Consider the following 57,671-nt stretch of genomic DNA (forward strand, 5'->3'; position numbering starts at 1 on the left):
TACATTTCTATCTATACTTTTTTGCAATCATAATATCTATACAATGCTTATGCGGCATGCCTCCACTGTTACAATCAAAAATCACTTCATCCATCCGGAATAATTCCCAGTCATGATAATACGTAAATATCTCACCTGATTTCCACGGATAGCGATTTACTTTTTTATTCTTGTCATTCACTTCAATAAAAGGTTTATCTACAAAAACCTTTATCGCATTTAATCCTTCCTCGTTGGTGTGCTCTTTTAAGTGTTCTGTTATTTCTGTTCTAAACTCAGGTCTCATGTAGTCAAATACACCGCTGCTAAAGATAATGTCATAATTCTCTTTCAATCTGTAATCATTAAGATCCGCCTGAAAAAAATCTACATTCACGCCGAACTTTTCTGCCAGCCGTTTTCCCTTTTCTATGCCGTCGATTGACAGATCAAACGCTGTCACCTCATATCCGTTTCTTGCAAAAAACACAGCATCTTTCCCCTCTCCACATCCAATATCAAGCACCTTCAGCGGTTTAACCGGAGGCTTCATCTTCATGATCTCATAGCAAATTTCATTTGGTTGTATCCCCCAGTAATACTCATCTTCTTTGTATCTGTCATCATAATAACCGTGAGTTTTGAATTCATAACCAAGCAACGCATCCGACGAAGTATTCAGTACTCCGGCTATTATCGGCAACAATTCTATCTCCGGATAACTCACGCCTTTTTCCCACTTTGATACTGCCTGAAAAGACACATGAAGTTTATCGGCAAGCGCCTGCTGCGTTAAGCCAAGCTCTTTTCTTTTTGTCATGATCACATTTCCTATATTCATCTATTTTCTCCTCCATAAATGCATTATTGAATATAATCAAGTCTGCACTCCTCCACAGCTAAATGCATGTTTTCAGACGTTTTTGTTAAATACATAATACTTCATGCACTCAGAATATCCTATAACTTATCTGTTTAGTTTAGCCAAGCATTTCTACCGGCAGTTGAAAAAATCTCGTTGAAGCACTTTTTCCTTGCGATATGACTTTTTCTAACAAAATCAATTTAAAAAGTCATGTCCTCCCCTTACTTTTCATTACAATTATCACCTGTCGCATGACTTTTTTAGTATTATTTCTTAAAAAAGTCATACCTCCCCCTTTCTTTTCATTACAATTGTCGCTTGCCGCATGACTTTTTTGAGTATTATTTCTAAAAAAAGTCATGTCACGCCATCATTAGCTTCTACATCCTCATCAAGCATATATTTTTCTCATCCAATCGCCACCTTCCGCTTCCAAAAATGTATTACCTTTGCCGGCGCAGTCCTCAGAATCAGCGCAGGGAGCCTTTCTATAAGCGAAACAGACCTGTACGGCCATATGGCGTAGCCAGCCGGGCGGTATCAGTTTGAAAATGCGAAGATTCGGACAAACAAGCTGCAAGGAGCTTTTCTATAAGCTGAACAGACCTGTATGGCCATTTGGCGTAGCCTTTTCGTGTGTTGCTACATTCAAGAACGTAAAAAGGAAGAGCTGCATATTCTGTTCTCGCTCCAACTGTTTGAGCCCATTTATGGGCGAGTTTTGGAGCGAAGAATATGCAGCTCTGAGTTTTTATGTCTTGAATGTCAACACGCGAAATGGCTACACCAAATGGCCATACAGGTCGTCCGCTATAAAAAGCCCCCGCGGCTGAATACTCCGCGAGGGCTCCACACAATACAATTATCTGCTGTTCCTGTTTTTGAAGTAAGCGAACAGACTCTGCAAAATTATGAAGAAGCACAAAAGCGCTGCCGTCATAATGTTACTCCAGCTTGATAAAAGCTTTCCGTTGGTTGTTACAAGCGTCGAGATCGTTCCGTTTATGAGAACACCAAAGAGCGATCCGATAACGTTGCCGACACCGCCTGTAAGAAGCGTTCCACCGATAACCGCTGATGCGATCGCATTCATCTCGAAACCGAGCGCCTGCTGAACAGAACCTGACATAGTGTTGAGGCAGTAACAGATTCCTCCGATAGAGCAAAGGAATGAGGAAAGCATGTAAGCCTTCATCTTTGTAGCCTTAACATTAAGTCCCATCATTGTAGCCGACTGCTGGTTTCCGCCAACCGCATACAGACTTCTTCCAAACTTTGTATATTTAAGTATGAAGAAAATAAGTGCCACAACCAAAAGTGCTATAACTACCGTAGGTCTGATAAAAGGAACTACCGTCTTGCCTTTTTTATTTACATATCCGAGAAACTTCGGAAGATTGATCTTGGCATTTGCCCATTTGTAAAACGTAGGATTCATCTGCTGTGTGATTGAAATCTGATCGGTACAGATAACCGCCGTCATGCCTCTTGCAAAGAACATTCCCGCCATGGTAATGATAAACGGCTGAATCTTGAGGTAACCAATCAAAAATCCCTGTACAGCACCGAATACAAGTCCAATAACAAGTATTAGTATGATAAGCGGAATACAGGGCCACCCCTTAACGCCCATTCCGTAAGCAAGTATCATACAATCCATAGCTACAAGCGATCCTACGGAAATATCAATTCCGCCGGTGAGCATTACACATGTCATTCCGCATGCAACGCAGATAAGTCCCGCGTTGGTAATAAGTAGATTCAAAAAAGTCTGTACATGCGTAAATCCTTTAGCCGAGTAAACAACACATCCTACCGCATACATCACAACAAAAAGGACTATGGTGATCAAAAGGAGCAGCGTGTTTCCGCTGAATTTCTTTAAACTCTTCATGCCTCCTGACCTCCTTCCGTCTTAAGTGCTTTTCTTTTTGCCTCAGTGTTTGCGATCCACTCTTTAAATGTAGGTGCCTGAACAACTACGATGATCACAACTATGATAGCCTTAACAACAGGCGCCTGGTCGGTCGAAACACCCATAGCAAGAAGGGTTGTCGTGATAGCCTGAATTGTATATGCTCCAATTACCGAACCGGCAAGATTGAATTTACCTCCGCCAAGTGAATTACCACCGAGCGCTACCGCAAGGATGGCATCAAGCTCGTAGTTAAGTCCTATGTTGTTTGAATCTGCGGAATAGATACGGCTACTTGCGACCATTCCCGCAATTCCTGCACAAAGACCGCAGATCACATAGCAGACAAAGCATATCATCGCTGAATTTATACCGGAGATTCTGGCAGCTCTGCTGTTAATACCTGCTGACTGAACGTACAATCCAAGTGCAGTCTTTTTTAGCAGTAACATCACAACCGCTATAACAACGATCGTAACGAAGATAGCCGTCGGAATAGGACAGCCCGGTATGAAATTACCAAGGTACTTATAAGGCTCGTATCTGATGTATGTGATCTGGTTGTTACACATAAGAAGGCCGATGGCTCTCGCCGCTGTGAAAAGAATAAGTGTAGCGACCATAGGCTGAATCTTTAATTTAGCAACAAGTGCACCGTTCATGGCGCCGCACAAACCGCCGAGGAAAATTCCGAAAAGGATTCCCACTCCCATCGGAACTGCAAGTTCTGTGGTTGAGTTGACACCGTAGCCTGCAAGCATCATACAAGTTCCGCAAGCCGATAAACTCATAACAGAACCTACAGAGATATCAGTTCCTGCCGACACCGCAACTACAAGTGTCTGCCCCACTGCAAGAATCGCTATCTCACTTCCTCTGTTCAATATATCTATAAGTCTTCCATACAACACTCCATGTTGAATACCTATACTAAAAAAAGCCGGATTCTTTATCAAATTTATAAGAAGAACCAAAAGAAGGCAGAAGAAGGGCAAAAATAACTGCTGCTTCGTTAGTTTCTTTATTTTATCCATTACTTCTCACCTCCCGCGATCGCACTCATTACACTCTCCTGCGTCATCTCTCCGTCGATTTCCCCAACCTTTTCGCCGTCTCTCATAACGCACATTCTGGTGCAGGTACGAAGCATCTCTTCTATCTCAGAAGAAATGAATACTACGCTCATTCCCTCTTGAGCAAATTGCAAAATAAGCTTCTGGAACTCTGTCTTTGTTCCGATGTCGATACCTCTTGTCGGCTCATCGAGGATAAGGAAATCAGGATGAGTGCACAGCCATCTTGCAAGAATAACCTTCTGCTGATTTCCGCCCGAAAGCTGTGAAAGAGGTGTTTCTCTACTCGCAGTCTTGATCTGAAGCATATCTATAAACTTGTCCGCGATCTCAATCTGTTTTGCTCTTGATACTTTCTTAAACATTCCGTTTCTTGCCTGAAGTGCAAGAATTATGTTATCTCTTACCGAAAGATCACCGATACATCCGTCGGCTTTTCTGTCATCGGGAAGATATGCCATACCTTCCTTTATTGCGTCGATAGGCGCCTTTATATTGATCTCTTTTCCCTTCATGTACTCTTTACCGGTCTGAGCCTTGTCTGCACCGTAGATGCAGCGCACCATCTCGCTTCGACCGCTTCCCAAAAGACCTGTAACTCCGACTACTTCGCCCTTATGAATCTCAAAGTCAAAAGGCTTTACTGTTCCCTTATGGCTGAGTCCTTCGGCTTTAAGCATGATCTCGGGATTTATCTCAACATTACCCTCGGGTTTGATAGCCGCAAGATCGTCAAAATCCTTACCGAGCATGGCAGCTACCAGCTTAACTCTCGGAAGTTCGCTTATAGAATAATCTCCTACAAAGCTTCCGTTTCTCATAACCGTGATCCTGTCGCAGACTGCATAAACCTGCTCTAGGAAATGGGTAACGAATATGATTCCTACTCCTTTTGCCTTAAGATCTCTCATTACGTCAAAGAGCTTTTCAACCTCGTTGTCATCAAGAGACGATGTCGGCTCATCGAGAATGAGTACCTTACATTCCATATCCACTGCTCTTGCAATAGCAATCATCTGCTGGATCGCAAGTGAGTAATTCTCCAAAGCCAGTGTCACATCGATAGATATGCCAAGGCTGTCCATTATTTCTTTTGCCCGCTTATTCATTGAACGCCAATCTACGGTACCGAACTTGGTAACAGGTTCGCGTCCGATGAAAAGATTTTCTGCAACAGAGAGGTTCGGACAAAGATTGACCTCCTGATAAACCGTTGCAATTCCTACTTTCTGTGCATCCTCTGTAGAGTGGTTAAAAACATTTCCTTCCACACCCTGCACGTAAACCTCGCCGGCATCACGCTCGTACACGCCCGTGAGACATTTTATGATGGTAGACTTTCCTGCGCCGTTTTCGCCCATCAGTGCGTGAATCTCGCCTTTATGAAGTGTAAGCTGTGCGTGATTGAGTGCTATGACACCGGGAAAGGCTTTCACTATGTCACGCATAACAATAAGTTCATTCTGCTCCATAAAATAATACCCTTCTCTTATTGAATAATTAGGGTAGTTCTCGCGAACTACCCTATAAGTTTTTCTATAATCAAATCTCTATAATCAGTACGCTTCATCAACAGTTGCTTTATCAACTACGATAAGGGGTTCTGTTACATCCTTGCCTGAATTGTTCTTGTAAGAAATGTCCTTAAGAACATCCTCTGATACGAACCAAGGCTCTTCCATGAATGTCTGCTTCTCAACTGTCTGTCCGCCCTGAAGAGCCTGTATTATCTTAAGGCAATCAGGTCCCTGAAGAGGATTGCACTGGAAGTCTGCGTTGATCTCTTTGTCGAGAACCTTCTGAAGACCTGCGGTACAAGCATCGAATGAGATAACGATTACATCGCCGTCAACACCGTATGAAACGCCTGCTGCCTTCATTGCATCGATAGCACCGAATGCTTCGTTATCGTTCTGGCAGATAACAACGTTGAACTTGCCTGCATATGACTTGCAGTAAGACTCCATAACCTTCTGTCCGCCTTCCTGTGTGAAGTCACCTGTCTGTGAATCAAGAAGCTTCCATCCTTCTGAATCTACGAACTGATGGAATCCCTTTGTACGTCCGATCTCAGCTGAAGAACCTGTTGTTCCTGTGATCTCAAGGATATTAAGTTCTTTGATGCCCTTTGCCTCTGCGTAAGCCTTAAGCCATGCACCTGCTGCAAGACCTTCGTTTGTGAACTCAGAACCTACCCATGAAACATATTTATCTGAATCATCGATCGTACGGTCAATTACTATAACAGGAATGCCTGCATCATCAGCCTCTGTAAGTACTGTATCCCAACCTGTTGATACGATGGGGTCAATAACGATGTAATCAACGTCCTGCTCGATAAAGTTACGAACTGCCTCAAGCTGTGCTGCCGAATCGTTATCACAATCTACAAACTGAAGATCGATGCCGTTCTCACTGGAAAGAGCTGCCTTAACTGAATTTGTTGAAGCTGTACGCCAATCTGACTCGTGTCCAACCTGTGCAAATCCGACTGTTATTGACTCTCCGTCTGCTGCCGGTGCTGCTCCGGTATCATCGGCTGTATCTGCCGTTGCTTCCGTTGCATCTGTGGCATCGGTAGCTGCCGTTGTATCCGCTGCGCCTGATCCGCCGCATCCTACAAGCATCGAAACCGACATTGCTGTAGCCATAATAGTTGCCAATACTTTCTTCTTCATACTTTGTACCCTCCATTTAATATATAAATGTTGAATGAATGTTTCTTATACACATTTTACTTATGACCCGCATGTATTCATAGGATTTAGAGGCACCTTGCACAATTTTCTAACTTTTGACAATACAAATTCAGGTGCTATACTCTTATAAAAAGTACAAATTTGAAATGAGCTACTTTTAGAAATACTTTTGGTTGAATTTCTTTATATTTGAATAAAATTTTTTGGATTATATTGGAAAAAACTCCGGGAAATTATCTGATAGTTTTGATAAAGACTTATAAATTTACGCAGAATATTTTTTATGATCAAAAGAATACAAATTTTTTTACCCATTTTTTTATTAAAAGGCGAAGAAAAAAATGACAAAACAGGAAAATATTACAAAAAAAATAAAAAAAGAAATCTCACAAAGACTTCTTTCAGGTAAAATGGCGCTTCCGACCGAAAAAGAGTTGTGTGAAAAATACTCCTGCAGCCGCCAGACCATAAGAAAGGTGCTGTCAAACCTAAAAGAAGAGAAACTTATCAACTCCCACCAAGGAAGCGGATATTATCTTACAGGCCTAAATCCGGACGCGGGAAGAAACCACATCTGTCTTCTTTTTGCAAGACCTGACGAATATATTTATCCTTCTCTTATCTACGATATCGAAAAGAACATCTCTTCAGGAAGCGACATTCCTCTTTCCGTCTCCGTTTCCGAGACTCAGTCCGACTTTTTCAGGGAAAGAAACATTCTGAAAGACCTTCTTAAGAATCCTCCGCTGGTTATTTTATCCGAATGCTTTTCGCTTATGGATAATCCAAACCACGATTTATACGAAGCTCTTGAAAAGAAAGGATGCTCCGTCATCTTCCTCTACGGAACCTACCGAAACATGCCGGATTCCCCCTCCATAACGGAAGGAGCATACGATGCCGCATACAATCTTGTTATGCAGCTTCATATAAGCGGATACCGCAGGATCTCAGGCGTTTTCAAAAATACCAATCCTCAGGACTCTTCCATGATATCCGGCTTCATCTCTGCCCTCAGAGACCTTGACCTTGATTTTGGTAAAAAAAGATATGTGATCGAAGATGCTCCCACATCCGATATCAGGGCCCTATGCAAAGAATCCGACGCAGTTTTATTCGGAAGCGACGAACTTGCCTATCCGCATGTAAAGGCACTTAGAGACAAGAAGCTCATAAATCTTAAGGAAAAGAAAGTATACAGCTTTGACAACAGCTATCTTTCACAGGTAAATTCTTTTCGCATAAAAAGCTTTTCCCACCGCGGAAAGACACTTTCCTATACTATCGCCAAAAGAATTCTTTCTACAATAAAAGGACAACCGAAAGTCTCGATTGTCCTTCCCTATCAGCTGTTTTGATTTCTGTATTCTCTCGGTGACATCCCGTACATCTTCCTGAATACAAAGCTGAAATAGTGTGAATCCTTATATCCTACCGCAGCGGCAACATCCGCCGTATGCATCCTCTCTTTTGCAAGAAGCTCTCTTGCCTTTTCAAGGCGCTTTGCCGTAAGGAATTTCACGAATGTCGTGTCCATCTCCTTACTAAAGACCGTGCTCAGATAGCTGCTGTTGACAGAAAGCGCCTCCGCAACATCAACCAGCGTACAGCTCTCATTCATGTAATTTTCATCAATATATTCAATGGCATCGCTGATAAGCTTATTTCCTCTCTTATTTGAAGCGCTGTCCCTAAGTTCAAGCGCGCTCTTAAGAAGCGACACCATAAACTCCTCAACCTGCTTACTCTTGATCTCATATCCCTCTTTAAGTGAAAAGAGATTCTCATCGATGTCCTTTTTCGAAACACCGCTCGATTCAAGGAAACTGCTCGCAGCAAACAATGAATTGAGCACAAAGAAATTCCTAAACACATGGCTCTTTAAGGCATCACCCAGACTTGTGAGATATTCGGATACAAATTCCCCGATCTCACTCTCAGTTCCCGTAGAAAGAAATCCCTTAAGAACCGCACTGTCAACCTTTGAGCTGTCTATATTCTCGATGGAACCGTCATTCTGAGCGGATGTGTACTTCGCCGTAGTATCTTCCGTAAGTACATGCGTATCCTGCACAAAGTACCTGCATGCAAATGCATGATTTACAAGATTAAAGCACTTAACAAGCGCGCTGAACCTCTCAACTGGCTTACCAGCCGAAACATACCACTCTATCTTGTCATCCTTATCCTCGCAGATCTCCGTGATCTTAGAAACGCCTTTTTCCACGTAATCCGCAACAATATCTTTTTCGCCCTTAACAATAACTATGTAAGTGTTCAGCGACCATCTCGAAAGTATATATGCGGGGAACCTAAGGAAATAACTCATAAGTTCCTCGAGCGCCCTGCAATACTGAACGGAGCCTATTTCCTCAAATGGCTTCTCTTTATCTTTTATGGAAAAAAGAATGAGACTGAATGCCGAAGCCGTAATATCAAGCGAAAGCTTCCCCGCTTCGACATAGATGTCCTTTACAGGCATCGTACCGGTAAGAACTTTTTCAAAAAACTCTCTCCTTTGAAGCTGCTCATACTCCTGCGTCTCCATCTGATATTGCATCAGATATCCTTGCTGAGTGCGCTCTTTCTCAATCTTCTCTTTTACACTGTCGAGAACTTCCTTCATTCCCGACTTTGTGATCGGCTTTGAGATATACTGATCGACGCCCTCTTTGATAGCTCTTTTTGCATATTCAAAATCATCGTACCCGCTCATGATGACAATACGCATTGACGGAAATTCTTTTTTCACGATATGACTAAGTGACAGGCCGTCCATAAAAGGCATCTTGATATCCGTTATAAGAACATCCGGCGCCGTCTTCCTGATAAGCGGAAGCGCCATCTCGCCGTCACTAGCTTCTCCGACAAAGTTAAACCCGTACTCCTTCCATGGTATGTTGTTTCTGAGGCTCTCCCTCACAACACTTTCATCCTCCACAAGAAAAACCTTAAGCATACTAACCCCTTAATAATTTCTGTCTTCGATATACTCATCGACATTTTCTTTTGTAAAAACCTTCTCTTCCATATAATAAGCCTTGTCAACTTCTCTTCCCGCTTCAAGATCGTTTATTATCTGAGCAAGAAGTTCTCCCGAATTTGGATTGCACTCGACATCGACATTTATAACACCTTCTTTTACAAGCTCCAGAGCTTTCCTCGTCCCATCAAAAGAGATAAGAACAGGCTCTCCTACGCCACCCGTCTTAACACCCGCTTCTTTCAAAGCTTCTATCGCACCAAAGGTCATATCATCATTCTGACACACGATCACATCGATATCGTCAAACTCCCCCAAGAGTCTGGCCATCGTCTCCTTGCCTTTGGTCTGCGTAAACTCCCCTGTTGCAGAAGCAAGCATCTTCCAATTCATGTGTCTTGCCGCAATTGCCCCAAAACCTTGCGCCCGTCCTTCCTTCGCAGACGATCCGCTTGTCCCTTCAATCACAACAATATTGATATCCTCTTCGCTCTTCCCCCGGCTGTCAAGATACTCTTCAAGCCACTTCCCCGCAGACGCTCCTTCCGCATACATATCTTCCCCAATAAAAGATGTGTACATTGATTCGTCATTTACAGAGATATTTCTATCGAGCAATATCACGGGAATTCCCGCATCTTTTGCTTCGGCTAGGACCACATCCCATCCCTCCTGAATTACAGGGCAGATTACTATATAATCAACCCTCTGGGATATGAAATTTCTCACAGCCTTAAACTGCTTCTCCTGTTTCTGCCTTGCATTGTCAAATATAAGAAAAAAGCCGTTGCCCGTAGATAAAGCGGCTTTCACGGATTCAGTGTTTGCACTTCTCCACGTGGACTCGCTTCCAAGCTGTGAAAAGCCTACACTGATCAGCGCATCGTTTGCCTTCGTCTCGATCCCGCCGTCTTCGGATGACACATCATATACATAAAAACCTGTAAACGGCCCGCACCCTGTCAGCAAAACCGCAGCAGCCGTCAAAAGAGCCGCAATCTTATGTCTGTTTATCAGCATTCTTATCCTCTTCGTAATTGAACAAAATTGCAGGGATAACCACAGATACCGTGGTCCCTTTTCCAAGTTCCGATTCTATTGAAATTCCGTACCTGTCACCGAAATTCATCCTAATTCTTTCGTTGACATTTGCCATGCCAAATCCCGTGTCGGTATCTTTGGCAGGCTTGGTCAGCTCTTTTCTGATATGACCGAGCGCTTCCTCATCCATTCCGACTCCGTCATCACTTACTTCAAATCTGATAAGTTCATCTTCTATCCTGCCTGTGATCCTGATAAGTCCGGACCCTCTCTTATTCTTAATGCCGTGATACAATGCATTCTCAACAAGCGGCTGAAGCGTCATCTTCAAAATCTTATAATTATTTAAACTGTCATCAATATCTATATAATAACACAGTATATCGGAATATCTTACGCTCTGAATCTCAAGATAACTCCTTATATGCTGCGCTTCTTCGCGGATGGTTATCCATTCTTTGCCGTGACTTAGCGATATCCTAAAGAACTTGGACAAAGAAACAACAATGTCTTCCGCCTCCTGATTTTTCCCATCCTCGATAAGCCAGACGATGGTATCAAGAGTGTTATACAGAAAATGTGGATTTATCTGCTCCTGCAAAAGCCTTGCCTCCGCCATTCGCATTTTCTTTTCATCCTCTCTTATCTGTTCCATCTGTATCTCAAGATGAGCCGCCATATCATCTACGCTCTCGGAAAGAAGAGAAATCTCATCCTCAAGGTCAACAGAGGTTCTTACGGAAAAATTTCCTTCCGCAATTTCCTTTGTTGCGGAGCTGAGCGCATCAATGGGTTTAACGATACTCCTTGCTATCTTGTCCGTAGTAAGCACGGTACATAATATTCCGAGGATAAGGAGAAAGATAAGAAAAACCAGAAGATCTTCCATCTCTTTAATAAGGCCCTTATTGATAACCTCGATGGTCTTGGTCTGATAATAGATATAATACTGAATATTGTCCTGTATAAGCTCTGTCAGCGAATATATATTGGAATCGAGCATCTCGACGTCTTCATCGTAGTTACCGCCTGCTTCTACGCTTTTTTTGATATCGTCAAGCCTGTTCTCGAGAGTATCTACGTTTCTTAGAAGTGTCTCAAGCCACGTCCTACTGTTTACCTCTGTCGTGATGGACTTAAGTTCCGTGAAATCTCTTCTGATATTCTCGACAAGAACATACGGATCGCTCTCATCGCCTTTTCCGAACATATCTCTTCCTACGATTATCCTATATACGCTTTCATCCATCTGTTCCTTAAAAGTAAGATTATAGCTGTTTGCAACAGTCAGATTACTTACGATGGTGTTGTATGCATCGGAATAATTTGTAAGTGAAAAGATCATGTACAAAATTATCAGCACAAACGGCACCGTTATCATTGCCGCCAATATGATCAGCCTTCTTTTCAAAGGCTTCTTTACCCGTGGTTTATTATTTTTCGGCACAGTTTTCATACTAAATTCAGTATACTGTGCTGCACTGGGGCGGTCAATGATTTAGACTTTGCCTTTGGACGCCTTGCCTTTGGGGACGTTCAGACGCAGGGCCATAGGGGCGGATAGGCGTGTGAACTGAGCACTAAATGGCGAGGGGTGTTCATAAGACATAAGCATAGATAAGACAGAGGACGATTACTTGCAGGATCTGTACTGATAGAAACGCGGTATTTAGTACTTCATCGACAAAATAAAAATAGGGATTATCACCGGCGTAAAATATATTAAAATCAATATAGGATTACTTTCGTATGTTTTTTGCATAGATTAATGGGATAGAATAGTTTTTTCTGGGATGTTAATATTCATTGCTTGTAGCAACGGCAGCTTTCATAGTACTGTTGCTACGAAAGGAGATTTTCGCTCATGTTAAACGAAAACATAAAAAAGATTAGGCAATCAAAAGGTCTTTCACAGGAGGAACTTGCTATCAAATTGAATGTTGTGAGACAAACCGTTTCGAAATGGGAACGTGGTCTGTCAGTTCCGGATTCGGAGATGCTTGTTTCTATTTCTGACATACTGGATACTCCCATCAGTACTCTTCTTGGTGAAACAATAACAGAAAATTCTCAGAAAGATTTGAAGGTAATATCCGAAAAGCTTGAAGTCATCACGCTTGAGCTTGCAAGGCAAAAGGCAATGAGGCACAATATTCTTCATTGGATTTTTTTAGTACTGAGTATGGTTATTGTAGCTATATTTATTATAATTCTAATAGCAGGAAGTCCTTATCTTAATTGGGATTACAGTGATCCCGAGACCGCTGTTGCAGGGACTATTTTGCATGGCTTTGAGTTTGTATTTGTCAGAATTGCGCCCTTTGCTTTTTGCTGCTTTGTATGTGGGGCTGTCATGACGCTTAAGAGGAGGAAATGATTATAAACGGAGGATACTCCGCAGAATACTATCGAGCGTGATGATGGATGGAGAGGCTTTAGAATTCAGGGAGTGCTTGATTTTTCATTGATCGGTATTCTCTCAAAGCTGTCCGGCATACTCGCGGAGCACAAAATCGGCATCTTCGCCGTATCGACATACAACACGGATTATATTCTTGTAAAAGAAGAAAATTTGGAGCGAGCGCTTAGCGTATTAGCTTCTGAAGGGTATACGGTAATTTAAAGCAAAGCAGCCTGAATAAGAGTTATATCAACGCACTCGCTTCCAAAACCATGTCAGCTTTAACTGTTTTCTCAAGACAAAGTCTGACATTGGCCATATCACTGTAATCAACAAATCTTGTAGCAGACTCAATATCATTGCCGCTTTTCATCTTGCGGTCGATGAGTCTTTTCCGCAGCATGGCTTCATTTGCTGTGATGCTGATAGTGTAATCCGCCATAGCCCTTAGCCTGTTCCATCCGTCCATATCAAGTAAGAGGTAGTTCCCCTCCAGAAGAACTATATCTTCTGTGATATGAATCGCATCCTCCACAGGATTATGCAGATGCCTGTCATATATAGGCCAAAAGGTATCTTCCCCGGAGCTCACCTTTTTTATCGCAGCAGTCAGTTTCTCCAGGTCGAAAGTAACCGGCGCTCCCTTTATCTCCACCATCTTCACTTCTTTACCATCTCGTAACGTTGTATGTGATAACAGATACTTCTGCCTTCTGTGAAATCCATCCATTCCGATAGCTTGCAGGTCCGTAATGTCATCATTTTCCCTTGAGAGCTTTTCAAGAAAGCTTACAAGCGTGCTCTTCCCCGCTCCCGGAGGTGCTGCGAGCATCACAAGAATTCTCCTTCCCTTTTCTTTTTGCAAAGCAGAAAGCTCCTTAAGCAGCGGCAAAAAGAGCCGCTCAACAACCTCGTCACTATATGTGGCATCCACGTGTATGCCGTTTATCTCTACAGAATAATTTGCCATTTTACATCGGTGTCCCCACTTTGATGATTCTTGTCTATTTGGTACAAGCATCTTGTAATACTCGGACGTTAGTTCCGCAATTATCCGGACAAGGTTTCTACTAATATCCGGACAAGATTCCTGTATCAAGTGGACAAGATGACATCTATTTTTTATATTACTCGCTTGCCGTCTTATTGTCATCTCCGGCGTCAGCCGGCATATGTTCTATCGTAGGACGGCGGGAAGGACCTTTTAGGTCGAACCTATACGCATTGCGCACTATGCGGTCCAAGACCGCATCTGCAATCGTTTGATCTTTGAAAATTGAAACCCAATTCTTAACAGGTAACTGTGCTGAGATGGCTACAGACTTATGTTTGTGGTATCTCTCCTCAATGACTTCAAGGAAGTCCTGAGTCATGCCAAGGTCTAACTGTTTCATACCGAAATCATCAAGCAACAAAAGATTAGGTTTTACCAGATCCTGCATCAGTTTGTTGTATGATCCGTCGCCTCTGGCGATATTCAGGTCTGTGAGCAACCTTGGAACTCTGTAGCACCTTACAGTAAGTCCTCTAGTGCAAGCTTCTCTGCCAAAAGCTGAGAGCAGATATGTTTTGCCAACACCAGTCGCTCCTGTGATGATGAGGTTATTACCACTTGTGACCCACTGGCAGTCAGAGAGTCTTGCTATATCTGCCTTCTTGAGCTTTCGTATAGGCTCATAATCCAGGTTCTCAAGGCATGCTGTAGGCTCCCTTAAATGCGCAAGACGTATAAGCCGGTTTGTCTTGGCTTTGTTTCTTGCATTGAACTGGGCTGTCACTATCATTCCCAGTCTGTCATCGAAGGAAAGAGCTTGCGAAGCAGGAAGTTCATCCTGCCTGGCGTACTCAAGTCTCATGGCATTTAACTTCATTGCTGTTAACTGTTCCGCTGTCTGGTAGTTCATGATGCATCACCTCCTATTCCCATTCTCCGACACGGAGATTTTCGTGGCTTGGGGTTGGAGTGTCCGCATCGGAGTGTTCAGCGTTTACGGGCTTCTTATCCTGATTGTTTTTCAGGATGTTCTTGAGTGTTGTATATGTAACAGAGTTGAGATCAAGTGCCTTCTTACAGGCATTATCAACTCTGGTGTTACCGTACTGCTTGCTGAAGTTCACTACAGCCATACAGGATTTATATGCCTGTTCCTCAAAGTCAGCAGACTTAAGGAGTGTATCTACAAAGCGATAAGCATTCTGACCGATACTTGATGCCCTGTAGCGATAATGAGTTCCATCATACTGATTGAATTCTCTGATAGCACGGTGGTTTGCAGGCATATGGTTTATCTCGGTTGCATAACGCCTTCCAGAGAACTTTCTGATATGAAGCGCAACCCTTTCGCCCTTAGTGTTGAAGATTTCGATCTTCTTGGCATAGGCATGTATTGTGACGGAGTCCTTGTAAAGAGTATATGGCACTGAATAATAAAAGCCGTCATAGTAGACGTGATAGTTATTCGGTACTGTCTTAACTGGCAGTGTTTCATAATACTCAAATGGATCCTTGGGCAATGGTCGAAGTGCCGGCTTATCAAGAGCAGTAAAGTTGCTGCTTCTAGAGCCGGAGCGATGCTTGAATGGTCTTTCTGCAAGTTCAAGCACTCGATCCTTTATATCAGCATTAAGGGCTTCAAAACTGTGATATATCTTATCTTTTAGCCACTCAAGGAGCCATGTTTCAAGCCAGCCTACGCCTGATTCAACTGTAGGTTTGTCTCTTGGCTTTTTGACCCTTGCAGGGATTATAGCAACCTGATAATGACGGGCAAGGTCTCTGTAAGCATGGTTGAGCTCCGGATTGTAGAGGTTGGTATGTACAACCGCTGTTTTGCAGTTTAATGTAAAGTGATTGTTAATGTAAAGTCGATCAGCCAAAGTTCCTTATACCTGCGATTTTTGATGTTCGACTTTACATTAATAGATCATAATGGGATCAATCATAAGAAAGGAGGAATTACCATGATTGATTCCCGTTACACAAAGACACTGTATGCTGCTATCCTAGAGTTTCAGGGATACATCATACAAAACCACGGAGTCGACTCAAAGACAGCCCAGGCCTATATCCGAGTCGCTGATGATCTTCTGCGATACGCGGAGGACAAGGAACCTATGGCATCTCCTGAGGCTGTCCTCCAAGAGTACTATAGTCTGACTATTGGAATATCTGCATTTGAAGCCCCGCCGTCAAAATCAAAAGAACGGCGTGCTAGAGCGATTCGGATGATTCAGGACATCCTTAATGGTGAAGAGCCAAAGCGAAGGTATCTCAACCAGAAGCTTAGTTGTCCTGCACCATATCAGGATATCCTCAGCAGATATGAAACTTTCATGAGGCATAACCAAAAGAGCGATGGCACAGTACGCACGAGATCCGGTCGAATGAAGGTGTTTTTCATTTTTCTGGAAAACAGAGAATGCAAATCTTTGGAGAACATTACGCCGGAGGTGATTGCAGACTATGTATCCTCGCTCAATGACAAGTATTCGTCACAGGGGAAGGCATCCCTTTTGTATACGCTAAGGAACTTCTTTTCCTTTGACGAGTTCTCAGGAATGCTATCGTTCGATCCACTGCCCTTTCTGATGGGAATCCATTCCAGAAAGCACGAAAGACTCCCTTCCTTTTATACGGCGAATGAAGTAAGACGCATCCTAAATGCGGTTGACAGGAGTGCACCTTGGGGGAAAACAGCCTACCTTATGATGCTTCTGGCATGTGTGTACGGTCTGCGCTCCAGTGACATCAAAGCGCTGGCTCTTGACAACATAAACTGGAAAAGTCGCACAATAACAATCACACAGTACAAGACACACAGGGAGGTATCCCTTCCCCTAACTGATGAGATTCTTTTCGCACTCCTTGACTATATCAAGAATGCGCGCCCTGAAGCAGACAGCCCAAATGTATTCATTCGGCTCAGAAAACCGTACATTCCATACTCAATGAATGATCACTTTGGCGACAAAATCTTACCGTACTTTGAAATCGCCGGTGTTGACATAAAAGGAAAGCACCATGGACTGCATTCGCTCAGGCATAGCCTGGCAACAAACCTTTTTGTTTCAGGAACCCCGGTAACCGAGATTGCCGTGATACTCGGTCACACATCTGCGGCATCCACGAAAACTTATGTCTGGTCGGATATCGAGCATCTCCGGATAGCAGCATTGGAGGTGCCGGAAAAATGATCAATGATAAGGAGTTTCTTAAATTTGAAGAGGGTTTCTTCAAACCGTACTTTGCAAAATTCATAGAATTCAAGCGTGGCAAAGGCGAAAAGGTCGCCCAGTCCACCATGATTCGCTTAAGGAAGCTAAACAATTCGCTTAACTGTTACAATGTAAGCCATATATCTGAGCAGATGGTGGAGGAACTGCTGGCTCCCCGTGGCGGATTAAGCGAATCTGAGCGTCAATACATGACGTCGAGTCTCCGGCAGTTCTGTTCTTTCCTAACCCTTCTCGGGATTGATGCGGCCATCGTCCCACCCAAATACATGCGAGCAGCAAGAAGTGAATTCCGTCCGTACATTTTCAGTGACAATGAACTGCATCGTCTGGCCAGTGCAGCCGACGCACTCCCACCAGCAAGAAGGTCGAGTGTCCACCAGCAGGTGTACCCTGTACTTGTCAGATTACTTATAGGCACCGGAATGCGCATAGGCGAGGTCCTCGCACTGACGAGGGCGGATGTTGACCCTTCAAATGGCGTGATTAATGTAATCAACGGTAAAAACGGTGTTTCAAGGTATATTCCTGTAGCCGACAGCTTGAAAAAGATTCTCCATGACTATGCCGAGACCATCGACATGGCCGAGGGGAACAAACCATTTTTCACTTCTTCATACACCGGTGAACATCTTACATACAGCGCAATGAAATACATGTTTCCAAAGATGTTTAGGGCGGCCGGCATATACATGGCAGACGGAAAAACGCCAAACATCCACTCCATCCGGCACACATTCTGCACCAGGAGCCTGGAAAAAATGCTGGAAAGTGGAATGGATGTCTACACAGCCGTTCCGATACTTGCTGCGTATGTCGGCCATGTGAATTACATGGATACGGAAAAATACATTCATTTCACAGAACAGGGACATGAAGATTTCGTACAGAAAGAATCATCTCTGGGGAGTTTATTCCCGGAGGTGGGCAATGAGTGAAAGTTTTTCCTTCTACATACAGCGCTATTTTATGTCGTACCTGATGAAACAGCATAATTACGGTCCAAATACGGTTTCATCATACCGAGACACATTCAAACTTTTGCTTACATTTATGGCAGAATCCGACAGAAACATATCAGAGAAGCCTATCGATGAGGTTGACTATGACGTAGTGCTCAGGTTCCTCTCATGGCTTTCGGATGTCAGGAAAAATGGGGTGTCTACAAAAAATGTCAGACTGGCACATATAAAATCATTCTTCCGATATGTAATGATGACTGCACCTGAACATTCCGGGCAATGTAGCAAGATACTCGGTATACCATTCGGGAAGGAAGATAAAAAGCCTCCCGAATGTATGTCTATGGATGCTATAAAGCAGATGCTGGCATCTATTGACTCCTCATCTGACGAAGGGCTACGACATTTGGCACTCCTATCACTCATGTACGACTCTGCCTGTAGGGTTCAGGAAATAGTAAATCTGAATGTCATGGACTTACAATCTGGTCAATGCTGCAGGATATACGTGCATGGCAAGGGAAACAAGTATCGATCCATTCCTTTACTGGGCGAAACGGAAAAGATTGTCTCGAAGTATATCCGACAGTTTCATCTCACGCCGGAGTCTCCGCTGTTTTTCAATAGGAACGGCGAAAGACTGACAAGGCAGGGCATACGCTACATCATAAGGAAGTACTCGAAGGCGGCAAACGAAGCCGCTCCCGGGATTATAGACGGCTCCGTATACCCGCATCGAATGCGCCACAGCAAAGCCACACACCTTGTGGACAAGGGCGTAAACATTTATAACGTCCGGGATTTCTTGGGGCATGAATCTGTTGCGACCACTCAGGTTTACCTGACGACGAATCCAGAGGTCACCAGAAAGGCGATCGAGTCTGTAGCCGAGAAAACAGTACCTGAAAGCCTTGATTTCTTCTCCGACGAGGAGAAAGACGATTTGCTTTCCTTCTTAGATTCATTAGGATAACATGGATATGTTAATGTAAAGTCGGTCAGGGTATAATGCTGGCAGGGTTTGCGTCGGAATGGCTGACTTTACATTAACAATCACTTTACATTAAACTGCTAATGTGAAGCTTCACATTACATGTTGTCGGGCACAAGTATCTTGGGAAGCCCTCCATACCACTCAAAAGCATCTATATGAGCCTGATTCCAGTTGATCTGTGTTTCATTAGGAAATGCTTCAACAAAAGGATATGAACTGTCTCCAAGCGTAGCTACAAAGAAATGAGCATCATGAATCACACCGGTCTCATAGTCAACAACGCATGGAAGAGTATCCCCAATCCAGTCGACAAACAGTTCCTTGCCAGGCTCGCGCTCCTGAGGCAGTACCACTTCTTTACCGGTATCTTCTTTCCATGTATTGAACTTGGCACAGAAGTAACTGTAGCTGTAGCCATCAGGATTATCTTTGCGGTATTCCTGCTCCCAGATGTAATAAAGGTTGATTCTTCTGCTGGACATAAGTCGCTTGTATATAGCTTCCCAGTCTGGTTCATCCTTGGATTGCTTACGGCCAAAGGAGTCTGGATATATCAGCTCATTGATCCGCTCAGGAGAAAGCTTTGTTGCTTCTTCATAGGTTAGTCCACAGTCCTTGCATCTGTTAAGAATTTCGCCAACGGTAGTTTTGGAGCAATCTACAGCTGATGCTATATCTCGTAGATTGAGCTCCATTTCCCTCAGGCGAAGGATTTCAGTAACTTTCATAGTATCAAGACACCTCATTTCATACCCTCCTTAGAATGTAATTAATTACATTCTAAGAAGATCAATGTGAGATGTCATTTGTCCGGATGATTCAGGAATGGCTGTCCGCATGTTTCAAGAATGCTTGTCCGGATAATAAAAGATTACGTGTCCGGATAATTCAAGAATCCTGTCCGGATGTTACAAGAATCATCACCCACTTCTATCAAATTGCCATCCGGATCATAAAAGCGTATGACTTTCTGGCCCCAGCTGTGCGTCATGAGTCTGTTGACATATTTCACTTCCGGATAATACCTTTCAAGCTTTTCAATAAAGCCTTCAATGTCGACCTCTTCAAAATAAAGCTCACAGGAATTGTTTTCCGAAATAATCTCTTTTCCCAAAAACTCTTTCCAGTACTTCTCTTCTTGCAGTACCAGCCCTTCCGACAAGATCATGTTTCCAGCGCTGATAAGCATTCTTGAAGCAGTTCATTCTCCATCCACATACGTCTCTGAGCTTTTATTCGTGCCTGTTCTTTTAAGCTCTCTAACTTTAGTTTTTGAAAATTATCCATGTCTATTATCCTTATACAGCATCATACAGCGGGATTTTTAAAGTTGCATCTCTTGCTGTCATAATCAAGGCAAATACTTGCTTTTCAACAGCAAGATTCATAAAACTGTTTATTCCGCTGTCATTACCAAGGCATAAACTGTTTTTTCAACAGCGCCTTTTATAAAACTGCATTTTCCGCTGTTATGCTGCAAATACAAACTTTATTTTTGACACCGAAAATCATAGATTCATCTGTTTCCGCTGATTTCCCCACTATCCCATTACCCCTTCAAAAGAAGATTCCTCACCGGAATCCACAGAAGCATTCACATCAGCAGTTCCATTTTCGTTCTCTATGTCTACGTTATCAGTAACAGTGCTATCTTTTCCGTCACAAGCACATAGCATAAATGTAGAAACGATCAATGTTAGTAAAAACCTTTTTCTCACTCAGACAGTACCCCCAACTTCATTTAATATCATCCCAAACTTTCATATGTTATTATATTAAACAGAAATATTAGTCAGTATCTCTACAAAGAGATTTTAACACAAGCAAAAAGTATGACATCTTAAATGAAATTACAGAAATCCGCACTGGCTGCGGATTTCGTGAGAACATGATTCAGGAGTCAACCAAGCCCTATCGACGAAGTCGATTCAAATTGGCTTGGTTGATGCATTCTTGAACTTCATGTTCAAGAATGTATATATTCATGAAAATGAATTAGCTAAAGCGTGCTGACACGGAAGTATCTCCTAATCCGGAAGAACTCGAAAGTGTCCGGGATACAGACGGAACCGCGGAATAAGTAAACAATACCGGCAAGAAGATGACCGATGACGAGATCAAAGCTACGGTAGATCTTTATGACAGCTATGAGAAAAAAGAAATTACAGGAACCATGGACTACGATGCCATCCTGGAAAAACTGAAATAATTTCAGAACAAAAAAGGCTCAATGCAGTGCCATCTCTGCATTGAGCCTTAATATTATTCAAATTCAATTCTCGCCGTTCTTCTCATTATATTCCTGAATAGTTGAATAAACATCAATACGAGCCTTCATATCTTCGGGCATTCCGACAAACATCGAACCATAGTGGAATGTATCTCCGTTCTTCGATGCTCTTACGATCTGAATGAATACGTGAAGGACTTCTTTTGTCCATATTGTAAGGTTAGCTTCGTAGTTAGCACCGATAGTAAGCTGCTTGTTTGTTGAGAATCCAACGCCGTCTCTTGATGCATCGGTAATTGTGATCTCTACTGTTTCGAAGCTCTCACCGCCAATTTCCTTAAGAAGTATTTCGCCTGCCAAATCAAGTCTCTTGGTTCTTCTTCTATTATCCATTATAAAACCCCCGATAAAAAGTGTTACTATTATAATACCTTATTAGAAAAAAATAGCAACTACTTTACACTATTTCGGCCATTATTACTGCTCAAGTTCCGCAAAAGAAACAGTAAATTCTTCCAGATCGTCGAGTCGTAACATAATTCCGCCCTTTAGTTCTTTTTCATCAGGCTCGGCGCATCCGCCGTCAATGTCGATAACGTTCTCTTCCCGATACGACGAAAGTGGGCGAGCACATTTATCATCTCCGAGATAAAATGCCGGCACGTGACCGATGACAAATACCCACGGTTTGCATGCGGCATAGTCATCAATGCTCTTATATATATCCTCCCTAAACGGCGAATACCAAACAATGTAACGCGCAACATCGGGATCGATATCTTTATAAGGTGTATCGATAATTTCTTTTACAAAAGCGGTATGTGTGAGGAAAAATGTAGTTCCGTTCACTTCAACTTTTGTTGAAACAGGACAGGAATTAAGCCATTTAAGAAGCTCTTTTCTCTCCTTCTTTCTAAGAAGCCTGTATCTGTGATAAGTTATGGCGCCGCCGTTCTGAAAAAGCCAGTTGATTTCTCTTCTTCCTTGGAATTTATTGAGATTGGGAGTGACACTTCCGTCTGAAGCGGCCACATGCAACATCATAGTCTCATGATTTCCCAAAAGGAAATGCATGTTATGAGCATTCATTACATGTCTTAATATCTTTATGCCGTCAGGTCCGCGGTCAATCGCATCTCCAAGCATATATAGTTTGTCAGCGCCCGAAAATTTTACTTTTTCGAGCAGTTTTAAAAATAATCTGTATTGACCGTGAAGATCTGATATTACGTAAGTTGCCACGCTGTCTTACTCCATCCTGTCAGTTATAAAGCATGCATCACCGAAGGAAAAGAATCTGTATCTTTCCTTTATTGCTTCTTCGTATGCCGCCAGAATATTCTCTCTTCCCGCAAGCGCTGCAACAAGCATTACAAGCGTAGACTCCGGAAGATGGAAATTGGTTATAAGGCAGTCAAGAACCTTGAACTTGTAGCCCGGATAAATAAATATCGATGTATCTCCGCTACACTCGGATAGTCTGCCGTTTTCATCAGCTGCGCTCTCTATAGTCCTGCAGCTCGTAGTTCCGACACAGATAACTCTGTGCCCGCTTTCTTTTGCCCTGTTTATCTTCTCTGCTGCCTCTGCGGTAACCTGGTACCACTCGGTGTGCATGTGATGTTCCTTGACATTGGTCACCTTAACGGGTCTGAATGTTCCAAGTCCCACATGAAGAGTTACAAAGGCCATATCTATGCCCTTGTCGGAGATCTTTTTAAGAAGCTCATCCGTAAAATGAAGGCCCGCTGTCGGTGCTGCCGCGGAGCCTTCGTATTTGGCATAGATTGTCTGATACATGTTCTTATCTTTGAGTTTATGTGTGATATAAGGAGGAAGAGGCATCTCGCCGAGTCTGTCGAGAACTTCTTCCCAGATTCCCTCATAGTAGAACTTAACGAGTCTGTTACCGTCCTCTACTATATCAAGGATCTCTGCGGTAAGTATTCCTCCGCCAAAAGAAACTCTTGCACCGGGACGAAGTTTCTTTCCCGGTTTAACCAAGGTTTCCCAAACATCATTCTCTTTTCTCTTAAGAAGAAGGATCTCAACCGCTGCGCCTGTGCCTTCCTTTTCGCCAAGGAGCCTTGCAGGTATGACCTTGGTGTTATTAAGAACAAGGCAGTCACCGGGCCCAAGATAGTCGATGATATCGCTGAATATCTTGTGCTGCGTCTTTCCTGTCTCTTTGTCTATCACAAGGAGCCTGCACTCATCTCTTTTTTCAAGAGGGTCCTGAGCTATGAGCTCCTGTGGCAAATCAAAGAAGTAATCTGCGGTTGATAATCCAATCTGTGTTGTTTCTGACATAATATCTTACTTTCTAAAAAGAACGTTTTTATTCATTGCAAAAATCCATGTTCTCAAGGAATGCGATATATCCTCTTAGAGACTCATAGAGATCTGCCTTACTGATCACTTCGCACGGTGAGTGCATGTTAAGAACTGCTACTCCCGAATCAACAACATTCATGCCGTATTCTGCAAGAATATATGCGATTGTTCCGCCGCCACCTGCATCTACCTTGCCAAGCTCTGCAGTCTGGAACAATACGCCTGCTTCGTCATATACCTTTCTTACTGCTGCAATGTACTCTGCATTTGCATCGTTTGAAGCATATTTTCCTCTTGATCCTGTATACTTGTTAAACACAGGGCCAAAGCCAAGATATGCAGTATTCTTCTTCTCAAAAACAGAAGCATAGCAAGGATCAAATGCTGCACTTACATCAGATGAAAGCATACTTGAATTTGCAAGGCATCTTCTGAATACAAGTTCATCATAATTTCCGTTTACAAGAGCAACTATCTCTGCAACGGCATTTTCAAAGAATCTTGACTTCATGCCCGTAGCACCGGCGCTGCCTATCTCTTCTTTATCAACAAGGATGCAGCATCCCGTTCTCTTAAGGTCTCCTGCTTCAAGAAGAGCTACTGCAGAAGGATATGCACATACTCTGTCATCGTGCCCGTAACCAAGCACCATGGATCTGTCAAAACCTGCATCTCTGCTCTTTCCTGCAGGAACTATCTCAAGTTCTGCAGATATGAAATCTTCTTCCTCGATTCCGTACAGATCGTATAAAAGTGCTACGACTCCTCTTCTTACAGCGCCTGAAAGCTTTCCGGCCTCAGCTTTTTCTTCTTTTTCAGCCTTAACTGCGTACTGCTCACCCTCTGTAAGCTTAGAATCATCTTTTTTATCTTCAGACTTCTCTTTTCCCTCAATAACAAAGGGTCTGTTTCCTATAACGAGATCAAGGGCTTCACCTTCAATTACGTTTGAAGCCTTCTTGCCCATCTGCTCGCTTGCAAGATGAACGAGAATATCTGAAATGAAGAATACCGGATCGTCCTCATCTTCACCGACATTTAAGATAACTGTCGTACCGTCTTTTTTAGCCACAACTCCGTGAAGAGCAAGGGGGATAGTCACGAACTGATACTTCTTGATACCGCCGTAATAATGGGTATCAAGATATGCAAGTCCGTTATCCTCATACAAAGGATTCTGCTTAACATCGAGTCTCGGAGAATCAATATGTGCTCCGAGGATGTTAAGTCCTTTTTCCAAAGGCTCAGAACCTATCTTGAACATAACGATGGATTTATTCATCCACACGGAATAAACCTTATCACCCTTTTTAAGCTTGGTATTTTCCTTTACAAGCTTGTTAAGCTCTCTATAGCCCTCAGCCTCGATCTCATTTACGATCGTGTCGATTGCCTCGCGTTCAGTCTTGGAATTATCAAGGAACTTTTTGTACTTCTCTGCAAATTTATCACATTCCTTGAGCTGAGTACGGTTATAAGTTGTCCATACATTCTTCTTATTCATATTGTGTACCTCTTAAATAAATCTTATCTTATGAACGAAGTTCTATGCCAAGATCCTGTAAGCCCTTAAGTATTTTCTTCATTGCTGAATTGATCTCATCATCTTCCATTGTCTTTTCTTTATCTCTAAACAAAAGAGAATAAGCCATAGACTTGAATCCCTCTTTGATCTGTGAACCTTCGTAAATGTCAAAGAGTGTTAATTCTTCAAGTTTCTTGCCGCCACGCTGACGGATCATCTTCTCGATATCACCCGCAAGAACGTTCTTTGGCACTACCATTGAGATGTCTCTTGTAACTGCAGGGAACTTGGCAATTCCTGTATATATTGTATCAAATTTAGCGTACTTAACAACCTCAGGCATATCGATCACGGCAACATAAACTCTTGTATCGATGTCATAGTTATCGCATACGGCAGGGTGAACTTCACCGAGATAACCGATAACTTCGCCGTCGTAAATGACATTTGCCTGTCTTCCGGGATGAAGGAATGACTTGCCTGCATTAGGGTCGTATTCAACCTTATCAAGCATGTTTACGCTGTCGAGAAGCTCTTCGATAACGCCCTTCATGCTGTAGAAATCGCCATCTCCGTAAAATCCGAGTGTGAGCTGCATTCTCTCATCGGGAAGCTCTGTAAGAGGAAGGCTCTTTGCCACATAGATGTTACCCATCTCATAGAGGCGAACGTCCTTATTTCTGCGGTTGTAGTTGGTTGCAAGGCTTGTAAGCATTCCGTTTAAGGAAATTGTTCTCATTATTGAGAAATCTTCTCCTAAAGGATTTGAAATCTTGATAGCCTTTCTTTCAACTGCGTCCTCGGGTAAAAGAAGCTTATCAAATACCTTAGGACTCTCGAATGAATATGTATATCCCTGTGAGAATCCGCAGAACTGTGCTACTTCTCTTGCCTTCTTCTCAACTCTCATCTTGAATGAGATACCGCCTGTTGTAGCGCTTGTCTTGGGAAGAGTTGTAGGAATCTTGTCATATCCCGAGAATCTGGCGATTTCTTCTGCAATATCGCACATCTGGTTGAGGTCCTGACGGAAAGAAGGGATTATAACTTCATCGGTCTTCTTGTCATACTCAACTTCTTCTCTCTTAAGTATCTCTATCATCTCATCCTTGGAAATATCTGTTCCGAGGAGGTTGTTGATCTTATCGGCTTCAAGCGCAAATCTCTTTAAAGGCTTGATGGGAAGTCCTACCTGAACTACGCCGGGAACAACCTTACCACATCCAAGCTCGTTGATAAGCTGGCAAGCACGGTTGATAGCATCAAGTGCATTTGCGGGATCAAGACCCTTTTCAAAGAATCCTGAAGCGTCTGTACGAAGTCCGACTCTCTTTGCAGACTTTCTGATATTAGGTCCGTTAAATGTAGCAGCCTCGAAAAGAACTGTCTTAACATCGTCAGTGATCATTGAATTCTCACCGCCCATGATACCTGCAAGTCCTACTTCCTTCTCAGCATCGCAGATCATAAGAACTTCGCTGTCGAGCTTTCTCTCCTGTCCGTCAAGAGTTACAAAAGTCTCGCCGTCCTTAGCTCTTTTAACAACAATCTTGTTTCCTGCGATTGTTGAAAGGTCGTAAGCATGCATAGGCTGACCGTATTCCATCATTACATAGTTTGTGATATCTACGAGGTTGTTGATAGGTCTGATTCCTACGCTTGAAAGTCTTCTCTGCATCCATTCGGGTGAAGGAGCGATCTTTATATCTGTAGCAACCCTTGCGCAGTAATTTGTGCAAAGATCTGTATCCTTAATCTCAACGTCGATGAAATCTTTGACGTTTCCTTTTCCGTCTTCCTTAACCTTAACTACGGGAGCTTTGAAAGGAAGCTTGTATGTAGCTGCAGCTTCTCTTGCAAGACCAAGAATGCTGTAGCAGTCTACACGGTTAGATGTAACTTCAAATTCAAATACTGTGTCGTGGAGCCCCAATACCTCAACGGCATCAGCGCCAACCTCTGTATCTTCAGGGAAGATATAAAGTCCGTCTTCGGGAGCCTCGGGATAAAAATCCTTTGTTGAGCCAAGTTCCTCGATTGAGCACATCATACCTGCACTCGGAACACCACGGAGCTTGCCTGCCTTGATCTTGATTCCCTCTGCGGGATTCGGGCTTCCGTCATGACCTCCGGCAACACGTCCGCCGTCAAGAACAACGGGAACCTTATCGCCTTCCTTCATATTCTTTGCACCTGTAACGATCTGAATTGTCTCCTTGCCGATATCAACCTGGCAGATAACGAGCTTATCTGCATCAGGATGCTGCTCGATTGTCTTGATCTGGCCGACAACAATCTTCTCAAGGTTCTTATCAAGTGCTGTATATGTTTCAGTCTTTGTTCCGGAAAGTGTCATATCATCGAAGAATTCCTGATCGGTGCATGAAAGATCCGGCACATATGCTTTAATCCATGATTTTGATGAATTCATATTTTTTTCTCCTATTTATGTAAAAAGTGATGATCAATATTATTTGCTCTTTTAGCGATATACGGATTGCTTCGCTTCGCTCTCGCAATCCTGCGTTCATTCGGAAATCGACATGCTCATTTCATTCGCATATCTTTTTTCCTCATTTCCGTTCGGTCTTCATGGTCATACTTTGCACTGTGCAAGCACAGCAAAGTATGACTATGAATCCCTATATCGCTAAAACTGATTAAGAAATCTAATATCATTCTCATAGAGAAGGCGCATATCATCGATCTCGTATTTAAGAAGTGCGATTCTCTCAAGTCCTACACCGAATGCAAAACCTGTGTACTCGTTAGGGTCGATTCCGCTCATTTCAAGAACGTGAGGATGTACCATTCCGCATCCGAGGATTTCGATCCAGCCCTCGCCCTTGCAGAAACGGCATCCCTTTCCGCCGCACTTAAAGCAGCTTACGTCCATCTCGGCAGAAGGCTCTGTGAACGGGAAGTGATGAGGTCTGAACTTTGTCTTTGTCTCAGGTCCGAAGAGCTGTTTTGCAAACTCTGCAAGAGTTCCCTTAAGATCTGCAAATGTAACGTTCTTGTCGATAACAAGACCTTCAACCTGGTGGAATGAAGGTGAGTGTGTAGCATCAACTTCATCTGCACGGAATACTCTTCCGGGAGCGATCATCTTAATAGGGAGCTTGCCCTTTTCCATCTCATGCACCTGTGTTGAAGATGTCTGAGTCCTAAGGAGAAGGTCTCCGTTAATATAGAAAGTATCCTGCTCGTCCTTTGCGGGATGATCTGCGGGAATGTTAAGAGCTTCGAAGTTGTAATAATCTTTCTCAACTTCAGGTCCTTCAACCACTTCATATCCCATTCCGGTAAAGATTCTCTCTACCTCTTCAAGAGCAATTGTATTTGGATGACAGTGTCCAACTTTGTTCTTCTTTGCGGGAAGTGTTACGTCGATGACTTCAGCTTTGAGCTTGGCATCTCTTGCAGCAGCTTCCATTTTGTTCTTGGTCTCTTCAAGAACTTTCTCAATCGCCTCTCTTGTCTCGTTTACAAGCTGACCAACTTTTGGTCTGTCCTCGGGAGCAACGTCCTTCATGCTCTTTAAGATGCTTGTAAGTTCACCCTTTTTACCAAGGAAGTTGACTCTGATCTCATTTAATTTCTCGAGTCCGTCAGATCCTTTAATCTGCTTCAGGGCTTCTTCACGGATTTTGTCCAGCTGTTCACTAATCATTTTTTTCCTCCTAATTGTAATATCTGGCTTCAGTATTGGGATATGTACTAAACTCGAAAGAACCTCGTTAAGTACATCCCCATGGCTCGCACTAAGCTCGACAATACCTCGCTAAGTGCTCTGCTCAAAATAATAAATCCCATGTGTTAGTAATTAACACATGGGACGAATTTATCGCGGTACCACCCAAGTTCCCGTCATATATAATTATGTACGGACACTCATTATATCTGTAACGTAGACAACACGGTCCAACCTACAAGCATACTAAACAGATAGCCTTCAGAAGGACTGCTCCGGTGCGAATGTTCCGTATATACCCGTAGTAGGAAGCTTACAGCCGATGACTTCCATTCTCTGAACCATGTAGCATAACATCTTGGGCGTAGCCCACACCTTCATAGCATTTATTCTTTATTCAACACCTTATTGTATTTGGCGATGGCGTATTTGTCAAGACTTGCTCATTTTAGCAATAAGTTCCATCTTCTTCTCGCGCCTAAGCTGCTTAATATGCCACTCTCTGCTCATGGCTTCTTCCTTGGTATCAAACTCCTCGAAATACACAAGTTTAACAGGAAGCCTTGTCTTGGTATACTTGGCGCCCTTTCCGGCGTTATGATCTTTTATTCTCTTATCAAGATCATTTGTCCAACCACAATATAAAGAGCCATCGGCGCATTCAACAATATATGTATAATTCATCTATTTTTTCCCAAATATATTCATCCAAAGAATATCTCAAGCCCTATTCCTATAAGAATAAGTCCACCGATAATCTTCGCATTTCCCGCAAGCTTCGTTCCGAATTTAATTCCGAGCTTAAGCCCCGCGTAGCATACGATCCAGGTAACCGCGCCAATTATCGCAACGCATACAAGAACCATAAGAACACCGTACTGTGAGATTGTAAATCCAACTGAAAGCGCATCAATTGATGTAGCTATGCCCTGGATCATAAGAGTTTTATTGGATAATGTCTTGGAAAAAGAACCGTTTTCTTTATTAAGGCACTCGGTTTCTTTACATGTATCGCAATTTTTGCCGCTGTAGCACTTTCTTTCGCGGCATCCCTCGATCAGCATCTTTCCGCCTATGAACGCAAGTAAAAAGAGTGCCATCCACGGTATAAGCACATTTAAGCCGTTAAATATATTGGCGGCATTGTGCACCAGAAACCATCCTATAAACGGCATAATAAACTGAAAAATCGCATATACACCGGATATTTCCAGTCTCCTTCTTTTGTTCATTTTGGTGTCGGCAAATCCGTTTGCCAATGACACAGAAAAAGCGTCCATGGCGAGCCCTAGTCCCAACATAACGCTGTTTACAAAAAATAATATTGTATTTGCCATAATTATCTCCGACAGAATAGTATTTCTATATAATATCAAACCTAATTCGTTGTAGCAATATTATAGGCAACACTCTGGAGATAATGTTTCCTAAAAGCAAAAAAATAGAAGGCAAGCATCCATTAAACTAATGAACACTCGCCCTCATGTCTGGTTTTCCAATGGTCTGTCCTCTCTTTTTAATTTATTTATATTAAATCACTTACTGCAACGGCACCTCGACATCCCTCGGCGTATGTGAAGCCTCGCCACCCTAGCTGTAGATGTCAGCCGTTCCGATAACCATCCGTTCTCCTTTGGTGAAGCTTAAGCCACCTCAGATACTTAGGTTTTATCTCTTAAGTGATTGTAACTATAATATACCATCCCTCTATAGTTTTGTCAATCATCTTTTTATAATTATTTTTATATTCAGACAATTCAAACAATTCCCATGAATTCGCATAAACAATTTGCTCCTTAATTAATTTGATACAAAAAGGTTATTATTGTATGATATTAGGGTATTAAACACAGCAAAAAAGGGGATAATATGAGCGAATTTATTATTAGCACATGCTCCACCGCGGATCTTTCGCGTGAGCATTTTGATAAAAGAGACATTAAATATGTTTACTTTCACTTTGAAATAGACGGAAAAGATTATCCGGACGATCTTGGAGATTCCATTCCTTTCAAGAAATTCTATGAAATGATGGCTAATGGCGCCATGACAAGAACTTCTCAGGTAAGTATCGGAGAATATGTTGATTTCTTCGAGCCTTTCCTTAAAGAAGAAAAGGACATTATTCATCTCGCACTCAGCTCTGGAATTTCCGGAACTTTTAATTCCGCTTCTATTGCAAGCGAGCAGTTAAAAGAAAAATATCCGAACCGTAAGATTTATATAATCGATACTTACGCTGCTTCAGCAGGACTTGGTTTATTGGCAGACAAGCTCGCAGACCTTCGTGATGAGGGAAAAAATATCGATGAGCTCTATAACTGGGCTGAAGAACACAAATATGATATTCAGAGCTGGTTCTTTGTTTCAGATCTCAAGTACCTCGTAAGAAACGGACGTGTTTCAAAAACAGCCGGAGCAATCGGAAATGTACTTAATATCTGCCCACTTCTTAATATCGACAGAGAAGGACATCTTGCTGTAAAAGCAAAGGTAAGAGGAAAAAATGCAGTTATGAAAGCTCAGGTAAAGAAAATGTTTGAGCTTTGCGAGAACAGAACAGATTATGACAACAGCTGCTTCATCTCTCACTCAGATTGCTATGATGATGCGAGAGCCGTAGCCGATATGCTCGAAGCTCAGCTTCCAAAGCTCAAGGGCAAGATTAAGATATTCGATATCGGAACAACAATCGGAAGCCACACCGGCCCCGGCACAGTCGCTCTCTTCTTCTGGGGAGACACACGTACTGAGTAAACTCAAAAGCAGAATGTAGTGAAATAATACGCAGCAATATGCATTTGTCGCTCGTTGGTATAACACCAAAAATCGCTCCAAATGCATATTGCTGCTTTTTTATTTTGCTATATTCCACCTTTACACTTATTTACTCAGCGTTCATAAATGAATTGTGTACACTAAGCTTTTCTATCTTTATCTTTTCTTTTTTATCTTCAATATCTATTTTTATTCTATCTACTCAGAATAATATTTTTTCTCTAATCTCTTCTCGAAGTCTGGTTTGGGCATGGGGTTGTCGTAGAGGAAGCCCTGAACGATGTGGCAACCTACTTCTTTGAGGAGTGTGACCTGGTCTTCTCTCTCGACACCTTCGGTTACAACGCCGATTCCAAGTTCATTAGCCATGGTGATTATGTTCTTCAGGACGATCTCATCGTTTTTATTGAGGTTATCGCTGCTTATAAAGGATCTGTCTATCTTTATTACCTTTACAGGGAAATCTCTAAGTGTTGAAAGAGACGAATAGCCTGTTCCGAAATCATCTATGGCAGTGTTTATGCCCGCATCTTTTAGCTTGGACAAAAAGCCCGTCATAAGAGATCTTTCATCTTCACTCACGGTCTCTGTAACTTCAACTTCGATAAACTTCCTGTCAATTCCGCAAGCATCTATCGCTTCAACAATCTCATCTACAATACGCTTATAACTGAGATCACGCCTTGAGAAATTGACCGAAATGGGAACAACAGGTATTCCGCGGCTCTGCCAGTCTTTAATGAATTCACAGGCTTTTTTGAGCACATAAATATCAAGCGAAGCAACCATTCCCTCCTGTTCAAGGATCGGAACAAACTCGGTAGGATACAGTACAATACCGTTGCAGAACCACCTTGATAAAGCCTCCGCTCCGACAATCTCTCCTGTTACCGTATCGACCTTTGGCTGTAAATATATCCTGAATTCATCGCTTGCAAGCGCTTCTTCATATCTGTCTTCTATCTGCTTCTGCCTGTAAATCCGCGTACTCATAGCCTTGTTTACAAACACATACGGCTTACTTGCCACATTTTTGGCATAGTTGAGAGCCATCGCAGACCTTGATAAAAGCTGTCCCGGATCTTTAAGCGAATCATCGACGGCATATACACCACACACTGCCGCAATCTTTATCGGCTCCTCTTTGCCGTTTCTGACACCGTATACATCAACACCCGAAAGGAACTCCAGGAATTCTTTTGTCCTCTCCTTCTTAACGAGTGCAGCATAGTTGTCGCCTCCAAGATGAGCCACTATCTCGTCCTTTTGGAAAAAAGCTTTAAGCTTACGGGCATATCTTTTCATGATCTCATCGCCCTCGGCAATCCCGTAGCGTCTGCTGTAAAGGCCAAAACTCTTTAAATTAAAATAAAAGGAATCATAAAGCATTATATCTCCGCTATCGCAGAGTTTATTAGCGAACACGAAAAATCCTCCCGAATTGGGAAGACCTGTCAGATATTGCTTAAGCGAGCTATCTCTGACAACTGTATTAAGAAGAAATCTCTCCATATGGAAAGAAAGAATATCTATAAGAACCGAAAAACTCTTGTACTCCTCATCATCCCAGTGTTTATCACCATAGAGATAAATGTTATAGGTGACAATCTTTTGCCCAGCCATCTTATTCTGAAAGTAGTATGCCGGTGGCTCACCCTCAGGAACAGGGCCAAAAAGAGGAATAACGGTGTCAGGCTCACCTTCATGATCTGAGCCCTTCGCATAAGAAACTATAGAAACAATAGAACGTAAAGAATATTCCTTGGCCAGATCCGCAATAGCACTTGGCGATATTTCCGGGGTTATGGCTTCTTCCGAAAGTATCTGAACAAAGTTTTCAAAACTCTTTTCAAAATTCATATATACCCGTCCTCATTGGTTTTCTTCAGTTTTGTATAATACAATTTTAATAAAAAATTTATGTTTTTTCAACACAAATAGAGGCAGAACAAAGAGTCGCTTGCGACTCTTCGCGCCCGAGCGGTATTGCAAAGCAATAATTTTCATCTCCGCGAGGTGCGCATCCATAGCGGAGCGTTTTTTATAGCATAGGAAAGCAAATTCCTATGCTATAAAAAAAGACTGCACCCTACGGCACAGCCTTTTTATAGCATAAAATTACTTCTTGTTTACAAGATCCTTAAGAGCCTTACCAGCTTTGAACTTAGGTGCTATAGATGCAGGAATCTTGATAGCTTCGCCAGTCTGAGGATTCTTACCTGTTCTAGCAGCTCTCTTTGTTGTCTCGAATGTTCCGAAACCAACAAGCTGAACCTTTCCTTTTTTCTTGAGCTCCTTAGTAACTGTCTCTGTGAAAGCGTTGAGTGCTGCGGCAGCATCCTTCTTTGAAAGTCCTGCTTCCTTAGCGATTGCATCGATAAGTTCTGTCTTGTTCATGTAATTTCCCTCCAAAAAGAAATTTATTTTACTACATTGCCCATTTTACCACCATTTCAAGCGCATAACAACCAAAAAAAGCGGAAAAATGCGGAAAAATCAAGATTTTTCACAAAAAAATGCTTAATTTTAGCCGTTTTTATCATAATATATCCTGAAATCCCGGTCTGTATAGATGTCTCGGAATACCGTCAACCATGATAGGGCCTACATCTCCCTGGATCAGGGGTCTTACATATGTAATAAACTCGTTCGTTACATAAGTTCCGTCCTTGCTTATCCATTCTCTGGGTACAAGCCTCTCATCGTTTGCAATCTTATGAACGTCTTTTACCTCAGTTCCTGCCTGGTAGGGATCGTCGGAAAGTCTCTCGATAACCACCATCTTACCGCTGTCGCCTTCATCGGCGGATTTCATTGCGGCGCCACCGACTTCATATGCTTCAAGAATATCTACTCTGGATGCACAGTGGCTTGCGGCTCTCTGAAGCGTTGAAAGCTCGATTGCACGTGTCTTGCATCCGCACTCGGTAGAAACAACATTGCAAAGATATCTCGCAGTACCCGTAAGCTGCTTGTGTCCGAATGCGTCAACGTACTCAACGGAGTTGTCGAGATCGCTGACATACTTGCCATCCTTGGTCCTGATACCCTCAGAAACGGCAACAACTATAGACGCTTTGGTCTTCAAAAGAGATTTGATTTTCTTAATGAAGGCATCCATCTCAAAAGGAATCTCAGGCATATAGATGGCGTCGGGGCCGTCACAATCTTCGCCCTTGGCAAGCGCTGTTGCACCTGTAAGCCAGCCTGCGTTTCTTCCCATTACTTCAACAATAATAACCTGTCCGTGACTTGTCTCAAGAGACCAGCTGTCTCTTATTATCTCTTTTACGGATGTTCCGATGTACTTAGCTGCCGATCCGTAACCCGGTGTGTGATCCGTAAGCGCCAGATCGTTGTCGATTGTCTTGGGGCATCCGACAAATCTGATATCAGAGCCTGTAATAATGGCATAATCGGATAACTTCTTTATCGTATCCATGGAATCATTACCACCGATATAGATAAAACAATCGATCTCCAGCTTCACAAGAATCTCAAAGATTTTCTCGTATATCTCTTTACTTTCAAAAATCTCCGGAAGCTTGAATCTGCAAGAACCAAGATATGCCGAGGGAGTTCTTTTCAAAAGCTCGATATCGAGTCCTGACTGAATGTGATCCGAAAGATCCACATAACGACCTTCCATGAGACCTTGCACGCCATGGATCATACCGTATACTTTTTTGTATCCGCGGTCCATTGCGGTCCTGTACACACCGGCAAGTGAAGAATTAATTGCCGCGGTAGGTCCACCTGATTGCCCAACAATTACGTTTCTTTTCTTTTTCTGCACCATAACTCCTGTCCCCTTTCGAAAGTATATTTCCATTATATTCGAAAAAACGATAAGTGTCATCTACAAGCTTCACTAGACTCGAAAAAACCTCGCTAAGAGCTCTACTAAAAAAGAGCTTGGTTAACGTTTCCTCGTTCACCAAGCTCTTTCGAGCAATCTAAATAAATGTAACGCGCATAAAGAGCGCATTCCTTATAAGTACAACGCAATATCAGATAAATCTTCCTCTGCGGCTCTTACCCAAACTATATGCAATAGACGCCACAACAACAAAGCTGACCACTACGATGGCACACACCGTGTAAAGTCTCTTCTTGTCCTCGTCAAGTCCGTTCCAGAACTTGATAGCTTTATCAAGCTTCTTCTTTCCAAAATCCATAGCGTTTTGTACAAACTCTATCATTACATTACCCCCAAATAGAAACAATTTAAATCATTTATCTACTATATATTGTACCTCTGTGAATGTTTTTCCTCAAGTTTTTTTATCACATAGTCTTTCCAGATAAAATCAATTATCGCTGCGAAAGGAATCGCCAGAACGATTCCGATAACGCCGAACTTCCTTCCTCCGAGGACAATTGCCACAAGTATCATAAGAGGTGATACTCCAAGGCTCTCTCCAAAGAGTCTGGGCTTTAAGATATATCCGTCAACAGTCTGAAGAATGATGGTAAAGACAATGAACCAAAGCGCATACCACGGATTCTCCAAAACAAGGATAAACGCACCTATCGCTCCTCCGACTATAGGTCCGAATGTCGGTGCAAGATTGGTCACTCCGACAATAACGGAGATCAGCACAGAATACGGCTGTCCCGCTATAAGCATATAGATAAGGTTTACAAAGCCGACTATAATTCCGTCTATAATATCGAAACTGATATATCTGATAAGGATCGTATTACATCTGTCCGTGACATCACAGGTTCTTTTATATGTCTTTTCATTCATTGCAAGGCTTAAGAACTTTGAAAATCCCCTGATAAGTCTTCTGTTATCCAAAAGAAAGTATATTGCGAAAATAAATGCAAGAACCAGATCAAACATTCCTCTTCCCGCATTAAGGGATCCGTTCACAAAACTCACCATATTCTCAGAGAAATACTCGCCGATAATACCGAGGATATTTTTCTCAAAGCTCTCCAAAGCCGTAAGATCTATACCAATAAGCTGCACTATTTTATTATTCTCAAGATCTTTCAAGAAATTATTTGAAGGATCGACATATTCTCCGATACTGGAAATTAACTTCGATACACTGTCGATAAGCTGCGGAACAAGTGCCACAAACAAAAGCACTACCGCAAGAACAATAAAAAATATGGTAAAAGCAACAGAAAGTTTCCATCTCCTGCTCTCTTTTTTTATTTTCTTAAACAGGCCTCTTTCAAACATGAGCGCCACAGGATTAAATATATATGCTATTACTATGCCCAGGATTACAGGTCTGAGGAAACTGAAAAAAGAATTTATCCCTTTGACTATGGAAGGGAAATTGGACAATATCATGTACAAGACAACAGCTGAACACGTAGCAATCGTGTAAGAAACCCACTTCTTTTTAACCCACTTGTTATCTAACTTCATTTCATTCTCCCATCAAATAAAGTTCTGTTAAACGTCATGGAAAAAGCAGTCATAGCTGATATGACTGCTTTTATTCCCAATTTAGTCCCAAAATGCCGGTTCCTGTTATTTGACTCCTAGCTGACGCCAGGTGGGTTACCGCAACTGCTATGCCTGTCTTCCTCTCCCGTAGCTGGTCTGCGCATGCGCAGGGCCGAAGGCGTGACATTTATAACAGTGATGTAGGAGTCCCGTTTAAAGTAATGTAGGTTCAAATTACACAGGAATTGTCGGACATCCCAGGAGAACTACCTACGTAGTTCTTTGTAGTTCTAATATAATTATATCCATACATGCGCATTTTTCAAGGGTTTACGCGTGATTTAAGAGTAATTTCACAGATACCTAATATTTATAAAACGTGAATTTACCGTATAAAAATACGATGCCAAAAAATTCCCCGTCAATACGTCAGATTTCCCTTGTAGCTTCCTTAAGCCAATTCTTAATCTTCTCATCCTCGATAAGCGGTGAAACCCTGTCGTACACTGCTTTATGGTACTTATTGAGAAGCAGAACCGCATCAGGTTTCATGTACTTCTTATCGATTGCTTCAAGATCGATAGGCACATATGTAAGGTGGTCGAATCCGTAGAATTTACCATACTCGGTTTCAGAACGGTTTACAACTTCAACAATGTTCTCTATACGGATTCCGTGGCTTCCCTCGATATAAACTCCGGGTTCATCAGATACTATCATTCCGGGCTTAAGCTCTGCTTTGTTAGCGCCCTCCGAGCTCCTCCATCTGATATTGTGAGGGCCTTCATGCACATTAAGCATATATCCAATGCCGTGTCCCGTTCCGTGGTTATAATCAATTCCGATATCCCAAAGTGCCCTTCTCGCATATATATCAACGTTTCTTCCCGTGCATCCGTCCTTAAATATTGCATTTGCAAGTTCAAGCATACCGGATACAGTCGCTGTGTAGTGCTTCTTTATCTCATCGGAAATCTCTCCGACTACGATAGTTCTCGTAACATCGGTTGTTCCACCCATGTATGTTCCGCCCGAATCAACAAGAAGCATTCCCTGTGCCTTTACTTCAGCAGCGTTATCTTCAGTAGCCTCATAGTGTGCCATTGCAGCATTTGCATTATATGCACTGATAGTAGGGAAAGAAAGCTCAATAAATCCCGGAAGCTCCGCTCTCATACCGTCAAGCTTCATCGCAGCGGAGTACTCAGTCATATGGATCTTTCCTACATTTTCTTTTACCCAGTAGATAAACTCTGTGAGCTTAGCACTGTCTCTTAAATAAACCTCACGGATATTCTTAAGCTCAGTCTCGTTCTTTATAGCTTTCATTATCTCTGTGGGATTTTCCCTGTCTTCAATGACATATCCCGCTTCACCCGCCTTATCAGCAATAAGCCTATATGTAAGATAATTGGTATTTCTCTTATCGATAAGGATATTTCCTGTAAGAACAAGCTCTGACATGTACTCTGCATATTCAGCATAATCTTTAAGAACAATATCGTTACTCTCGCAATATGCGCGAACCTCATCCGTAACTTCATCTTTCTGCACAAAAAGAATAAACATATCGCTTGTTATCATTGCATAAGAAAGCGCTACAGGATTGCATTCAACGTCATTTCCGCGAAGATTTGTAAGCCACATAATATCATCAAGCTTTGACAAAAGATGCATCGATGTTCCGTACTCTTTCATCTTTGCTCTGACATCCGCAAGCTTTTGCTTAAAAGACTTACCACAAAGTTCATCGGATAAAACATACATGTCATGGCATGGAAGCGCCGGTCTGTCTGTCCAGACTTCTTCCGCAAGATCCTTACCAATCTTTAAATCCGCATTTTTAAGCTTAAACATAGACTCAAGCACTTCACCGTCTTCAGCCGGAACAACTCTTCCGTCAAAGCCAAGTGCCTCACCTTTTTTTACATTATCGGAAAGATATTTCTCGATAGTGGGAACGCCTTCCTCTCCCATCTTGTAAAGAGTAACTCCCGTTCCCGCAAGCTGGTTCTCAGCCTGTATAAAGTATCTTCCGTCAGTCCAGAGTCCTGCCTCGTTGTCACTTACGACAAGTGTTCCGTTCGATCCGTCAAAGCCGCAAAAATACTCTCTTGTCTTGAAAAAATCTGCCGCATACTCTGAATTATGAAAATCTGAAGTAGGAATCATATAATAGTCGATCCCATTCTCTTTCATAGCTTTTCTGAGCTGCGCCAGTCTGTTTTTAATTGTTTTGTTTTCTGTTCCCATATTGATTTCTTCCTCTAAAATATTACTACTCACAATCCATGGTACACCAAATGCACCGGAACTGTGAGTAGTAGTTGAATTTTTTTCTCAAATATTAAAGCCCGTACTTCTTAACTACAAGAGGAACAACCTTAGATGATCCGATTCTGCTGCATCCTGCCTCAGCATATGCCACAGCATCTTCTATCGTGCGGATTCCGCCTGCTGCCTTGATCTTAACATCAGGGCCGATGTTCTTCTTAAAGAGCTCGATATCCTCAAGAGTTGCACCTGCGCTGCCAAATCCTGTTGAAGTCTTGATGTAATCAGCCTTTACCTCGGTAACGATCTTGCAAAGCTCTTTTTTCTCATCTTCTGTAAGATAACAGGTCTCGATGATAACTTTAAGGAGCTTATCTCCGCAAGCCTTTCTGATCTCTTCAAGTTCTTTCTTTACTTCATCATATCTGTGATTCTTTACATCACTAACGTTAACAACGGTATCGATTTCCTCTGCTCCGTCCTTGATCGCTTCTTTTGCCTCTACAACCTTAGCCGCTGTGCAGCTGTAGCCGAGAGGGAATCCGATAACAGTGCAGAGTTTGAGGTTATCGCCGTACTTATCATGCGTTCTTTTTAAATATGTTGGCGGTATGCAGACCGTCGCTGTTTTATACTTTACTGCCTCGTCACAAAGACTTACGATGTCTTCCCATGTTGCATCTGCCTGAAGCTGAGTGTGGTCAATAAGTTTTATTATTTCTTTCTCGTCCATATTGAACCCCTTTCTTAATCCCTGTCCTTCATATCCATATAGCCCTTCCTGGGCTCGATTGCCATATATGCAGGACGTATGATTTTGCCGTTATTGGCAAGTTCTTCCATTCGGTGAGCACTCCATCCGACGATTCTCGCCATAGCAAAAATTGTAGGATAAAGCTCCTCAGGAAGCCCAAGCATACGATACACAAATCCTGAATAGAAGTCAACATTCGCACTTACACCTTTATACATAGTGCGCTGTCCGCTGATAATCTGCGGCGCAAGCTTCTCAACAAGCTCATACAATTTGAGCTCATCCTCACGGCCTTTTTCTATCGCAAGCTTCTCAACAAAGCCCTTTAATACCATAGCTCTCGGGTCTGACTTGGAATAAATGGCATGTCCGATACCGTAAATAAGTCCGGCCTTATCAAAAGCCTCCTTATTAAGGATCTTCTTAAGGTATGCGGCAACCTCTTCCTCGTCTTCCCAGTTCTTTACATTGGCTTCAATATCATCAAACATGTGCACAACCTTGATGTTGGCACCACCGTGTCTGGGTCCCTTAAGCGAGCCAATGGCAGCTGCTATAACCGAATATGTATCGGTCATACTTGAGCTAACTACGTGTGTTGTAAAAGATGAATTGTTACCGCCGCCGTGTTCCATATGAAGCACAAGGCAAATATCAAGCAATTTTGCCTCGAGCTCTGTATACTTACAATCAGGTCTTAATAAGTATAAGATTGTCTCCGCTGTAGACAGTTCCTCAAGAGGAGGATGAATAAAGAGTGTGTTCCCCTCGTGATAATGATTGTAAGCCTGATACCCGTATATTGATAAAAGCGGGAACAAACTTATAAGCTGAAGGCTCTGCCTCAGTACATTCGGAAGCGATGTATCATCCGCAAGATCATCGTAAGAATAAAGTGTAAGGACACTTCTTGCAAGTGTATTCATCATATCCCTGCTCGGCGCCTTCATGATTATATCTCTTACAAAGCTTGTGGGAAGACTTCTGTAAAATCCAAGAAGTCTGTTAAAGTCATCAAGTTCCGGTTTAGTCGGAAGTTTATCAAAAAGAAGCAGGTATGCACATTCCTCAAAAGCAAATCTGTTGTCATCCGATGCTGCCTTTATGAGTTGTTTTACATCATATCCTCTAAAGTACAGTTCACCGTCCTTGGGAATGCTCTGTCCGTTTCTTTCTTCCTTTGCAACAATTTCTGAAATACGTGTAAGGCCTGTAAGTACGCCTTTTCCGTTTAAATCTCTAAGTCCTCTTTTTACGTCATACTTGACAAAAAGCTCATTTTCTATCTGATCAGCAGCTTCTGACAGTTTGGCAAGCTCAACTATCTCAGGTGTGTTTTCAGAGTAAATATTCTTTCCGTTTTCCATCCGCACCTCCGTTTAAGCATTTTTATATAAAATGTTTGAATCAAAGACCGAGGAATTCTTTTACGGCACCTTCCATCTCAGTCTTATCCACAACTTTCTTGTGTCTTATCTCAGCGGTTCTGATTGAAGATACCGCCTCGGGGATCTTAACTTTTGAAACCTCGGAAAGTTCGTCTGCAAGTTCGAAATCTCCCTTGGAATCATCCCCTTTGCCAAGAGCGTTCATTACGCTTCTTGTGAATTTGAAGGGACTTGCGGTTGATGCTATTACTGTAGGTGTCTTATCGCCCGTCTCTTCTATATATTTGCTGTATACCGCACTGGCTACAGCTGTATGTGTATCCATAAGATAACCTGTCTTGTCGAATATCTTTCTGATAGTGTCAAAAGTCTCCTGCTCTGACGCATATCCGCCAAAGAAATCAACAAGCTTTGATCTCATATCATCTGTTATCTCATACTTTCCGTCCTTAGAGAGCTTGCCCATGTACTCAGCATCAGCTGCGGCATTATCGCCGGAGATATGATAAATGAGTCTCTCAAGGTTTGAAGAAATAAGAATATCCATTGAAGGTGAAGCTGTAAGTACAAATTCACGATTTCTGTCATATTCTCCCGTCTTAAAGAAGTCGAAAAGCACCTTGTTAGAATTTGATGCACAGATAAGCTTTCCGATGGGCACGCCCATGTTCTTAGCGTAGTATGCGGCAAGAATATTACCGAAGTTACCTGTAGGTACAACTACGTTGATAGGATCGCCGTCTGCAATTCTTCCCTCTTTCAAAAGCTTTGCGTAAGAGTATACGTAATATACGATCTGGGGAACCAAACGTCCAATATTGATGGAGTTTGCAGATGAGAACTGGAATCCCTTCTCATCCATTTCTTTTGCAAGCTTTTCGTCTGTAAAGAGCTTCTTTACTCCTGTCTGAGCATCGTCGAAGTTTCCTTCGATACCGATAACACATGTGTTGTCACCCTTCTGTGTTACCATCTGCTGTTCCTGAATGGGGCTTACGCCGTGCTTGGGATAAAAAACTATGATCCTTGTGCCCGGAACATCCGCAAATCCTGCAAGAGCAGCCTTTCCGGTATCTCCGCTTGTCGCAGTAAGAATAACGATCTCGTTCTTTGCGTTATTCTTCTTTGCTGCCGTAGTCATGAGATATGGAAGAATCGAAAGTGCCATATCCTTAAAAGCAATAGTTGCGCCGTGGTACAGTTCAAGATAAAAAGCACCGTCTGCCTCTGAAATCGGAGCTATTTCTTTTGTATCGAACTTTGAATCATATGCATGCGAAATGCAATACTTAAGTTCTTCCTCTGTATAATCGGTAAGAAGAAGTCTCATTACCTCATATGCAGTACCCTGATAATCGAGCTGTGCGATCTCTCTTAAAGTCTTTTCAAGATGCGGTATATGATCAGGGACATACAAACCTCCGTCCGGTGCAAGTCCTCTGAGAATTGCTTCTGAAGCCTTAATATTACCCTGTGCTCCTCTGGTGCTACTGTACAAAACTTCCTTTGCCATTGCTTTTACTCCTCTTTTGTTGATACAATATTTAAAAATAAATGATTTAAGGACAAAAAATAGAGCCCTTAAGTTAAAATTATAACATACAAACCGGGGGATTGTGTGAAAAAAAATAATTCAATAGGTGTTTATGAGACAACATTAAAAGATGGAACCCCTTCCTTCAGAGCTTCCATAACATATTGCGGAAAACACATCGCACTTGGCTCTTTCCCAAGCAGGAAGGATGCTTCCAAAGTTTACCGCGAAGCAAAGAGAGTGTTAAATCGTTTATCTATAGATATCGAATCGTACACTTCATCCATGACACTTCCCTTCGAAAAATTTGTTTCGCTAATAAATTACCGCGATAAAGGGATGTATATCGCCAATCCGATCTATTTGGAAAAAAAATATTTCACTTATTACCTTTCAAAAGATGAAAAATTAAAATTCGACATAGACGATCTCTTCTACTATTCATCTCATAAAATAATGAGAAGAGGCTCGCATCTGTTTGTTGCAGACTACGGAAGTCAGCTCTCCGTCCTTCAAAGATACGGAATCAACAGCTATTCGGTAAGAGGACGTGACTACCGCTTTGCCAATGACGATCCGACAGACCTTAGGTATGAAAACATAATCATTCTCAACAGATATCGAGGCGTAAGACAGTTTGCCGAAAAGGGCTTTGTCCGCTACAAAGCCGTGATCCATGTAAAGAGCAACTATGTCATCGGCAAATACAACAGCGAGGCCGAAGCTGCGATTGCATACAACAAAGCCGCAGATATACTTATAAAAAACGGCATAAAGAAGAACTTCTCGGTAAATTATGTAGAAGACCTGACGCCGTCTCAATATGCCGACATCTATCACAAAACAAAGATTTCCGACAAAATATACGGGCTGAAGGTTTGATCCTTCAGCCCGTTATGGTGAATTGTGAAATTGATGGTAATCTTATACGTAATTCATCTCATCGAATACGATAAGTCTCTTCTTCTCATATTCTTTTATCATTCTGTTTTTTTCAATCTGCTCAGCCTTAGCTTCGCCTCTGGCTATAGCATTATTCTCAACAACAAAGTCAAGGAACTTGTGATACTTCTCTTTATCCTTGATTATCTCCTGCATGTTGTTGATAGTATAGATGCAGTTCTCTCCGCGGCTCTTAAACTGGAATGTACAGTCAAAGATAACGTCGTCAAAGAGCTTTATCATCATCTTCTTAGGTCCCTTTGAAATAGCCAGGTTAACGCATGCATAGTTGAAGTTCTTTACACGAACCTTGCTCTCACCTTCTCCGAGTACAGTTGCATCATAGTTAAGAAGCACTCTCGGATAGATTCTCTTCTGGAATGTAGGAGGATCGAGTCTCTTCTTGGTATTGAGCAGGATATCGTCGTAACTTCCGCTGTCTTTGATGATCTCAGACGGAAGAGGCGGGATTCTGTTAAATACAAGGTTGAGCCAATCATTGTAGCTATCCTTGTAATCAATGATCTCCATAGCATAGCGCCATGTGTTCTTGTGTCTCTTTACATAAACAAGCTTTGTAAGAACATTGGTATCGCAATTCTCCCAATTAAGACTTACAGGAACCATAGCTTCTTCGTTGATATAATATGGCTTGTCGAACTGAACCGAAAGACCTTCTTCTGAAATATCAACTGTAGTACCCTGGATCTCTTCACCGTCAACAGTAAATGTACAAGGAACTTCCAAAGGAATTCTCTCTGTTCTTCTGTACGCAACACGTCCGTCAATAAACAGAACAGCCATGACCATATAGTACAGGTTCATGATCATCCAGAATAAAACTACTCCCGGACCAAACGATGAACTGTCGAAAATTACAGCTACACATCTGAATATACCAAACAACGAAAGTGCTATAAGAAGCAGGAACGGGATCATATAGAGCTCGTAGTGCTGCTTGCCACTGAGCTGACTCTTTGCCGTAACCTTAAACTTCTTAAGAGTAATTCCGAAAGTCTCTAAAACTATGGGAAGAAGCATATAAGGGAACATGATAGTCTCATATATGCCCGTCCACTTATTAGAGCGGACGTTCCCTGAGAGCTGGCTCAAAGCCAGATTTGAAGTCAGGTACATCGGAAGCCAGAATGCCAATACCTGCGGCAGGGTACATTTGAATATTGTAAATCCGAAAACAGCGTACAAGATAGGTGATATCATGTATACAAGTCTTTTAACCGGTGAATACCAATACCAAATTGATGCCCAGTAATTCATTTTTTGAGAAAGAGAAAGATCTTTTGCAGTGTATATGTGCATCTTTCTTCCTGTTGCAATAACACCTCGTCCCCAGCGGATACGCTGCTGGATAAGGTTAGGAATATCTGTGGGCGAAAGACCTGAAGCCAAAGGATCGCTTGTTCCAAGGCAGACAAAGCCTGCTCTCTGAATCAGGATACCTGTAGCAAAGTCCTCTGTAATAGCCTCTGTATAAAAACCTCCAATGCTCTCAAGAGCTTCCCTAGCAATAATAGTATTTGAGCCACCATAAATAACACTGTTACTCTTAGTTCTGGCAGCCTGAATATCCTTATAGAAATAATCCTGTTCGTTAGGAATCCTGTTTTCTGAGAAAAGATTAAACTGGAACAGGTCAGGATTGTAAAAGTTCTGAGGAGACTGGATAAAGCCGATCTTTACCTTATCTTCCTCACTCTTTCCTTCATTCTTCATCTCCGCATCAACAAGATACGGTACGAGCTGCATAAGGAACCTCTTCTGAGGTATCATGTCAGCATCGAATGTAACAACGTAAGGAGATGTGGAGTTTGCAAGAGCGTGGTTAAGGTTACCCGCCTTCGCACCAATATTATTGGCACGCTTTAGATAGTTTACGCCCATCTTCTTGGCAAGCTCTTCCATCTCGGGTCTTCTGTTATCATCGCACAGATAGATATGCACCTTACTCTTATCGGGATAATCCATATTTTTGCAGCCATTAATGGTCTTGTATAAAAGCTCCGGTTCCTCACTGTATGTAGAGATATAAACATCTATGTGAGGAAATCTGTCCTTCGGCACATCGGGAACTTTATAATCATGCGATGTATGCATGTTCATAAAGTGAATGAGAGCCTCTACCATACCAAGCACTTCAAAAACAAGGAGAATAACGCCGCATACTACCGACAACGCACCTGCTCTGAACGGAATTGTAAAAAATATTCTCCAGACCAGATACAGCACAGAAAAAAATGTGTTTATCCAAAAGCAAATCTTAATTTTCATATTAGTTATCTCCGCGGAAGAATTTGAAAGCTTCTTCGTCGATGTTATGAGGATAGTATTCGACTATAAGATAATCGTATCTTTCCCCACTCTCATACTGTTTCTTAATGTACTCACCTACATTCATGTCGTCCATCTTTTCCAAAGCCCATATAGCATCAAGTTTGCTACACATAGGTGCCATGAAAGGAATTACAGGTCCAAAATATGAATCTCTTATCATGAGTACACTTGGTCCGTCAGGATTATCAAAATTCTCAATATTTTCAAGGTTTGTAACCTGATCAAGATAAAGTGAATACTGTGAATCCTCATAATAATCAATATCCGGCTCAAGAACATCCATATCCAAAAGAGTCTCCGAATATGTACCTTCCAAAGTCTCCTCATCATCCATTATGTAAGTTCTCTTATAATGACCGTCAAAATTAGGAAGAAGAGCTGTAAAATCTTCAAGTCCGGAATATGCTATTCCGGTATCTCTTCCCATTGATCCAAGCATATGACCTTCATATTTCTTTACAGTATATGCCTTGTCTGACAAATAAAATCCTGTAGGATCAAAATTTGCACCATATCTGTCATTGAGCTCATCGATCATTACCTTTGTAGCCTCGAATGCTGCCGGAACGGTCCAATGGTGATCGGTCTTAAAGAATGCCTGCTCATAAGGAATATCCTTACTTGGAATAACCTCTCCGAGATTGATACTCGGAACACCGAGTCTGTTGAGATATATCATCATCTCATATGTATCCTCAGTGGGATTATTTACCGGCAACCCCATTTCAAAGTCAGAGTACTTTCTGTTGTACTTCGAAGGAGTCATAACAAAGAGCACCTTTGTTCCGTACTTCTCCACATAATTCTGAAGCCTCTTTACTCTGAGCGCGCACTCAAAAATTTTCTTTTCATCATCACGATAAAATGCTGCGTAATGAAGAAATCCATTATTGTCTTTGACAAATTCAAAAGAATTAAATTCTTTTTTACCCAAAGTCTTCTGTGTAAGACCATAGGCTTCAACAAAATGTCTCTTACCGACAATCTCATCCTGCATGACCTCTTCAAACTCAGAGGGCAATTTGTCGGGTTCATTCAAATGTTTGTTTGCTTCTTTGATAAAAGCATCTTTATTCAAGTAAATATTTACGGCACTAAACGAAAACATTGCCAGCAGGAAAACTACCGCAAATATTCTTTTTTTAACAAAATATTTCATAACGGCGCCTTCCCTTAAAAGTTAAAGTAAATAAACGGATTGTAGTTTCCGATAACAAGATAACTCACGCAAATTATAATCATCCCAAGCATAAGAACCGGATATGCTATCGAGTATACCTTGTGCCAAACTGAACCCTCATGTTCATGGAACCACTTGTTCATCATAGGTATAACCGGTATTGAGAAAATAATTCCTAAAATGAATACCGGCAAATACTCCTTAAACATCATAAACGCTGTTGCACTCAATATACCATTGTTATTGGCTCCGAACATATTAAGGTAAAAACGTCCTGCCTGATAAATATCATCAGCTCTGAAGATTACCCACTGGAAATTAACTATAAGCAAAGTATATGCATGCTTTAAAAATGTGTTATGAACACGGTTGTCAAAATCCAAAAGTCTCTCAAGAAGCTGTAATACAAAGAAGAACATTCCCCAAATAATAAATGTCCAGTTCGCACCGTGCCAGATACCTGTAAGGAGCCATACAATTGCAAGGTTTCTTACCATAGTATCTCTGTTTGCAACTCTGTTTCCTCCGAGAGGAATATATACATACTCTCTGAACCAGTCAGTCAAAGAGATATGCCAGCGCTTCCAGAACTCTGAAACAGATCCGGCAATATATGGATAATTGAAGTTCTCTTTAAACTTAAATCCAAAGCAAAGTCCAAGTCCTATCGCCATATCTGAATATGCAGAGAAGTCGTAATAGAGCTGCAATGAGTATGCGATTGATCCAAGCCAAGCAAGTGTAGCAGGAACAGGAAGCTTATCGGTACCGATACGGGACCAGTTAAATACATTGTCTGCGATCGTACCGAAACTGTTGGCAATTATGATTTTCTTTCCTACTCCGACTGCAAAACGTGAAAGTCCAAGCGCAATCTTATCTATACTGCTCTTTCTGTCTCTGATCTGCTCTGCAATAGTATTGTACTGTACAATAGGTCCAGCAATGAGCTGAGGAAAAAATGCAATATAAAGTCCTACATAAAAAGGATTCTCTGCCTTTGTCACACCCCTGTACACGTCAACGACATATGACAATGCCTGGAATGTGAAAAATGAGATTCCGATAGGAAGTGCAATCTTCAAATCAGGCAACAGTCCCTTGAAACCACTGTTAATTATTCCAAATACAAATCCAAGGTATTTGAAGAAAAAGAGCACCGCAATATTTCCAACTATCGAAGTGATGAGCAATCCCTTCTTAACCTTGCTATCTTCAACTTTCTCAATAATGATCGCAATTATACTGTTGAACAGTATGGATCCGATCATAAGAAATACGTAAACAGGCTCTCCCCATGCATAGAACAAAAGACTGGCTAATAATAGCCATATATTCTGTGCCATCCTAGAAAAAGAGAGCAAATAATATCCCAGAAACACAATTGGGAAGAAATATACCAAAAATGGTATGCTGGAAAATAACATTCTTTACCCCTTTCTCTGAATCAGATATGACGGAATTATAAGTAACAACAAAGCTGCAATAAGCAAGAGTTCTCTAATACCCTCAACCGATGTGTCATATTCGGCACTATCAAGAATATATCCGAGGTCAACCTGTATTACCTTGCCGTGCTTCTGTATGAAATTCTTGATGACATATATCTCATCCATATAGTCATCCGTAAATCTCGATAATGTCACACCGTCTTTTTCATATGATGCAAGATGATAATTACCTGAATTATCATCTGTAGGATCTAGATAATCATCGGCCCATCTGTACCACTCTCTCACCTGTGCAGACTTGAGGTACGCGGTTGTCTCATCTATAACATCAAATAAGTGTTCCTCAGAAAGGTGATACTGGCGAAGATATGCAAATCGACTCTTCAACTGCTTCATGAACTTCTTATCATTACATATCTGTGTATAAATATCTCGTGTATGGAACGCAAGATCTTCAAGATCCATCTCAACAGTAGGGTTATTATTCATCGCCTGGTCATAGTCCCATACAGGTCCGATCTTAAGCTTTTCACCCGAGTTCTTATACATGTATGTTGAATGTTTACCGGCGTCATAGTTTCCAAAAAACTCATTTATCAGGAAATAATCCGCAAATGACTGTGTATCAATATATTGATCGTATGTTCTGAATATTGAATAATCATCCGAATATATGACTTTTTCCATTTTTGAAAAATCTTTTTCAATGTACTCTTTGGTCGCATCAGTAAGCTTAGACTGAGACGGATACTTAAGACCGATCCAGTTATCAAATTGCTTATTAGTGCCTTCAACTTTTCCTGAAAGTCTGCCATATGTATCAAGCATTACATCCGAAGATGTTTTTCTGTCTCTTCTTACGATATAGCTTGAATACACGTTTTTGGGCTTATACTTGTCAAGTTTAACTCTTTCATCTCCTCTTGAGATTGTCTCCATAAAAAGATATACGCCCTGATACGTATAAACACCGTTCTTTTCCATAAGGACTTCACAGAATCTGCTGTCGGGAGCCATGCTGTTGCCATCAATCTCAGATGCAATCCTGTAAGCAAGATAGTTTCTTATCATGCTCTTATCAGCCATACTTCCGTTGAGAACCCACTCAGATCCCTTACCCATTCCAAGGATATCTGAATTATTCTCTTCTCCGCCTGCCAAAACGGTCTTTATCTTATACTGTTTTTTATCGTATCCGATTGAAGAATGTCCCTTCATCTTGATACGTATCTGACTGTTAAATGAAACGGGGGTTGAGAGATTATTGTCTCCTGTTCCGCCGTCAATTACCTTGATGTTTCCCGTTACATAGGGATCATCACCCGAAAGGATCTCCTGGCCATCTCTGTATTTCTTATACTGAGGCATTTCTTTATCAACTGAAATTACAACTATCGGAAGGTTTGTATGGAAACCAGCTTTTACTTTATATTCGTTGTTAACATAAAGAAGCGGATCTTCAGTTGATGAATCGGGAGTAAGCTCTGCATATGTTCCGGAATTTCTTTCCTTCAAGCTTTCATCCGAACTAAAAATGCTCAAAACTCCCATAACCACAATTACAAGAAGAAAAAGGGCAATAAGAACCTTTCTTTCACTAAAATGAATTTTCTTACGCATTTAGTAGCCCCATTCACTCTTTATAATTACTGGTTAATCTCTTCGTCCTGTCTTACAAGACTAACTGACTTGATTCCTACTTTTGCAGAGAAATTAGGAACAAATGAACCGTTAGCCTTCTCACGCTTCTTAAGGATTGTCTCTGAAATTTCATAGATAAGCTCTGCTACATTCTTATCTTTGTTGACATTCTGAAGCTTCATGACAGCTTTTCCGGCAAAGAAAGATGCAATTTCCTTGTCAAGATCGTCTACCTTGTCAGCCTCTGCCTTCATAACGATCATAATTCTCTCGTTGTCTCTTACAACACCAAAAAGTACAAGGAATACGAAAATGATGAATGTTCCGATTCCTGCCATGATATAGTCTGATACACCACAAGTAATACCAATTGCTATTGCCCAGAAAATATAAGCTGTGTCTCTGGGATCCTTGATGGCTGTTCTGAAACGAACGATTGATAACGCACCAACCATACCAAGTGACAAAGCAATGTTATTGCCGATTACATTCATAACAAGTGTTGTTACAAGTGCAAGCATAACAAGGGATACATTGAATTTACGACTGTAAACTGCTCCTGAATGAGATACTCTGTATGAGATGTATATCATAAGACTCAAAATACATGCTGCTACAAAGTTAAGAATTACATTCTGAATTGATAAACTTCCTGCTTTGTCCAATAGTCCTGTGTAAAGATACTCTTTCATTTTTTTACTCTCTCTTTCTCTTTCTCGTTTTTCCTTTTATTTTGCAAATGATCTTGAACGACCATATTTACTGTTTGATACTCTGGGCTTGTCTACAATATCAAGTGTTTGCTTAATATATGAGAATAGGAACCCATTGTATTTAACTTCCATTGTTGTTTCCGAAGGATCGGCAACTCTGTATGACTCAATGTCATCTTTGAAGAACTGTGAAGGATCTTCCAACGCTCTAAGATTCATATCGAACGTTATTCTTATATCATTGAATTCGTTCATAAAAGCCATTCTGTCATATTCAACGATACACTTAGGAACATATCCCTTCGTATTCATAAAAGTATAAAGTCCGTGAGCTAAATGCTCAGGTCTCTCCAATAAGAAAGTATAGTCCCCATCTATCATACTCTCCGCCTCTTCGAGACTTAGACTAAGCGATCTTTTTCTCTGGAAATCGCCCTCTTTAGCTTTAAGCTCAAGCTTAATTATATTGGTCTGGCCGTCGTAGATCCTCATTCTGATCTTCTGTCTCTTATCGAGTCCGTCCAGCTTCTCCATATAATCGTTATCATGGAATGTATCAAAGTAAAGCGATCTTATTGTATAACCGCCACCATCCCTGTTATGCGGATCGGCGTCCATGATCTTCTCAAGTTTACTCTTATAAATGTATATCTCATCCGTACCAATGATATACTTTAGTTCTTTTCTACTTACATCAAGCATATTCACCTCCCGTAATATATATCATCATAGGTGCGGAACTGAATATCCTCGCTCTTTGAAAATATCTGCATAAGATAGCCAAGAGCCGCAAATACCGCAGCGATGCAAGCATCTACGACCATGTCGTTATATACGTTCATGTACATAACTCCAAACATCACTCCTGCTCCTATAATTGGTGCAATCACGCGGAAAATCCGCTTCGTTCCTGTTTTCTTGCCGTTATTCTTTTCGCGTTTCTTCTTTTCAATCATTGATAACAAGCCCAAGAAAATGCTCATTACGATAAAGACGAAAAAAACAAGCAAGAACATTTTAAGTGTCGGACTTGGAACAAGCGGTTCCAATACGATCATTCCTCCGGCCATAAGTCCGGTCGCAATAAGAATAGAAGCAATCACCTTAAAACAACGGTGTCCCCAAAGACACATACATATCGAAAACAGTATCGATACGATGATTGCCAGGAAGAGGATCGAATCTTTAGTAAAATAAAGATCATAGTCCACTTTTGGTAATTCAAAAATCAGTTTTTCTTTCGTAAACATTAACAAATACCACCGTTTTCACAATTTAAACACATTCTTACCACACAACGTTCACAAGTATACATCATTTTTATCCGTTTTGGTAGACTTTTTTTGAAAAAATTAATTTTTTTATAATTTCTTATTAAGTCAGCCTTTACATCACACCCTTCCTTTCAGGATATATGCGGAACCAATAATAATTAAAAAAAAAATTTAATTACTTTGTTGACACCCATAATCAATTATGTTATAACTGTACTAACATTACTAGTACACGATTATTTCGGAGGTTTAAATATATGAATAAAAAATTTTTTGCAATTTTGGTTGCAGTAACATTAGCTTTTTCGCTTATGGCATGTCAGTCGTCGGAAGAATCATCCGAGTCAGGCACAAATATAGAGAATACCGCGTCCCCTTCGGATGCCACCCCTTCACTAGATACGGGTTCTTCATTCTCTGTTGGCGATGATTTATCATCACTTTCAGATGCCGCATCTACAGGGTCCTCTCTTTCTTCATCATGTGGCATCATTACTGACGCAAAAACGGGGAACATTGGTATTTCAGCTATCCTATCTACCGGCACTGACATTGCCATAACTTACTAAACAGACGTCTCACTCTAGGGGTGATCAAACGACTCTGTATATATACTTTTAACCACCCATCTTGAGATTATCCCGATCAGGTTACCTCCTTCTGCTGATACGATAATCCCAAGATGGGATATAACCCAAACACATTTCTACGCACTGCGTATTACATATATATTTAGGACAGAACTATGGAGATTATGGAAAACAAGAACTATCTAAATGAACTAACATCCAATACAGACATTGATCCGGAATCTCTCGACATTCTTAAAATAGTGATCGTATACGGAACACTCTTCTGTGTTGGTGCTTACAATATAATCAATGCAATCTCAAATATATTTTTATCACTTCCTTTCGATTTCAGCGTAAAGCCCGGCAATGCAGCAATGACCAAATGGGCTGTTTTTGATATAGTTGAGATTCTACTGCACCTTTTAGTCGCAGCTCTATGCTTAATTGCCTTCAAAGCAGTTACAAAAAATGCAAAAAACCTCGAAACACTGGTCACTGCACCATTTGCTTTTGAATTTTTCGGGTACACGATTAAATCCGTTATGTACAGAGAATTTTTTTGCACAATGTATAAAATGCGTTGGCAGAACATATTATTTATCATAACAACCCTCGCAATGATCTCTGCCAACCTCATTTATCTAAAGAGAGAAAGCATATATGAAATGATAAAAAAACTTAATTGAAAAGTAATAAAAAAAAGAAACAGCCCGGATTATTTTCAGTCCGAGCTGTTTCTTTTATGTATGCATAATCTTGCCTTGTTTAGCCGGATGCTACCATGTTATCAGCATTCTGTATAGCCTGAAGACGCACTTCAATAGGAACCGTTCCTTCACCTTCCAAAACTTCTCCTGTCTGAATCGTATTTATCGCCTCTGCGGTACGCTCAATTTCCCTGCTTTCCGCCTCATCTTCAATTATTTCACGAGTGTTTTCTTTGGCACTTTCAAGCCTTGCTTCCCTTGCCGCGTCTCTCGCTTCAATCTCGGAATTATACTCAATCTGGGATACATCTCCTCTTAAGTACATCTGCTGAAGCTGAGCATCTGTGTAGCCGGCATAGGCACTTGAGCCCGCCTGTGCTATCTTTTCCTGATTCTTTCTGTCAACAAGGCCGGGATTGGTCTCTTCAATAGTCTGCCTCTTGGCATTTTCGGCAGCTTCCTTTGCAAGTTTTTCCCTCTCACCTTTATCGGAAAGGTCTATCTTGCTTCTCTTCTGCTCCTGTTTGGGAGCTTCCTCTGCTTTTACATCAGGCTTAGGAATTTTCGCTTTTTCCCGCTCCGGTTTAAGCGCTTCCTCAGCTTTTTGTTTAAGCTCCTCAGCACGCGTTGTTTCCTTATCCTGCTTTTTCTCAGGAAGATCGATGTTAGGAACAACTTCTTTTTCCCGCCTGTCATTTACTGCTTTATTTGCATCGTAAATGGCTGCGGAATTTTCTTTGTCATCCGCTTTAAGGTCTGACTTATCATTCTTTACACGAACTGTATCACCATCACCGGATTTCGCTATTATAGGTCCATACTCCGATGTTTTAACCTCTTCAGCCTTAGCAAGCGCTTCTTTCGCTATACCTTGCGCCTTCTCATCGGGATTCCTATTCTGAGTATCAATGCTCTTTGCATCTGCCGTTTTCTGGAGTTCAATACCACGTGTATTTACGGATGAATTATGCGAATTAGATATCTGACTATTAATACTTAAATCTGCCATAGTACCTCCTTCACTTTGCACCGGTACATCACCTCAAATAACCGTGCAAAGATTTCATCCTGTTTTGCAACCTCATTGTACTTCACTCTGACGAAAATAGAAAGATATATTCACGATATTTAATAGCCTTTTTATAAAATTTTTGATTGCATCCATAGCGGAGCGTTTTTTTATTTGATAGGAATTTCCTCGTATCAAATAAAAAAAGACCGTAACACTATATTTAGTGCTACAGCCTTTGATTGGTCCACATTACTGGGCATCATCTTTTTTATCCATGATCATATCAACTCGGCCCGCATACTTGACCTTATAGATCCTTCTAAGTGACTCGTTGATCCTGTCTTCAGATATAGTTCCGGCCTCGACAGCCTTCTTAACGCCTTCATATGCCTTTTTAAAATCTTCGGGAAGATAAATCATATCGGCACCTGCTTTAATTGCCGCAACTGCCGCTTCATCTGCAGAATAGAACTTTGTTATCGCAGATGTATTAAGTGCATCCGTTAGTATGATACCGTCAAATCCAAGGTGATTACGAAGCTGGTCTGTAACCATCTTCTCAGAAAGGCATGCAGGTGTATCATCTCCGTCTACGTTAGGATAAGATGCTCCCGTAACCATGATCGCATTTACAGAATCGTTCTTTACAGCTTCCTCAAATACCTTATACTCAGAAGATTCAAGATCGGTCACACTCTTCTCCACTTCAGTCTTTCCACGTGACGTATCAGCCTTAGCAGGGAACGCGTTAAGGCATGAAGTCATTCCTGCGTCTTTAAGCCCCGATGAAAAAGATACTGCAATATCCTTAACCTTATTAAAGTCCTTTTCTTCTTTATCACTGCTTGATGAATCAAGCACAGGAGAAATATTGAAGTTAAATCCATACTTATACATGGCACTTCCGATTGCTTTCGCATTATCGCGTGCAGAATCGGAATCAGTAACATCTGTTACGCCATCAATTCCGAGATTTGAAGAGATTGCTCCGTTCTTACTTCCATCTTCAGCAACCAAAGTAAACACAGGATACTTACTCATAGAAGAAGTAGTATCCAGCATTTCTGTTATCTGCTCTTCATTTTTGATATTTTTTGAAAAATAAGCCATTCCGCCAACGGCATAATTCATAAGAGCTTCCTGTGTTCCGCTCCCTGCCTTGACGGCTGTAGACACTCCCGTAAGCTGTTCGGGAGTAACGATAAAGAGTCCCGCAACCCTATCTTCCAAACTCATCCCCTCGATAATCGTATCAATACTGTCATCAAGAAGATCATCATACGACATCTCCTGCGTCTGCGCCGTGTCTCCTCCAAATGCCTCAGGGCTTTCGATAACCACTCCCTCCGAGCTCATTTCGGCAGCCGCAACAAGATCTCCTCCTCCGTTTGGTTTAACAAACTTAAATACTCTATTTAGGGAATATACCGTTATGAAAACCAGGGCAGTTGTAACTGCCATTACTCCTGCCAAAATTAAATAAGCAATCCTCTGGTTTCGCCTTCTTCTCTGTCTCCTCTCAAGTCTTCTTTGATCTAAAACTTGCTCATCCATTTCACTCATATCCCCATTATTCATTTATTCTTCCCCATTATTTTAACACATAAATATGCATAATCAAAGGGCAGAAGCTTCATCTTTTACATGCTTCTGCCCTATACCGAGTACCCTTCTGAACTAAAATTCTCCATGTCCAATGGACCGTCCTCCAATTTCCCAGCTACAATCTTTCCATTCATTTTCGCATTCAGATGCTGTGGTTGCAAGATATTGATATTGTCATAACCACTAATCATGTACCGGAAGAGCTGAACTTAAAATAAATCCTAAACAATACCTAATTACTTAGTTCAAAATATTTTGGTGGTCTGTACCATCCTTTCCCTGAATATTTTAATTACCTATCCCTTTGGACCGTACCTCCTATTCTTTCTCCCTGCTCTTTCCATCTAAAGAACTCTCAGGAGAAGTATTCTTTATATTAATTCCCTTTTCTTTATCTGCCTTTATTATATTTATAAGCCTTTAATTTGTCAAGACATTTTATATTTTTTCTTTATTTATTTTGATATTTTATTTATAATTGTAAAATATTCTGTGTATATTCTAAATTGTATGTACATTACAAACAATTATGCATATTCATTTCCGGACAAAAAAGTCCCAGTAACAAAGCTGATTATAAAAGAAAAAATTGTCACACATTTAAAATGCGGACAATTTTTCCATAAAATAATTTACGATATTTTATTTTGTTTTTTGACAATATGGCCAAAAACTCTACTGTTCTTCCCAGAACGGGATTTTGAGTCTGACAATAGAATTGTCTTTTAAGTAGAAGCCGTCGCCGAGTTCTGTCTTCTTCCTGAACGGCTTACCCTGCACCATAGTAATCTCTAAAGCCTTTGAGTTCGCAAGATCGTCAAAGAAAAGCATATGGCGTGTTTCTTTAACCCTCTTGAGCATATCAGGTGCGCTGTAAGGAATTGCCTCGTTTTCTATGCCTCCGATTATGATACCGACACGCATATTTTTATATTTACCTATCATGTTTCTGTAAGCTGCCATTACAGTAGGATTTGATTGAAGCTCTTCAACAATGGAAGTCTGATTAATTATGATAAGAATCAGCTTGCTTTTTGCAATGATGTCTTCATTTCCGGCCGCAAGCTCATCATACCTTCTCTTAAGTTCCTCTTCTGCTTCTTTAAATGTTTCTACTGCAACTTCAGAACTTAAGCTGTAATGCGAAACGTTCGGC

General features: G+C 41.5%; 50 protein-coding genes, 1 other RNA gene and 1 pseudogene (1 of these 52 cut by a window edge). 9 read left to right on the forward strand and 43 right to left on the reverse strand.

Annotated features, from left to right (window positions below; genetic code table 11):
* Positions 1-7 precede the first annotated feature (7 nt).
* The 5 genes from G628_RS0112405 to G628_RS0112435 all read right to left on the reverse strand — a co-directional run bounded on the left by G628_RS0112405 (position 8) and on the right by G628_RS0112435 (position 6,510).
* The gene (locus G628_RS0112405; RefSeq protein WP_027209265.1) at positions 8-820 is read right to left on the reverse strand and encodes a methyltransferase domain-containing protein; all 813 of its coding nucleotides are present in this window, start codon (positions 818-820) and stop codon (positions 8-10) included.
* 886 nt (positions 821-1,706) lie between these two features.
* The gene (locus G628_RS0112420) at positions 1,707-2,738 is read right to left on the reverse strand and encodes an ABC transporter permease subunit (protein ID WP_027209267.1); all 1,032 of its coding nucleotides are present in this window, start codon (positions 2,736-2,738) and stop codon (positions 1,707-1,709) included.
* Complete coding sequence (locus G628_RS0112425; protein ID WP_026654425.1) at positions 2,735-3,793, reverse strand: ABC transporter permease; 1,059 nt, start codon at positions 3,791-3,793, stop codon at positions 2,735-2,737. Before G628_RS0112425 ends, G628_RS0112420 begins: the two co-directional genes overlap by 4 nt.
* Positions 3,793-5,304, reverse strand: a complete 1,512-nt coding sequence (locus G628_RS0112430) for a sugar ABC transporter ATP-binding protein (RefSeq protein WP_026654424.1) — start codon at positions 5,302-5,304, stop codon at positions 3,793-3,795. Before G628_RS0112430 ends, G628_RS0112425 begins: the two co-directional genes overlap by 1 nt.
* An 84-nt stretch (positions 5,305-5,388) precedes the next feature.
* Positions 5,389-6,510, reverse strand: coding sequence for an ABC transporter substrate-binding protein (locus G628_RS0112435; protein ID WP_027209268.1), 1,122 nt, complete (start codon positions 6,508-6,510; stop codon positions 5,389-5,391).
* Between the two features lie 362 nt (positions 6,511-6,872).
* Between G628_RS0112435 and G628_RS0112440 the strand changes: the two genes are divergently transcribed.
* Positions 6,873-7,889 carry a GntR family transcriptional regulator gene (locus G628_RS0112440; protein ID WP_027209269.1) on the forward strand — a complete coding sequence of 339 codons (1,017 nt, stop codon included), beginning with the start codon at positions 6,873-6,875 and terminating at the stop codon, positions 7,887-7,889.
* On the opposite strand, the gene G628_RS0112445 is transcribed toward G628_RS0112440, so the two are convergent.
* The 3 genes from G628_RS0112445 to G628_RS0112455 are packed head-to-tail and all read right to left on the reverse strand — an operon-like array spanning position 7,877 to position 11,936.
* Entirely contained in the window at positions 7,877-9,490 is a 1,614-nt protein-coding gene (locus G628_RS0112445; RefSeq protein ID WP_027209270.1) for a response regulator transcription factor, read from the reverse strand. The two genes, G628_RS0112440 and G628_RS0112445, sit on opposite strands and share 13 nt — an antisense overlap.
* A gap of 9 nt (positions 9,491-9,499) precedes the next feature.
* Positions 9,500-10,534, reverse strand: coding sequence for an ABC transporter substrate-binding protein (locus tag G628_RS0112450; RefSeq protein WP_155833810.1), 1,035 nt, complete (start codon positions 10,532-10,534; stop codon positions 9,500-9,502).
* A complete protein-coding gene (locus G628_RS0112455) occupies positions 10,515-11,936 on the reverse strand; it encodes a sensor histidine kinase (RefSeq protein ID WP_242827230.1) in 1,422 nt (473 codons plus the stop codon). The genes G628_RS0112450 and G628_RS0112455 overlap by 20 nt, the downstream gene beginning before the upstream one ends.
* A gap of 483 nt (positions 11,937-12,419) precedes the next feature.
* Between G628_RS0112455 and G628_RS0112460 the strand changes: the two genes are divergently transcribed.
* Both G628_RS0112460 and G628_RS19380 read left to right on the forward strand, forming a co-directional pair.
* Positions 12,420-12,932, forward strand: coding sequence for a helix-turn-helix domain-containing protein (locus tag G628_RS0112460; RefSeq protein ID WP_027209273.1), 513 nt, complete (start codon positions 12,420-12,422; stop codon positions 12,930-12,932).
* 6 nt (positions 12,933-12,938) lie between these two features.
* A pseudogene (locus G628_RS19380) lies at positions 12,939-13,178 on the forward strand (ACT domain-containing protein); the annotation flags it as partial.
* 22 nt (positions 13,179-13,200) lie between these two features.
* Here the strand turns inward: G628_RS19380 and G628_RS0112470 are convergent.
* The 3 genes from G628_RS0112470 to G628_RS0112480 all read right to left on the reverse strand — a co-directional run bounded on the left by G628_RS0112470 (position 13,201) and on the right by G628_RS0112480 (position 15,833).
* A complete protein-coding gene (locus tag G628_RS0112470; protein WP_026654417.1) occupies positions 13,201-13,926 on the reverse strand; it encodes a nucleoside/nucleotide kinase family protein in 726 nt (241 codons plus the stop codon).
* Between the two features lie 157 nt (positions 13,927-14,083).
* Complete coding sequence (gene istB / locus G628_RS0112475; RefSeq protein WP_034461944.1) at positions 14,084-14,860, reverse strand: IS21-like element helper ATPase IstB; 777 nt, start codon at positions 14,858-14,860, stop codon at positions 14,084-14,086.
* Between the two features lie 13 nt (positions 14,861-14,873).
* Complete coding sequence (locus G628_RS0112480) at positions 14,874-15,833, reverse strand: Mu transposase domain-containing protein (RefSeq protein ID WP_027209274.1); 960 nt, start codon at positions 15,831-15,833, stop codon at positions 14,874-14,876.
* Between the two features lie 84 nt (positions 15,834-15,917).
* Here G628_RS0112480 and G628_RS0112485 point away from each other — a divergent pair, with 84 nt between their 5' ends.
* Genes G628_RS0112485 through G628_RS0112495 form a run of 3 tightly spaced genes read left to right on the forward strand, consistent with a single transcriptional unit; the run spans position 15,918 to position 19,124 of the window.
* Positions 15,918-17,150 carry a site-specific integrase gene (locus tag G628_RS0112485; RefSeq protein WP_027209275.1) on the forward strand — a complete coding sequence of 411 codons (1,233 nt, stop codon included), beginning with the start codon at positions 15,918-15,920 and terminating at the stop codon, positions 17,148-17,150.
* Positions 17,147-18,127 carry a tyrosine-type recombinase/integrase gene (locus tag G628_RS0112490; RefSeq protein ID WP_027209276.1) on the forward strand — a complete coding sequence of 327 codons (981 nt, stop codon included), beginning with the start codon at positions 17,147-17,149 and terminating at the stop codon, positions 18,125-18,127. Before G628_RS0112485 ends, G628_RS0112490 begins: the two co-directional genes overlap by 4 nt.
* Positions 18,120-19,124, forward strand: a complete 1,005-nt coding sequence (locus tag G628_RS0112495; protein ID WP_027209277.1) for a tyrosine-type recombinase/integrase — start codon at positions 18,120-18,122, stop codon at positions 19,122-19,124. Before G628_RS0112490 ends, G628_RS0112495 begins: the two co-directional genes overlap by 8 nt.
* A gap of 116 nt (positions 19,125-19,240) precedes the next feature.
* Here the strand turns inward: G628_RS0112495 and G628_RS0112500 are convergent, their stop codons facing one another.
* From G628_RS0112500 to G628_RS0112555, 11 genes are all read right to left on the reverse strand, one after another.
* Entirely contained in the window at positions 19,241-19,891 is a 651-nt protein-coding gene (locus tag G628_RS0112500) for a transposase (RefSeq protein ID WP_027209278.1), read from the reverse strand.
* Between the two features lie 125 nt (positions 19,892-20,016).
* Positions 20,017-20,334 (reverse strand): VOC family protein, encoded by a 318-nt coding sequence (locus G628_RS17435; RefSeq protein ID WP_081670719.1) that lies wholly within the window; start codon positions 20,332-20,334, stop codon positions 20,017-20,019.
* Positions 20,335-20,686: 352 nt separating this feature from the next.
* Positions 20,687-20,821: a hypothetical protein gene (locus G628_RS19265; RefSeq protein ID WP_278246552.1), complete on the reverse strand. Its 135-nt coding sequence runs from the start codon at positions 20,819-20,821 to the stop codon at positions 20,687-20,689.
* A 596-nt stretch (positions 20,822-21,417) separates the two neighbouring features.
* Complete coding sequence (locus G628_RS17440; RefSeq protein WP_051199198.1) at positions 21,418-21,768, reverse strand: PilZ domain-containing protein; 351 nt, start codon at positions 21,766-21,768, stop codon at positions 21,418-21,420.
* Between the two features lie 84 nt (positions 21,769-21,852).
* Positions 21,853-22,617, reverse strand: coding sequence for a metallophosphoesterase (locus tag G628_RS0112525; RefSeq protein WP_026654414.1), 765 nt, complete (start codon positions 22,615-22,617; stop codon positions 21,853-21,855).
* 6 nt (positions 22,618-22,623) lie between these two features.
* The gene (gene queA / locus G628_RS0112530) at positions 22,624-23,685 is read right to left on the reverse strand and encodes a tRNA preQ1(34) S-adenosylmethionine ribosyltransferase-isomerase QueA (RefSeq protein WP_034500934.1); all 1,062 of its coding nucleotides are present in this window, start codon (positions 23,683-23,685) and stop codon (positions 22,624-22,626) included.
* 28 nt (positions 23,686-23,713) lie between these two features.
* On the reverse strand, positions 23,714-25,213 hold the full coding sequence (locus G628_RS0112535; RefSeq protein WP_027209280.1) for an aminopeptidase: 1,500 nt from the start codon (positions 25,211-25,213) through the stop codon (positions 23,714-23,716).
* Positions 25,214-25,241: 28 nt separating this feature from the next.
* The gene (gene pheT, locus G628_RS0112540; protein WP_027209281.1) at positions 25,242-27,665 is read right to left on the reverse strand and encodes a phenylalanine--tRNA ligase subunit beta; all 2,424 of its coding nucleotides are present in this window, start codon (positions 27,663-27,665) and stop codon (positions 25,242-25,244) included.
* Between the two features lie 219 nt (positions 27,666-27,884).
* A complete protein-coding gene (gene pheS / locus G628_RS0112545; RefSeq protein WP_330365496.1) occupies positions 27,885-28,907 on the reverse strand; it encodes a phenylalanine--tRNA ligase subunit alpha in 1,023 nt (340 codons plus the stop codon).
* 453 nt (positions 28,908-29,360) lie between these two features.
* Positions 29,361-29,612 carry a GIY-YIG nuclease family protein gene (locus G628_RS0112550; RefSeq protein ID WP_026654409.1) on the reverse strand — a complete coding sequence of 84 codons (252 nt, stop codon included), beginning with the start codon at positions 29,610-29,612 and terminating at the stop codon, positions 29,361-29,363.
* Positions 29,613-29,632: 20 nt separating this feature from the next.
* On the reverse strand, positions 29,633-30,265 hold the full coding sequence (locus tag G628_RS0112555; RefSeq protein ID WP_027209282.1) for a manganese efflux pump MntP family protein: 633 nt from the start codon (positions 30,263-30,265) through the stop codon (positions 29,633-29,635).
* Between the two features lie 532 nt (positions 30,266-30,797).
* Between G628_RS0112555 and G628_RS0112560 the strand changes: the two genes are divergently transcribed.
* A complete protein-coding gene (locus G628_RS0112560; protein WP_026654407.1) occupies positions 30,798-31,685 on the forward strand; it encodes a DegV family protein in 888 nt (295 codons plus the stop codon).
* A gap of 219 nt (positions 31,686-31,904) precedes the next feature.
* Here G628_RS0112560 and G628_RS0112565 read toward each other — a convergent pair whose 3' ends face one another.
* From G628_RS0112565 to thrC, 10 genes are all read right to left on the reverse strand, one after another.
* Complete coding sequence (locus G628_RS0112565; RefSeq protein ID WP_027209283.1) at positions 31,905-33,566, reverse strand: putative bifunctional diguanylate cyclase/phosphodiesterase; 1,662 nt, start codon at positions 33,564-33,566, stop codon at positions 31,905-31,907.
* A 258-nt stretch (positions 33,567-33,824) separates the two neighbouring features.
* Entirely contained in the window at positions 33,825-34,103 is a 279-nt protein-coding gene (locus G628_RS0112575; protein WP_026513150.1) for an HU family DNA-binding protein, read from the reverse strand.
* 142 nt (positions 34,104-34,245) lie between these two features.
* Positions 34,246-35,505 (reverse strand): 6-phosphofructokinase, encoded by a 1,260-nt coding sequence (locus G628_RS0112580; protein WP_027209284.1) that lies wholly within the window; start codon positions 35,503-35,505, stop codon positions 34,246-34,248.
* A 211-nt stretch (positions 35,506-35,716) separates the two neighbouring features.
* The gene (locus tag G628_RS0112585; RefSeq protein ID WP_026654403.1) at positions 35,717-35,908 is read right to left on the reverse strand and encodes a hypothetical protein; all 192 of its coding nucleotides are present in this window, start codon (positions 35,906-35,908) and stop codon (positions 35,717-35,719) included.
* 41 nt (positions 35,909-35,949) lie between these two features.
* The gene (locus G628_RS0112590) at positions 35,950-37,095 is read right to left on the reverse strand and encodes an AI-2E family transporter (protein WP_026654402.1); all 1,146 of its coding nucleotides are present in this window, start codon (positions 37,093-37,095) and stop codon (positions 35,950-35,952) included.
* Positions 37,096-37,175: 80 nt separating this feature from the next.
* Positions 37,176-37,383: non-coding RNA, 6S RNA (gene ssrS, locus G628_RS18590), on the reverse strand.
* Positions 37,384-37,545: 162 nt separating this feature from the next.
* Positions 37,546-39,369 (reverse strand): aminopeptidase P family protein, encoded by a 1,824-nt coding sequence (locus tag G628_RS0112595; RefSeq protein WP_027209285.1) that lies wholly within the window; start codon positions 39,367-39,369, stop codon positions 37,546-37,548.
* Positions 39,370-39,463: 94 nt separating this feature from the next.
* Positions 39,464-40,123 (reverse strand): deoxyribose-phosphate aldolase, encoded by a 660-nt coding sequence (deoC, locus tag G628_RS0112600; protein ID WP_026666969.1) that lies wholly within the window; start codon positions 40,121-40,123, stop codon positions 39,464-39,466.
* Between the two features lie 14 nt (positions 40,124-40,137).
* Positions 40,138-41,511, reverse strand: coding sequence for a citrate/2-methylcitrate synthase (locus G628_RS0112605; RefSeq protein WP_026666968.1), 1,374 nt, complete (start codon positions 41,509-41,511; stop codon positions 40,138-40,140).
* A gap of 40 nt (positions 41,512-41,551) precedes the next feature.
* Positions 41,552-43,045 carry a threonine synthase gene (thrC, locus tag G628_RS0112610; protein WP_026654397.1) on the reverse strand — a complete coding sequence of 498 codons (1,494 nt, stop codon included), beginning with the start codon at positions 43,043-43,045 and terminating at the stop codon, positions 41,552-41,554.
* A 105-nt stretch (positions 43,046-43,150) separates the two neighbouring features.
* Here thrC and G628_RS0112615 point away from each other — a divergent pair, with 105 nt between their 5' ends.
* Entirely contained in the window at positions 43,151-43,948 is a 798-nt protein-coding gene (locus G628_RS0112615; RefSeq protein WP_027209286.1) for a hypothetical protein, read from the forward strand.
* A 42-nt stretch (positions 43,949-43,990) separates the two neighbouring features.
* Here the strand turns inward: G628_RS0112615 and G628_RS0112620 are convergent, their stop codons facing one another.
* The 8 genes from G628_RS0112620 to G628_RS0112655 form a co-directional block, all read right to left on the reverse strand.
* A complete protein-coding gene (locus G628_RS0112620; protein ID WP_051199199.1) occupies positions 43,991-46,297 on the reverse strand; it encodes a glycosyltransferase in 2,307 nt (768 codons plus the stop codon).
* 1 nt (position 46,298) lies between these two features.
* On the reverse strand, positions 46,299-47,519 hold the full coding sequence (locus G628_RS0112625) for a DHHW family protein (RefSeq protein ID WP_026654396.1): 1,221 nt from the start codon (positions 47,517-47,519) through the stop codon (positions 46,299-46,301).
* A gap of 14 nt (positions 47,520-47,533) precedes the next feature.
* The gene (locus G628_RS0112630; RefSeq protein WP_278246553.1) at positions 47,534-48,886 is read right to left on the reverse strand and encodes an MBOAT family O-acyltransferase; all 1,353 of its coding nucleotides are present in this window, start codon (positions 48,884-48,886) and stop codon (positions 47,534-47,536) included.
* Between the two features lie 84 nt (positions 48,887-48,970).
* Positions 48,971-50,611 (reverse strand): CotH kinase family protein, encoded by a 1,641-nt coding sequence (locus G628_RS0112635; protein ID WP_026654394.1) that lies wholly within the window; start codon positions 50,609-50,611, stop codon positions 48,971-48,973.
* Positions 50,612-50,637: 26 nt separating this feature from the next.
* Positions 50,638-51,324, reverse strand: a complete 687-nt coding sequence (locus G628_RS0112640) for a DUF4956 domain-containing protein (RefSeq protein WP_026654393.1) — start codon at positions 51,322-51,324, stop codon at positions 50,638-50,640.
* A gap of 36 nt (positions 51,325-51,360) precedes the next feature.
* Positions 51,361-52,047 carry a polyphosphate polymerase domain-containing protein gene (locus G628_RS0112645; RefSeq protein ID WP_034461916.1) on the reverse strand — a complete coding sequence of 229 codons (687 nt, stop codon included), beginning with the start codon at positions 52,045-52,047 and terminating at the stop codon, positions 51,361-51,363.
* 2 nt (positions 52,048-52,049) lie between these two features.
* A complete protein-coding gene (locus G628_RS0112650) occupies positions 52,050-52,595 on the reverse strand; it encodes a hypothetical protein (RefSeq protein WP_027209288.1) in 546 nt (181 codons plus the stop codon).
* A 343-nt stretch (positions 52,596-52,938) separates the two neighbouring features.
* Positions 52,939-53,178, reverse strand: a complete 240-nt coding sequence (locus G628_RS0112655) for a hypothetical protein (protein ID WP_026654390.1) — start codon at positions 53,176-53,178, stop codon at positions 52,939-52,941.
* A 186-nt stretch (positions 53,179-53,364) separates the two neighbouring features.
* Here G628_RS0112655 and G628_RS0112660 point away from each other — a divergent pair, with 186 nt between their 5' ends.
* On the forward strand, positions 53,365-53,877 hold the full coding sequence (locus G628_RS0112660; RefSeq protein WP_026666963.1) for a hypothetical protein: 513 nt from the start codon (positions 53,365-53,367) through the stop codon (positions 53,875-53,877).
* A gap of 79 nt (positions 53,878-53,956) precedes the next feature.
* On the opposite strand, the gene G628_RS0112665 is transcribed toward G628_RS0112660, so the two are convergent.
* From G628_RS0112665 to essC, 3 genes are all read right to left on the reverse strand, one after another.
* Entirely contained in the window at positions 53,957-54,907 is a 951-nt protein-coding gene (locus tag G628_RS0112665; protein WP_027209290.1) for a hypothetical protein, read from the reverse strand.
* Between the two features lie 252 nt (positions 54,908-55,159).
* Positions 55,160-56,473: a glycoside hydrolase family 3 N-terminal domain-containing protein gene (locus G628_RS17445; RefSeq protein ID WP_196803763.1), complete on the reverse strand. Its 1,314-nt coding sequence runs from the start codon at positions 56,471-56,473 to the stop codon at positions 55,160-55,162.
* 717 nt (positions 56,474-57,190) lie between these two features.
* A protein-coding gene (gene essC / locus G628_RS0112675; RefSeq protein WP_027209291.1) for a type VII secretion protein EssC crosses the window boundary here: on the reverse strand, positions 57,191-57,671 show its 3' portion. The gene runs 4,058 nt beyond the window's last position; the window shows 481 of its 4,539 coding nt (coding positions 4,059-4,539); the start codon falls outside the window, past its right edge; its stop codon occupies positions 57,191-57,193.

This window comes from Butyrivibrio hungatei NK4A153 (assembly GCF_000424465.1).
GTDB classification, from domain to species: domain Bacteria; phylum Bacillota; class Clostridia; order Lachnospirales; family Lachnospiraceae; genus Butyrivibrio; species Butyrivibrio hungatei_A.

What these genes read in the sequence shown, in the direction of transcription:
- G628_RS0112650 (WP_027209288.1), bottom strand. Translation starts at nt 52,595, where the DNA reads ATGTTTACGAAAGAAAAACTGATTTTTGAATTACCAAAAGTGGACTAT.
- istB (WP_034461944.1), bottom strand. Translation starts at nt 14,860, where the DNA reads ATGAACTACCAGACAGCGGAACAGTTAACAGCAATGAAGTTAAATGCC.
- G628_RS0112555 (WP_027209282.1), bottom strand. Translation starts at nt 30,265, where the DNA reads ATGGCAAATACAATATTATTTTTTGTAAACAGCGTTATGTTGGGACTA.
- G628_RS0112550 (WP_026654409.1), bottom strand. Translation starts at nt 29,612, where the DNA reads ATGAATTATACATATATTGTTGAATGCGCCGATGGCTCTTTATATTGT.
- G628_RS0112445 (WP_027209270.1), bottom strand. Translation starts at nt 9,490, where the DNA reads ATGCTTAAGGTTTTTCTTGTGGAGGATGAAAGTGTTGTGAGGGAGAGC.
- G628_RS0112625 (WP_026654396.1), bottom strand. Translation starts at nt 47,519, where the DNA reads ATGAAATATTTTGTTAAAAAAAGAATATTTGCGGTAGTTTTCCTGCTG.
- G628_RS0112630 (WP_278246553.1), bottom strand. Translation starts at nt 48,886, where the DNA reads ATGGCACAGAATATATGGCTATTATTAGCCAGTCTTTTGTTCTATGCA.
- G628_RS0112580 (WP_027209284.1), bottom strand. Translation starts at nt 35,505, where the DNA reads ATGGTGCAGAAAAAGAAAAGAAACGTAATTGTTGGGCAATCAGGTGGA.
- G628_RS0112470 (WP_026654417.1), bottom strand. Translation starts at nt 13,926, where the DNA reads ATGGCAAATTATTCTGTAGAGATAAACGGCATACACGTGGATGCCACA.
- thrC (WP_026654397.1), bottom strand. Translation starts at nt 43,045, where the DNA reads ATGGCAAAGGAAGTTTTGTACAGTAGCACCAGAGGAGCACAGGGTAAT.
- G628_RS0112605 (WP_026666968.1), bottom strand. Translation starts at nt 41,511, where the DNA reads ATGGAAAACGGAAAGAATATTTACTCTGAAAACACACCTGAGATAGTT.
- G628_RS0112490 (WP_027209276.1), top strand. Translation starts at nt 17,147, where the DNA reads ATGATCAATGATAAGGAGTTTCTTAAATTTGAAGAGGGTTTCTTCAAA.
- G628_RS0112590 (WP_026654402.1), bottom strand. Translation starts at nt 37,095, where the DNA reads ATGAAGTTAGATAACAAGTGGGTTAAAAAGAAGTGGGTTTCTTACACG.
- G628_RS0112660 (WP_026666963.1), top strand. Translation starts at nt 53,365, where the DNA reads ATGGAGATTATGGAAAACAAGAACTATCTAAATGAACTAACATCCAAT.
- G628_RS0112500 (WP_027209278.1), bottom strand. Translation starts at nt 19,891, where the DNA reads ATGAGGTGTCTTGATACTATGAAAGTTACTGAAATCCTTCGCCTGAGG.
- deoC (WP_026666969.1), bottom strand. Translation starts at nt 40,123, where the DNA reads ATGGACGAGAAAGAAATAATAAAACTTATTGACCACACTCAGCTTCAG.
- G628_RS0112665 (WP_027209290.1), bottom strand. Translation starts at nt 54,907, where the DNA reads ATGGCAGATTTAAGTATTAATAGTCAGATATCTAATTCGCATAATTCA.
- G628_RS0112635 (WP_026654394.1), bottom strand. Translation starts at nt 50,611, where the DNA reads ATGCGTAAGAAAATTCATTTTAGTGAAAGAAAGGTTCTTATTGCCCTT.
- G628_RS0112435 (WP_027209268.1), bottom strand. Translation starts at nt 6,510, where the DNA reads ATGAAGAAGAAAGTATTGGCAACTATTATGGCTACAGCAATGTCGGTT.
- G628_RS0112575 (WP_026513150.1), bottom strand. Translation starts at nt 34,103, where the DNA reads ATGAACAAGACAGAACTTATCGATGCAATCGCTAAGGAAGCAGGACTT.
- G628_RS0112595 (WP_027209285.1), bottom strand. Translation starts at nt 39,369, where the DNA reads ATGGGAACAGAAAACAAAACAATTAAAAACAGACTGGCGCAGCTCAGA.
- G628_RS17440 (WP_051199198.1), bottom strand. Translation starts at nt 21,768, where the DNA reads ATGGATAATAGAAGAAGAACCAAGAGACTTGATTTGGCAGGCGAAATA.
- G628_RS0112455 (WP_242827230.1), bottom strand. Translation starts at nt 11,936, where the DNA reads ATGATAACGGTGCCGTTTGTGCTGATAATTTTGTACATGATCTTTTCA.
- G628_RS0112645 (WP_034461916.1), bottom strand. Translation starts at nt 52,047, where the DNA reads ATGCTTGATGTAAGTAGAAAAGAACTAAAGTATATCATTGGTACGGAT.
- G628_RS0112565 (WP_027209283.1), bottom strand. Translation starts at nt 33,566, where the DNA reads ATGAATTTTGAAAAGAGTTTTGAAAACTTTGTTCAGATACTTTCGGAA.
- G628_RS17445 (WP_196803763.1), bottom strand. Translation starts at nt 56,473, where the DNA reads ATGAGTGAAATGGATGAGCAAGTTTTAGATCAAAGAAGACTTGAGAGG.
- G628_RS0112655 (WP_026654390.1), bottom strand. Translation starts at nt 53,178, where the DNA reads ATGGCAATGTCAGTGCCGGTAGATAGGATAGCTGAAATACCAATGTTC.
- queA (WP_034500934.1), bottom strand. Translation starts at nt 23,685, where the DNA reads ATGTCAGAAACAACACAGATTGGATTATCAACCGCAGATTACTTCTTT.
- G628_RS0112460 (WP_027209273.1), top strand. Translation starts at nt 12,420, where the DNA reads ATGTTAAACGAAAACATAAAAAAGATTAGGCAATCAAAAGGTCTTTCA.
- G628_RS0112485 (WP_027209275.1), top strand. Translation starts at nt 15,918, where the DNA reads ATGATTGATTCCCGTTACACAAAGACACTGTATGCTGCTATCCTAGAG.
- G628_RS0112640 (WP_026654393.1), bottom strand. Translation starts at nt 51,324, where the DNA reads ATGAAAGAGTATCTTTACACAGGACTATTGGACAAAGCAGGAAGTTTA.
- G628_RS0112560 (WP_026654407.1), top strand. Translation starts at nt 30,798, where the DNA reads ATGAGCGAATTTATTATTAGCACATGCTCCACCGCGGATCTTTCGCGT.
- G628_RS17435 (WP_081670719.1), bottom strand. Translation starts at nt 20,334, where the DNA reads ATGCTTATCAGCGCTGGAAACATGATCTTGTCGGAAGGGCTGGTACTG.
- G628_RS0112585 (WP_026654403.1), bottom strand. Translation starts at nt 35,908, where the DNA reads ATGATAGAGTTTGTACAAAACGCTATGGATTTTGGAAAGAAGAAGCTT.
- G628_RS0112620 (WP_051199199.1), bottom strand. Translation starts at nt 46,297, where the DNA reads ATGAAAATTAAGATTTGCTTTTGGATAAACACATTTTTTTCTGTGCTG.
- G628_RS0112440 (WP_027209269.1), top strand. Translation starts at nt 6,873, where the DNA reads ATGACAAAACAGGAAAATATTACAAAAAAAATAAAAAAAGAAATCTCA.
- G628_RS0112450 (WP_155833810.1), bottom strand. Translation starts at nt 10,534, where the DNA reads ATGCTGATAAACAGACATAAGATTGCGGCTCTTTTGACGGCTGCTGCG.
- G628_RS19265 (WP_278246552.1), bottom strand. Translation starts at nt 20,821, where the DNA reads ATGCTATGTGCTTGTGACGGAAAAGATAGCACTGTTACTGATAACGTA.
- G628_RS0112495 (WP_027209277.1), top strand. Translation starts at nt 18,120, where the DNA reads ATGAGTGAAAGTTTTTCCTTCTACATACAGCGCTATTTTATGTCGTAC.
- pheT (WP_027209281.1), bottom strand. Translation starts at nt 27,665, where the DNA reads ATGAATTCATCAAAATCATGGATTAAAGCATATGTGCCGGATCTTTCA.
- G628_RS0112420 (WP_027209267.1), bottom strand. Translation starts at nt 2,738, where the DNA reads ATGAAGAGTTTAAAGAAATTCAGCGGAAACACGCTGCTCCTTTTGATC.
- G628_RS0112430 (WP_026654424.1), bottom strand. Translation starts at nt 5,304, where the DNA reads ATGGAGCAGAATGAACTTATTGTTATGCGTGACATAGTGAAAGCCTTT.
- G628_RS0112405 (WP_027209265.1), bottom strand. Translation starts at nt 820, where the DNA reads ATGAATATAGGAAATGTGATCATGACAAAAAGAAAAGAGCTTGGCTTA.
- pheS (WP_330365496.1), bottom strand. Translation starts at nt 28,907, where the DNA reads ATGATTAGTGAACAGCTGGACAAAATCCGTGAAGAAGCCCTGAAGCAG.
- G628_RS0112425 (WP_026654425.1), bottom strand. Translation starts at nt 3,793, where the DNA reads ATGGATAAAATAAAGAAACTAACGAAGCAGCAGTTATTTTTGCCCTTC.
- G628_RS0112535 (WP_027209280.1), bottom strand. Translation starts at nt 25,213, where the DNA reads ATGAATAAGAAGAATGTATGGACAACTTATAACCGTACTCAGCTCAAG.